Origin of the sequence: Herbaspirillum frisingense GSF30 (assembly GCF_000300975.2) — a bacterium.
GTDB classification, from domain to species: Bacteria; Pseudomonadota; Gammaproteobacteria; order Burkholderiales; family Burkholderiaceae_D; genus Herbaspirillum; species Herbaspirillum frisingense.
In genome coordinates, this window is the sequence record NZ_AEEC02000032.1 from 1 (window position 1) to 56145 (window position 56145).

General features: G+C 65.7%; 53 protein-coding genes and 1 pseudogene (1 of these 54 only partly in view). 19 read left to right on the forward strand and 35 right to left on the reverse strand.

Annotated elements, in window-relative coordinates; genetic code table 11:
• Together hpnE and HFRIS_RS18760 are read left to right on the forward strand one after the other, a co-directional pair.
• A partial coding sequence (gene hpnE, locus HFRIS_RS18755) for a hydroxysqualene dehydroxylase HpnE (protein WP_006712959.1) occupies positions 1–1219 on the forward strand: 1219 nt, incomplete at its 5' end.
• A 194-nt stretch (positions 1220–1413) separates the two neighbouring features.
• Positions 1414–2556: an alpha-hydroxy acid oxidase gene (locus HFRIS_RS18760; RefSeq protein ID WP_006712961.1), complete on the forward strand. Its 1143-nt coding sequence runs from the start codon at positions 1414–1416 to the stop codon at positions 2554–2556.
• Positions 2557–2639: 83 nt separating this feature from the next.
• Here the strand turns inward: HFRIS_RS18760 and HFRIS_RS18765 are convergent, their stop codons facing one another.
• The 4 genes from HFRIS_RS18765 to HFRIS_RS18780 all read right to left on the reverse strand — a co-directional run bounded on the left by HFRIS_RS18765 (position 2640) and on the right by HFRIS_RS18780 (position 6148).
• On the reverse strand, positions 2640–3311 hold the full coding sequence (locus tag HFRIS_RS18765; protein ID WP_006712964.1) for an ankyrin repeat domain-containing protein: 672 nt from the start codon (positions 3309–3311) through the stop codon (positions 2640–2642).
• The gene (locus HFRIS_RS18770) at positions 3308–4087 is read right to left on the reverse strand and encodes a TatD family hydrolase (RefSeq protein WP_006712966.1); all 780 of its coding nucleotides are present in this window, start codon (positions 4085–4087) and stop codon (positions 3308–3310) included. Before HFRIS_RS18770 ends, HFRIS_RS18765 begins: the two co-directional genes overlap by 4 nt.
• Before the next feature lie 96 nt (positions 4088–4183).
• Entirely contained in the window at positions 4184–4732 is a 549-nt protein-coding gene (locus HFRIS_RS18775; protein WP_006712968.1) for a response regulator transcription factor, read from the reverse strand.
• A 60-nt stretch (positions 4733–4792) separates the two neighbouring features.
• Positions 4793–6148, reverse strand: a complete 1356-nt coding sequence (locus tag HFRIS_RS18780) for an ATP-binding protein (protein ID WP_006712970.1) — start codon at positions 6146–6148, stop codon at positions 4793–4795.
• Positions 6149–6361: 213 nt separating this feature from the next.
• On the opposite strand from HFRIS_RS18780, the gene HFRIS_RS18785 reads away from it, so the two are divergent.
• Positions 6362–8578 carry a TonB-dependent receptor gene (locus tag HFRIS_RS18785; protein WP_006712971.1) on the forward strand — a complete coding sequence of 739 codons (2217 nt, stop codon included), beginning with the start codon at positions 6362–6364 and terminating at the stop codon, positions 8576–8578.
• Between the two features lie 110 nt (positions 8579–8688).
• Here the strand turns inward: HFRIS_RS18785 and HFRIS_RS18790 are convergent, their stop codons facing one another.
• Genes HFRIS_RS18790 through mltG form a run of 3 tightly spaced genes read right to left on the reverse strand, consistent with a single transcriptional unit; the run spans position 8689 to position 11368 of the window.
• A complete protein-coding gene (locus tag HFRIS_RS18790) occupies positions 8689–9726 on the reverse strand; it encodes a DNA polymerase III subunit delta' (protein ID WP_006712973.1) in 1038 nt (345 codons plus the stop codon).
• Positions 9727–9736: 10 nt separating this feature from the next.
• A complete protein-coding gene (gene tmk / locus HFRIS_RS18795) occupies positions 9737–10345 on the reverse strand; it encodes a dTMP kinase (protein ID WP_006712974.1) in 609 nt (202 codons plus the stop codon).
• A 42-nt stretch (positions 10346–10387) separates the two neighbouring features.
• The gene (gene mltG, locus HFRIS_RS18800) at positions 10388–11368 is read right to left on the reverse strand and encodes an endolytic transglycosylase MltG (RefSeq protein WP_039876437.1); all 981 of its coding nucleotides are present in this window, start codon (positions 11366–11368) and stop codon (positions 10388–10390) included.
• A gap of 153 nt (positions 11369–11521) precedes the next feature.
• On the opposite strand from mltG, the gene ygfZ reads away from it, so the two are divergent.
• From ygfZ to HFRIS_RS18825, 5 genes are all read left to right on the forward strand, one after another.
• Positions 11522–12580 carry a CAF17-like 4Fe-4S cluster assembly/insertion protein YgfZ gene (gene ygfZ, locus HFRIS_RS18805; protein WP_006712979.1) on the forward strand — a complete coding sequence of 353 codons (1059 nt, stop codon included), beginning with the start codon at positions 11522–11524 and terminating at the stop codon, positions 12578–12580.
• Between the two features lie 34 nt (positions 12581–12614).
• Positions 12615–12914, forward strand: coding sequence for a DUF4936 family protein (locus HFRIS_RS18810; protein ID WP_006712981.1), 300 nt, complete (start codon positions 12615–12617; stop codon positions 12912–12914).
• Entirely contained in the window at positions 12905–13753 is an 849-nt protein-coding gene (locus tag HFRIS_RS18815) for an NRDE family protein (RefSeq protein ID WP_006712982.1), read from the forward strand. The genes HFRIS_RS18810 and HFRIS_RS18815 overlap by 10 nt, the downstream gene beginning before the upstream one ends.
• Positions 13754–14126: 373 nt before the next feature.
• On the forward strand, positions 14127–14591 hold the full coding sequence (locus HFRIS_RS18820) for a helix-turn-helix domain-containing protein (RefSeq protein ID WP_006712983.1): 465 nt from the start codon (positions 14127–14129) through the stop codon (positions 14589–14591).
• The gene (locus HFRIS_RS18825; protein WP_006712984.1) at positions 14588–15163 is read left to right on the forward strand and encodes a PIN domain-containing protein; all 576 of its coding nucleotides are present in this window, start codon (positions 14588–14590) and stop codon (positions 15161–15163) included. The genes HFRIS_RS18820 and HFRIS_RS18825 overlap by 4 nt, the downstream gene beginning before the upstream one ends.
• A gap of 146 nt (positions 15164–15309) precedes the next feature.
• On the opposite strand, the gene HFRIS_RS18830 is transcribed toward HFRIS_RS18825, so the two are convergent.
• Complete coding sequence (locus HFRIS_RS18830; protein WP_006712985.1) at positions 15310–16635, reverse strand: dicarboxylate/amino acid:cation symporter; 1326 nt, start codon at positions 16633–16635, stop codon at positions 15310–15312.
• Between the two features lie 317 nt (positions 16636–16952).
• Here HFRIS_RS18830 and HFRIS_RS18835 point away from each other — a divergent pair, with 317 nt between their 5' ends.
• On the forward strand, positions 16953–18530 hold the full coding sequence (locus HFRIS_RS18835) for a HAMP domain-containing methyl-accepting chemotaxis protein (RefSeq protein WP_139347157.1): 1578 nt from the start codon (positions 16953–16955) through the stop codon (positions 18528–18530).
• A gap of 35 nt (positions 18531–18565) precedes the next feature.
• On the opposite strand, the gene HFRIS_RS18840 is transcribed toward HFRIS_RS18835, so the two are convergent.
• From HFRIS_RS18840 to HFRIS_RS18855, 4 genes are all read right to left on the reverse strand, one after another.
• Positions 18566–18994, reverse strand: coding sequence for a GNAT family N-acetyltransferase (locus tag HFRIS_RS18840; RefSeq protein WP_006712987.1), 429 nt, complete (start codon positions 18992–18994; stop codon positions 18566–18568).
• Positions 18995–19056: 62 nt separating this feature from the next.
• Positions 19057–19491, reverse strand: a complete 435-nt coding sequence (locus HFRIS_RS18845) for a PaaI family thioesterase (protein ID WP_039876442.1) — start codon at positions 19489–19491, stop codon at positions 19057–19059.
• Positions 19492–19501: 10 nt separating this feature from the next.
• Complete coding sequence (locus HFRIS_RS18850; protein WP_006712989.1) at positions 19502–19804, reverse strand: Dabb family protein; 303 nt, start codon at positions 19802–19804, stop codon at positions 19502–19504.
• 74 nt (positions 19805–19878) lie between these two features.
• Positions 19879–20739: a LysR substrate-binding domain-containing protein gene (locus HFRIS_RS18855; RefSeq protein ID WP_006712990.1), complete on the reverse strand. Its 861-nt coding sequence runs from the start codon at positions 20737–20739 to the stop codon at positions 19879–19881.
• 174 nt (positions 20740–20913) lie between these two features.
• Here HFRIS_RS18855 and phnD point away from each other — a divergent pair, with 174 nt between their 5' ends.
• From phnD to phnX, 5 genes are all read left to right on the forward strand, one after another.
• Positions 20914–21780: a phosphonate ABC transporter substrate-binding protein gene (phnD, locus tag HFRIS_RS18860; protein WP_006712992.1), complete on the forward strand. Its 867-nt coding sequence runs from the start codon at positions 20914–20916 to the stop codon at positions 21778–21780.
• On the forward strand, positions 21777–22595 hold the full coding sequence (gene phnC / locus HFRIS_RS18865) for a phosphonate ABC transporter ATP-binding protein (RefSeq protein ID WP_006712994.1): 819 nt from the start codon (positions 21777–21779) through the stop codon (positions 22593–22595). The genes phnD and phnC overlap by 4 nt, the downstream gene beginning before the upstream one ends.
• Before the next feature lies 1 nt (position 22596).
• Positions 22597–23451: a phosphonate ABC transporter, permease protein PhnE gene (gene phnE, locus HFRIS_RS18870; RefSeq protein WP_006712996.1), complete on the forward strand. Its 855-nt coding sequence runs from the start codon at positions 22597–22599 to the stop codon at positions 23449–23451.
• Between the two features lie 62 nt (positions 23452–23513).
• A complete protein-coding gene (psrA, locus tag HFRIS_RS18875) occupies positions 23514–24611 on the forward strand; it encodes an iron-containing alcohol dehydrogenase PsrA (protein ID WP_006712999.1) in 1098 nt (365 codons plus the stop codon).
• A 69-nt stretch (positions 24612–24680) separates the two neighbouring features.
• Complete coding sequence (gene phnX / locus HFRIS_RS18880; RefSeq protein WP_006713002.1) at positions 24681–25508, forward strand: phosphonoacetaldehyde hydrolase; 828 nt, start codon at positions 24681–24683, stop codon at positions 25506–25508.
• A gap of 26 nt (positions 25509–25534) precedes the next feature.
• Here phnX and HFRIS_RS18885 read toward each other — a convergent pair whose 3' ends face one another.
• Positions 25535–28033, reverse strand: coding sequence for a DUF3141 domain-containing protein (locus tag HFRIS_RS18885; protein ID WP_006713006.1), 2499 nt, complete (start codon positions 28031–28033; stop codon positions 25535–25537).
• Positions 28034–28183: 150 nt separating this feature from the next.
• On the opposite strand from HFRIS_RS18885, the gene HFRIS_RS18890 reads away from it, so the two are divergent.
• Together HFRIS_RS18890 and HFRIS_RS18895 are read left to right on the forward strand one after the other, a co-directional pair.
• Positions 28184–29056 (forward strand): HDOD domain-containing protein, encoded by an 873-nt coding sequence (locus tag HFRIS_RS18890; RefSeq protein ID WP_006713008.1) that lies wholly within the window; start codon positions 28184–28186, stop codon positions 29054–29056.
• A gap of 10 nt (positions 29057–29066) precedes the next feature.
• Positions 29067–29303 (forward strand): hypothetical protein, encoded by a 237-nt coding sequence (locus tag HFRIS_RS18895; protein WP_006713010.1) that lies wholly within the window; start codon positions 29067–29069, stop codon positions 29301–29303.
• A gap of 29 nt (positions 29304–29332) precedes the next feature.
• Here HFRIS_RS18895 and HFRIS_RS18900 read toward each other — a convergent pair whose 3' ends face one another.
• The 8 genes from HFRIS_RS18900 to urtA form a co-directional block, all read right to left on the reverse strand.
• On the reverse strand, positions 29333–29629 hold the full coding sequence (locus HFRIS_RS18900) for an FmdB family zinc ribbon protein (RefSeq protein ID WP_006713012.1): 297 nt from the start codon (positions 29627–29629) through the stop codon (positions 29333–29335).
• An 88-nt stretch (positions 29630–29717) separates the two neighbouring features.
• The gene (fmdA, locus tag HFRIS_RS18905) at positions 29718–30896 is read right to left on the reverse strand and encodes a formamidase (protein ID WP_006713014.1); all 1179 of its coding nucleotides are present in this window, start codon (positions 30894–30896) and stop codon (positions 29718–29720) included.
• Positions 30897–31112: 216 nt separating this feature from the next.
• The gene (locus HFRIS_RS18910) at positions 31113–32144 is read right to left on the reverse strand and encodes an aliphatic amidase (protein WP_006713015.1); all 1032 of its coding nucleotides are present in this window, start codon (positions 32142–32144) and stop codon (positions 31113–31115) included.
• A 30-nt stretch (positions 32145–32174) separates the two neighbouring features.
• Positions 32175–32864, reverse strand: coding sequence for an urea ABC transporter ATP-binding subunit UrtE (urtE, locus tag HFRIS_RS18915; RefSeq protein WP_006713016.1), 690 nt, complete (start codon positions 32862–32864; stop codon positions 32175–32177).
• 25 nt (positions 32865–32889) lie between these two features.
• Positions 32890–33657: an urea ABC transporter ATP-binding protein UrtD gene (gene urtD, locus HFRIS_RS18920; protein ID WP_006713018.1), complete on the reverse strand. Its 768-nt coding sequence runs from the start codon at positions 33655–33657 to the stop codon at positions 32890–32892.
• Positions 33654–34880 carry an urea ABC transporter permease subunit UrtC gene (gene urtC / locus HFRIS_RS18925; RefSeq protein WP_039876452.1) on the reverse strand — a complete coding sequence of 409 codons (1227 nt, stop codon included), beginning with the start codon at positions 34878–34880 and terminating at the stop codon, positions 33654–33656. The genes urtD and urtC overlap by 4 nt, the downstream gene beginning before the upstream one ends.
• A 43-nt stretch (positions 34881–34923) precedes the next feature.
• Complete coding sequence (urtB, locus tag HFRIS_RS18930; protein WP_006713022.1) at positions 34924–35841, reverse strand: urea ABC transporter permease subunit UrtB; 918 nt, start codon at positions 35839–35841, stop codon at positions 34924–34926.
• Positions 35842–35947: 106 nt separating this feature from the next.
• A complete protein-coding gene (gene urtA / locus HFRIS_RS18935) occupies positions 35948–37204 on the reverse strand; it encodes an urea ABC transporter substrate-binding protein (RefSeq protein WP_006713024.1) in 1257 nt (418 codons plus the stop codon).
• Positions 37205–37744: 540 nt separating this feature from the next.
• Between urtA and HFRIS_RS18940 the strand changes: the two genes are divergently transcribed.
• The 3 genes from HFRIS_RS18940 to HFRIS_RS18950 all read left to right on the forward strand — a co-directional run bounded on the left by HFRIS_RS18940 (position 37745) and on the right by HFRIS_RS18950 (position 42448).
• Complete coding sequence (locus tag HFRIS_RS18940; RefSeq protein WP_006713025.1) at positions 37745–41194, forward strand: ATP-binding protein; 3450 nt, start codon at positions 37745–37747, stop codon at positions 41192–41194.
• Positions 41172–42158, forward strand: a complete 987-nt coding sequence (locus HFRIS_RS18945) for a response regulator transcription factor (RefSeq protein ID WP_006713027.1) — start codon at positions 41172–41174, stop codon at positions 42156–42158. The genes HFRIS_RS18940 and HFRIS_RS18945 overlap by 23 nt, the downstream gene beginning before the upstream one ends.
• 92 nt (positions 42159–42250) lie before the next feature.
• Positions 42251–42448: a hypothetical protein gene (locus HFRIS_RS18950; RefSeq protein WP_006713029.1), complete on the forward strand. Its 198-nt coding sequence runs from the start codon at positions 42251–42253 to the stop codon at positions 42446–42448.
• A gap of 69 nt (positions 42449–42517) precedes the next feature.
• Here the strand turns inward: HFRIS_RS18950 and HFRIS_RS18955 are convergent, their stop codons facing one another.
• The 14 genes and pseudogenes from HFRIS_RS18955 to HFRIS_RS19020 all read right to left on the reverse strand — a co-directional run.
• A complete protein-coding gene (locus HFRIS_RS18955) occupies positions 42518–44005 on the reverse strand; it encodes a cobyric acid synthase (RefSeq protein WP_006713033.1) in 1488 nt (495 codons plus the stop codon).
• A complete protein-coding gene (gene cobD / locus HFRIS_RS18960) occupies positions 43998–45020 on the reverse strand; it encodes a threonine-phosphate decarboxylase CobD (protein ID WP_006713035.1) in 1023 nt (340 codons plus the stop codon). Before cobD ends, HFRIS_RS18955 begins: the two co-directional genes overlap by 8 nt.
• Positions 45013–45960 carry an adenosylcobinamide-phosphate synthase CbiB gene (cbiB, locus tag HFRIS_RS18965; protein ID WP_006713036.1) on the reverse strand — a complete coding sequence of 316 codons (948 nt, stop codon included), beginning with the start codon at positions 45958–45960 and terminating at the stop codon, positions 45013–45015. The genes cobD and cbiB overlap by 8 nt, the downstream gene beginning before the upstream one ends.
• On the reverse strand, positions 45954–46565 hold the full coding sequence (gene cobU, locus HFRIS_RS18970) for a bifunctional adenosylcobinamide kinase/adenosylcobinamide-phosphate guanylyltransferase (RefSeq protein ID WP_006713037.1): 612 nt from the start codon (positions 46563–46565) through the stop codon (positions 45954–45956). Before cobU ends, cbiB begins: the two co-directional genes overlap by 7 nt.
• Positions 46562–47260: a 5,6-dimethylbenzimidazole synthase gene (bluB, locus tag HFRIS_RS18975; protein ID WP_006713038.1), complete on the reverse strand. Its 699-nt coding sequence runs from the start codon at positions 47258–47260 to the stop codon at positions 46562–46564. The genes cobU and bluB overlap by 4 nt, the downstream gene beginning before the upstream one ends.
• Positions 47257–48591: a cobyrinic acid a,c-diamide synthase CobB gene (locus tag HFRIS_RS18980; RefSeq protein WP_006713039.1), complete on the reverse strand. Its 1335-nt coding sequence runs from the start codon at positions 48589–48591 to the stop codon at positions 47257–47259. Before HFRIS_RS18980 ends, bluB begins: the two co-directional genes overlap by 4 nt.
• Positions 48591–49193, reverse strand: a complete 603-nt coding sequence (gene cobO / locus HFRIS_RS18985) for a cob(I)yrinic acid a,c-diamide adenosyltransferase (protein ID WP_006713041.1) — start codon at positions 49191–49193, stop codon at positions 48591–48593. Before cobO ends, HFRIS_RS18980 begins: the two co-directional genes overlap by 1 nt.
• Positions 49194–49218: 25 nt before the next feature.
• Positions 49219–50359: pseudogene (locus HFRIS_RS18990) on the reverse strand (CobW family GTP-binding protein).
• Positions 50360–50361: 2 nt separating this feature from the next.
• Positions 50362–51921, reverse strand: coding sequence for a precorrin-3B C(17)-methyltransferase (gene cobJ, locus HFRIS_RS18995; RefSeq protein WP_006713046.1), 1560 nt, complete (start codon positions 51919–51921; stop codon positions 50362–50364).
• 162 nt (positions 51922–52083) lie between these two features.
• Positions 52084–52932, reverse strand: coding sequence for a cobalamin biosynthesis protein (locus HFRIS_RS19000; RefSeq protein WP_006713048.1), 849 nt, complete (start codon positions 52930–52932; stop codon positions 52084–52086).
• Complete coding sequence (gene cobM / locus HFRIS_RS19005) at positions 52929–53705, reverse strand: precorrin-4 C(11)-methyltransferase (protein WP_006713051.1); 777 nt, start codon at positions 53703–53705, stop codon at positions 52929–52931. The genes HFRIS_RS19000 and cobM overlap by 4 nt, the downstream gene beginning before the upstream one ends.
• Positions 53702–54469 carry a precorrin-2 C(20)-methyltransferase gene (gene cobI / locus HFRIS_RS19010; protein WP_006713053.1) on the reverse strand — a complete coding sequence of 256 codons (768 nt, stop codon included), beginning with the start codon at positions 54467–54469 and terminating at the stop codon, positions 53702–53704. Before cobI ends, cobM begins: the two co-directional genes overlap by 4 nt.
• Entirely contained in the window at positions 54466–55671 is a 1206-nt protein-coding gene (cbiD, locus tag HFRIS_RS19015; protein ID WP_006713054.1) for a cobalt-precorrin-5B (C(1))-methyltransferase CbiD, read from the reverse strand. The genes cobI and cbiD overlap by 4 nt, the downstream gene beginning before the upstream one ends.
• Positions 55671–56145: the end of a precorrin-8X methylmutase gene (locus HFRIS_RS19020; RefSeq protein ID WP_006713056.1), read on the reverse strand. Its footprint extends 1115 nt past the window's final position; only the last 475 of its 1590 coding nucleotides appear in the window; its start codon lies off the right edge, out of view — the gene reads right to left on this strand; the stop codon is at positions 55671–55673. Before HFRIS_RS19020 ends, cbiD begins: the two co-directional genes overlap by 1 nt.

A 56145-nucleotide genomic window follows, 5' to 3' on the forward strand; every position in this document is an offset into this window, starting at 1 on the left:
CACCCTGGGTGGCCGGGCGCGCCGCCTCGAACTCGATGGCCGTACCCTGGATAACGGCCAGCACATCCTGCTGGGCGCCTACCGCGCCACCCTGGCCCTGATGAAACAGGTCGGCGTCGATCCCGCCGCAGCCCTGCTGCGACTCCCCCTGCAGATGCGCTACCCGCTGGCGAATCAGACCGACGGCATGGACTTCGTTGCGCCACGCCTGCCCGCGCCCTGGCATGTGGCCGTGGCCCTGCTGCGCGCCAAGGGGCTGGCGCGCGATGACAAGATGGCCTTGGCCCGCTTTTCCACCACGGCGCGCTGGATGGGCTGGCAATTGCACGAGGATTGCAGCGTGGCCGACCTGCTGCAGCGTTTCGACCAGACTGACCGCGTCACCCGCCTGATGTGGCGCCCGCTCTGCATCGCCGCCCTGAATACGCCCCCCGAACGGGCTTCGGCGCAGGTATTCCTGAACGTGCTGCGCGATAGCCTGGGCGCGCGCCGTGCCGCTTCCGACATGCTGATCCCGCGCCGGGACCTGGGCGCCCTGCTGCCCGATGCCACCGAAGCCTACCTGGCCCGCCATGGTGGACTGGTACGACCGGGCGTGGCGGTCACGCGCCTGCTGACGGGCAGCGAGCCAGGCAGCTGGCGCCTGGAAGACCGCCTGGGCGAAAGCCTCGGCGAATTCTCCGGCGTGGTACTGGCCACCGGCCCCGAGGCTGCCGCGCAACTGCTGGAGGGCCTGCACGATACCCACCTGCTGCAAGCCCTGGAGCATGAACCCATCACCACCTGCTATCTGCAGTATGGCGAGCAGGTGCGCCTGCCGGCGCCCTTCCTGGCCTTGCTGGACGCGCCGGAGCGCCAGGCCTGGGGCCAGTTCGTCTTCGACCGTGGGCAACTGGGCGGCGACCCGGGTCTGCTGGCCGTGGTGGTCAGTGCCGCCGGGCAGGCCATCGCCGACGGTCATGCCACCCTGACGACGGGCATCACCCGCCAATTGGCGCAAGACTTCGGCCAGCCGGCCCTGGCCACGCCCCAATGGAGCAAGGTCATCACCGAAAAGCGCGCCACCTTCGCCTGTATCCCCGGACTGCAACGGCCCGACAACACCGCCATGCCAGCCGGTCTGGCGCTGGCCGGCGACTACGTGGCCGGCGACTATCCCGCCACGCTGGAAGGCGCGGTGCGTAGCGGCGGTGCAGCGGCCCGGCTGCTGGCGGGCTAGACCTCCTGCAGCGGCTGGCCGTCCCTAAAATTTTCATGGATGACGGCAAAGGGATTCACCCCATCCATGCCGGCGATGCACTACGATAGCGGTCCATCAGCATTACGCATCAGCAGTCCCGATTCCGGTTCGTGTCTGCACCACCATCGCCCGGCGGCGCCAAGCCGCGTTGAATAAATTACGGAGAAAACAATATGCCGGTCATGACCTGTATCGAAGACTTCCGCCTGCTGGCCAAGAAACGTGTCCCCAAGGCCTTCTACGACTACGCCGACAGCGGCTCCTATACCGAGAGCACCTATCGCGCCAACACCAAGGACCTGGCCTCGCTCAAGCTGCGCCAGCGCGTGGCCATCAATGTCGACGAACGCAGCACCCGCACCACCATGATCGGCCACGATGTCAGCATGCCCGTGGCCATCGCCCCTACCGGTCTGACCGGCATGCAGTGGGCCAACGGCGAGATGCTGGGCGCGATCGCGGCCGAGAAGTTCGGCATCCCCTTCACCCTGTCCACCATGAGCATCTGCTCCATCGAGGACGTGGCCAGCGTCACCACCAAGCCGTTCTGGTTTCAGCTCTACGTGATGCGCGACCGTGGCTTCGTGAAGTCGCTGATCGATCGCGCCAAGGCTGCCAAGTGCTCGGCACTGGTGCTCACGCTGGACCTGCAGATCCTCGGCCAGCGCCACAAGGACCTCAAGAACGGCATGTCGGTCCCGCCCAAGCTGACCCTGGAAACCCTGCTCGACCTGGCCAGCAAGCCCGGCTGGGCGCTGCGTGCGCTGGGCGGCCGCAAGACCTTCGGCAACCTGGCCGGCCACATCAAGGGCGGTGAAGGCGCCGGCGGCGTGCAGACCCTCTCCAAGTGGACCGCCAGCCAGTTCGACCCCACCCTGAACTGGGACGACGTGGCCTGGATCAAGGAGCAATGGGGCGGCAAGCTGATTCTCAAGGGCATCCTCGACGTGGAAGATGCCAAGCTGGCCGTGCAGACCGGAGCCGACGCCATCGTCGTCTCCAACCACGGTGGCCGCCAGCTGGATGGCGCAATGTCCTCCATCGAAGCCCTGCCGGCCATTGCCGAAGCCGTGGGTGACCAGATCGAAGTCTGGTTCGACGGCGGCATCCGTTCCGGCCAGGACGTGCTCAAGGCGGTGGCCCTGGGCGCGCGCGGCACCATGATCGGCCGTGCCTTCCTCTACAGCCTGGGCGCCATGGGCGGCGACGGCGTCTCGCAGATGCTGGAAATCATGCGCAAGGAGCTCGATGTCAGCATGGCCCTCACTGGCACCAAGGACATCAAGGATGTCGGCCCGCAGATCCTGATCCGCTAAAACCCCCATCCCATCAAGAAAACGTCCCGGTCCACCGCAAGGTGGCCGGGACGTTTTTTTGACTCTGCGGGATCAGCCTGCGGCTACTGGCGCGGCTTTTCGTTCAGGGCATCGATCACGCCCTCCTGGCCGTAGCGTCGGGCCAGGTCCATGGCGGTGAGACCGTCCTTGTTCTTCAGCGTCAGATCGGCGCCATTGTCACGCAGCACCTCGACTGCCGCCACCCGTCCGCGCATGGCTGCCAGCATCACCGGCGTCATCTTGTCGTCGGGCGATTCGGCATCCACGTAGGCCGAGGCATCCAGCAAGAGCTTGACGATCTCCGAGCTGCCGTTGATGGCCGCATAGTGCAACGCCGTCCAGCCCGGACGATTGACTTCCACCTCGCGCGAAAGCAACAGCTTGACCACCGGTATGTTGCCGTAGAAGGAGGCCAGCATCAGCGGCGTGTCGCCATTGGTGGCCTGGGCCTCCAGGTTGACGTCCGGTGCATTGACCAGCACCTCGAAGGCCTTCATCGAGTCTTCGCGGATGGACAGCATCAGGCCGGTGTAGCCGCGCTTGGGCTCGATCAGGTTGGGGCCCATGCCACGCTGCATCAGTTGCTTGAGGAAGTACACGTTATCCATGCGGATGGCCTGGAAGTATTCTTCATAGGCGCCCGCACGGGCCGCACCCGGCAACAGCAGCGAGGTGTAGAGCACGATGCGGCCCAGCCCGCGCCAGCGGGAACGCAGCTTTTCCAGCAAGGTCATGGTGTGATTCCGAACAGCTTGAAGAAATTGTCAGAGGTCTGGCGTGCCACCTCGGCCACCGGGATGCCGCGCAGGTCGGCGATGAATTCGCCGACGTGGCGCACATAGCCGGGCTCGTTGGTCTTGCCGCGAAACGGCACCGGTGCCAGGTAGGGCGAATCGGTCTCGATGAGCATGCGCTCCAGCGGAATGGTGCGCGCCACCTGTTGCAGGTCCTTGGCGGACTTGAAGGTGACGATGCCCGAAAACGAGATATAGAAACCCAGCTCGATGGCCGCATCGGCCACCTCCTGCGATTCCGTGAAGCAATGCATGACCCCCGCCGCTCCACCGGCCGCCGGGCTGGCGCCTTCTTCGCGCAGGATGCGGATGGTATCCTCGGACGCCGAACGGGTATGGATGATCAGCGGCTTGCCCGTGGCGCGCGAGGCGCGGATATGGGTGCGAAAGCGCTCGCGCTGCCATTCCAGGTCACCCTGCAGGCGGTAGTAATCCAGCCCGGTCTCGCCGATGGCGACGATGCGCGGATGGTCGGCCAGCGCCACCAGCTGCTCCACCGAGGGCTCCGGCGTGTCTTCGTAGTCCGGATGCACGCCCACCGAAGCGTAGACGGTGGGATACTGCTCGGCCAGGGCCAATACCTGCGGGAAATCAGGCAGGTCCACCGACACGCACAGGGCGTGGCTGACCTGGTTTTCGGCCATCTTGCCGAAGATCTCCGGCAAGCGCGCCGCCAGGTCGGGAAAATTGATGTGGCAATGGGAATCGATATACATGGCCGCTATTGTAAAGCGATGCCGACAGCCTGTCGCCCCTGAGCGCGGCGCGCTTACCTTTGGTTACAGCCGCGCCGGCATGCCCGGCGCCCGCCCTCAGCGCGCCACCGGGCGCTTGGCCAGCTTGCGCTGCAGGGTGCGGCGGTGCATGTTCAGCGCCCGCGCAGTGGAAGAGACATTGCCCTCATGCTCGGCCAGCACACGCTGGATGTGTTCCCACTCCAGTCTTTCCAGCGACAGCGGCGACGCCTCTTCCATCGGCGGCACCGGTTCGTCGGTGCGCTCGCCGCCACTGGCATGGTTCAGCGCCGAGAGGATGGAATCGACATTGGCCGGCTTGGCCAGGTAGTTGTCGGCGCCCGACTTGATCGCCTGGACCGTGGTGGCGATGCTGGCGTAGCCGGTCAACACCAGCAGGCGGGCCTCAGGCAAGGCCTGACGCAGCGGCGACACCCACTGCAGGCCGGAATCCTTTTCCAGCTGCAGGTCGATGGTGGCGTAGTCGAAGCGTTCACGACGCGCCGCTTCCAGCGCCTCCTCGCCACTGTGCGCCACGGTCGGGCGGAAACCCCGACGCGCCAGCGACCTGGCCAGGGTACTGGCAAAGACATCGTTATCGTCAAGGATCAGGAAAGCTGCACTCATCAAAAAGCCTGCAATATAAGAAACATCACATCAGTCGATCAAGACAGGAAACAAAAACATTCAGCGCAAGGGGAAGCGCAACTGTGCCACGGTGCCCTCACCCGGCACGGAACGCAGGCGCAGCTTGCCTCCCAGGTGCGTGGCACTGGCAAACGCCAGCATCAGACCAATCCCCGAACCGCCGGAACTGCTGACGACCGGGCCATGACCCAGGCGCTGGAGCAGCTCGGGCGCGATACCGCTGCCATTGTCGGAGACCTCGATGATAGCCGTCTTCTTGCCCGACCTGGATGACGCCCCGCCAAACGAAGATGGCGCTTCGGCGACCTTGGTGGCATCGCCAGCATCAGCGGAGAGCAGCCGCAGCCGGATCTCTCCCTGATGCCCCCGCCCGCGTACCGCATGGGCGGCATTATCGAGCAGGGTCAAGAGGATCTGCGACAGGTCCTGTAACTGGCTGGCGACCCAACCCCGCTGGTGTACCTCGGCCACCAACAGCACGGCGGGGTGACGCAAGCGCCAGCCCTCCAGCAGGCTGGTCAGCCAGGGCGTGATGGCCGCGCTGTCCTCGTTGCGCAGCTGGGCATCGGCGTCCAGGCGCATGCTCTCCAGCGCTGCCTTGCAGACCGCAATCTGTTCCTCGACGATGCGCAGGTCTTCGTCATAGACACTCAGCGCGGGGTTGTCGGCCATCTCGCGTCGCAACTCCCCGGCGATCACCGCCACCGTGGACAGCGGCGTATTGAGGGCGTGGGCCGCGCCGGCGGCCTGGGTACCCAGCGCCAGGATGCGATGACTCTGCAGCTGGCGCTCCCGGGCCTGGCCCAGTTGCCGATCGCGCGAGCGCACCGCCGCGGCGATACGGCTGACGAACCAGGTGATCAGCAGCGCCGAGATCGTGAAATTGATCCACATCCCCGCCAGGTGATAGGCCATGGCCTGGCCATGGTCGTGGATGTGTAGCGGCTGGTAGAAATACACCAGCCCGGAATAGCCACCCAGCGCGCACAGCGCCAGCAGCAAGGCATAGGGCCAACTGAGGGTAGCCGCGCCGGCCGCCAGCGCCGGCAGGTAGAAGGACACGAAGGGATTGGTCGAGCCGCCCGAGAAATACAGCAAGGCCGTCAATACCGCCACATCCAGCCACAGCTGCATGAACAGTTCACCCTGCTCCGCCGGCCGCGCCCAGCGCATGCGCAGCCAGGTTCCCCCATTGATGAGCAGCTGCAGCAGGATCAGCGCCAGCAAGGGCGACATCGGCAAGGCGATATGCAGCCAGATGTGGGCACCTGCCAGCACCAGCAGCTCGCCGGCCACCATCGCCCAGCGCAGCCAGAACAGGCGCGACAGCAGCAGATGCTGCGGCGGATCGGCAGGCAGCGATGCCGCCGCCAGGAAGGAGCTCGGGGAATTCATGGCCGGAATTATACGGGCTGGGCGCGCCCGCCTGACCACAGGCCTCCCGGCCTTCGACATTCAGCCGGCGATGACCATCACTTCATTACCTTTTCGCAACACGTCACCTCTATTCATTAAAAAATGAATGCAAATGATAACGATTTTTAATTATACTTTGCGCCGTTTTGTAATACTTCTTCATTCCCACAAGAAATTCTAGAAAGAATCTTCATGTCCATGCCCTTCACTGCGCGCCTCAACCCGCTGGCCGCCGCCCTCGCGCTGGCTTTCCTGGCTCCCCTGCCGGCGCTGGCCCAGACCACTGCCACCACTGCCACCACCGACGCCAAGGACCAGGCCGCCCTGCCCACGGTCACCGTCAATGCCTCCGCCGACGCCTCGGCCGATGGCTTGCCGGCCGAGTTTGCCGGTGGCCAGGTGGCGCGCGGCAGCCGCCTGGGCGTGCTGGGCAATGTCGACAACCTGGACAGCCCGGTGCGTTCGGTGGCCTACACCCGCCAGTTGATCGCCGACCAGCAGGCCCACGGCGTGGGCGACGTGCTCAAGAACGACCCGGTGGTGCGCACCACCCGCGGCTTCGGCAACTTCCAGGAGTCGTACATGATCCGCGGCTTCATCGCCAACTCGGACGACCTGATGTACAACGGCCTGTTCGGCATCCTGCCGCGCCAGTACGTCGCCTCGGAAATGATCGAGCGCGTCGAGGTGCTGTACGGCGCCAGCGCCTTCCTCAATGGCGCCACCCCTGGCGATGCCGGCCTCGGTGGCACCATCAACATCCTGCCCAAGCGCGCCTCCAGCGAAGCCCTGACCGAAGTGACCCTGGGCTACGAGTCGGGCAACAGCAAGTCCGCCGCCATCGACGTCTCGCGCCGCCTGGGCGCCGATGAACGCCTGGGCGTACGCGTCAATGCCGCCCGCCATGCAGGTGGCACGGGCGTGTCCAACGAAAAGCGCGAGACCAATGTCTTCTCCCTGGGCGTGGACTATCGCGGCAATGACTTCCGCCTCTCGGCCGACCTCGGCGTGCAGGAAAACAACCTCAGCAACATGCGTCCCAGCGTCACCATCGGCAGCGGCTTGACGGCGGTACCGACCGCTCCCAGCGGCTCGTCCAACTACGCGCAGCCCTGGTCGTATTCCAATGCCCGCGACATCTTCGGCACCGTACGCGGCGAGTGGGACCTGTCGGCCAGCACCACCGCCTGGGCCGCCTTCGGCGCGCGCCAGGGCACCGAGAACAACTCGCTGTCGGGCGTACGCGTGAACAACGCCAGCACCGGCGCCGCCTCCACCTACCGCTTCGACAATGCCCGCCAGGATGACGTCGCCACCGGCGAAATCGGCGTGCGCACCCAGTTCAACACCGGCACCGTCTCGCACAAGCTGGTGGCTGCCGCCTCGGCGTATTCGCTGGATTCGCGCAATGCCTACGGCATGTCGACCTCCTACGCCCTGGCCACCAATCTCTACAATCCGAGCACCTACGCGCGCCCGGCCCTGGTCTTGCTGGGCAATGACCTGTCCGATCCGCAGACCACCATCAAGACCCAGCTGATGAGCGCCGTGGTCTCCGACACCCTGGGCTTCTACGACAACCGCCTGCTGGTGACGCTGGGCGTCCGCCAGCAGCAGTTGAAGTCGGACGGCTACGCCTACAATACCCACGTCAACAATAGCCACTATGACCAGAGCGCTACCTCGCCCATGGCCGGCGTGGTGTTCAAGGTGCTCAAGAACCTTTCCCTGTACGGCAACTACATCGAAGGTCTGCAGCAGGGCAAGCAGATCACCGATACCACCGCCGCCAACTACGGCCAGATCCTGGCGCCCTACAAGTCCAAGCAGAAGGAAGTCGGCGTGAAGTACGAACTGGGCGGACTCGGCCTGGGTGCGGCCTTCTTCACCACCGATCGCCCGCTGTCGTACAAGGATGTATCCACCGGCATCGAATCCACCAACGGCAAGCAACGCAACCGTGGTGTCGAACTGACCGCCTACGGCGAAGTGACCCGGGGCGTGCGCCTGCTGTCGGGCATTACCTTCCTCGATGCCAAGCAGGTGCAGACCAATGGCGGCACCAACAATGGCAAGTACGCCATCGGTGTGCCCAAGATGCAGGCCAATGCCGGCGTCGAATATGACATCCCCGGCGTGCGTGGCCTGACCGTCAATGGCCGCGCCACCTACACCGCCACCCAGTACGTGGATGCCGCCAACAAGCTGGAAGTCCCATCCTGGGTGCGCTACGACCTGGGTGCGCGCTACTTGACCGACATCGGCGGTCGCGCCGTCACCTTCCGCGCCGCCATCGAGAACCTGGCCAACCGTAACTACTGGCAGTCGGCCGGTGGTGCCTCCAACTCGGGCTACCTGGTACTGGGCAATCCGCGTACCTTCAGCACCTCGGTATCGGTGGCCTTCTGATCTGAACGCAAGCGTTTGCCGCAATGAAAATCGCCCGGCCCCACAGTGTGGGGACCGGGCGATTTTTCATGCGCCTGGGCGCAAGCGGACTGCGCCGCAGCAGGTCTGTCTCAGTCGAACATCCGCGCGTAATCGATCAGCATTTCCTCGATGAACAACTTTGCCGACAAGGGATGGTCGGCGATGGCGCGGCGGTCGCCCATGCCACGCAGTGCCTTGGACAAGGCCAGTACATCGACCCGTTCGGCCAGCCGCCCCAGTTCCTTGCCGTAGCGCGGGTAATAGCGCACCACCCCGGCCGATTTCAGCGACAGCAGATCATAGAGCCAGCGCTGCACCCAGCCCACCAGCTCGGCGGCGGGCGTCTTCTGCAACTTGTCGGCAGCGCGCAGGGCACCATCCACGCCAGGCTGGGCCAGTTGCCGCAGCAGCTCGTCGAGCGCCTCGCGCCCCTCGCCCTGTGCCGCCTCCAGCGCCGCCAGCGGCGCCCCACCCTGCTCGGCCAGCCAGGCATCGGCATCCTTGACGCCCTGCTGTTTGAGCCAGGCCAGCGCCTCGTCGTGGCCCGGCGCGTTCAGGGCGAACTTGCGGCAACGCGAGAGAATGGTCGGCAGCAACCGATCCAGACGATTGGACAGCAGCAGGAACATGGTCCCCGGCGGCGGCTCCTCCAGCGTCTTGAGCAAGGCATTGGCCGCGGCCGTATTGAGCGCCTCGGCCGGATACAGCATCACCACCCGAAGGCCGGAACGGTGGGTGGAAACGTTCATGAAATCGGCCAGCGCACGGATCTGGTCGATCTTGATGTCCTTGGAAGGCGCCTTGCTGGCCTTGGCGGTCTTCTTTTCCTCGCCGCTGTCGTCCTCGCCGGGCTCATCCTCCAACACCTCCGGACGCACCCGGCGATAGTCCGGATGATTGGATTGCGAAAACCAGTTGCAGGACGGGCAGACGCCGCAGGCATGCGCCTCGGCCGTAGGCGACTCGCACAGCAGCGACTTGGCGAAGGCCTCCACGAAGCGGGTCTTGCCGGTGCCGGCCGCTCCATAGAACAGCAGCGCATGCGGCAGGCGCTCGCGCAGCTGCTGCAGCTGACGCCAGCTCTCGCCCTGCCAGGGCAGCAAGGGATCGGTCGAAGTCACGGACATGCGGCGCCCCTCACAGCGCGGCCACGATGGCGCGCAATTCGTCCTGGATCACCGGGATCGGACGGGTGGAATCGACAATGCGGAAACGCTGCGGGAATTGCGCGGCACGGCGCAGGTATTCGGCGCGCGTGTTGGCGAAGAAGTCCGCCTTTTCCTGCTCGAACTTGTCCAGGGTACGTTCCGCATCCAGGCGCGCGCGTGCCACTTCCAGCGGCACGTCAAAAAGCAGCGTCAGGTCCGGCTGCAGATGCGGATGCACCCACTGCTCCAGGCTTTCCAGCTTGTCCAGGGCCAGCTTGCGGCCGCCGCCCTGGTAGGCGAAGGTGGCATCGGTGAACCGGTCGGAAATCACCCAGTCGCCGCGTTCCAGCGCCGGGGTGATCACCTGCGCCAGGTGTTCGCGCCGCGAGGCGAACATCAGCAGGGCCTCGGTCTCCAGGTGCATGGGATGATGCAGCACCAGTTCGCGCAGGCGCTCGCCCAGTTCGGTACCACCCGGCTCGCGGGTGGCCACCACCGTCAGGCCGCGCGCGCGCAGCAGCTCGGTGACGAAGGGAATATGCGTCGACTTGCCGGCGCCGTCGATGCCTTCGAAGGTAATGAATTTGCCTGATGCCATGAAGGTATCGCTACAGAATGAATCGGTGAAAAGAAAGGCGGATCAACGCTGGTAGCGGTTGACGGCCTGGTTGTGCTCGTTCAGGTTGCTGGAGAAATGGCTGGTGCCATCGCCACGCGCCACGAAGTATAAGGCCTCGGTCTTGTCCGGGTTCAGCGCCGCCGCCAGCGAGGCTGCCCCCGGCAAGGCGATCGGCGTGGGCGGCAGGCCGGCACGGGTATAGGTGTTATAGGGCGTATCGGTCAGCAGGTCGACCTTGCGGATCTTGCCCTGGTAACGATCGCCCATGCCATAGATCACCGTCGGATCGGTCTGCAGCAGCATGCCGGTACGCAGGCGGTTGACGAACACACCGGCCACCATGCCGCGCTCGGATTTCTGCCCGGTCTCCTTTTCCACGATGGACGCCATGATCAGCGCCTCATAGGGCGTGCGATACGGCAGCGACAGATCGCGCCGCGCCCAGGCTTCGTTGAGCTTCTTGCTCATCAGCGCGAAGGCCTGTTTATAGACCTGCATATCGCTGGCGCCCTTGGCGAAGAGATAGGTATCGGGGAAGAACAGGCCTTCCGGATAGGTGTATTCGTTGGTCAGCTTGGCCAGGATCTGCTGGTCGGTCCAGCCGGCCGTATCGTGCTTCAGCGCCGGCTGGTCGGCAATGGCACGGCGCATCTGCTTGAAAGTCCAGCCCTCGATGACGGTCAGCGCCTCCTGCGCGAACTCGCCGCGCACCAGTTGCAGCAGCAGCCGCTGGGGCGTGTAACCGGGCTTGATCTCATAGCTGCCGGCCTTGATGCGGCCGCCTTCGCCGGACAGGCGCGCATACAGCGTGAACAGGTCCGGATTGAGCGGCACCCCGGCCGCCGCGATCTGCTGGGCAGCCCCCGACACACCCGCCCCCGGCGTGATGGTAAAGGCGATCAGCTGGCCATTGGCCGGCACGATGGGCTGCTTGGTCCAGTAGACGCCAGCACCGGCGACCAGCGCGGCCAGCACGAACAATGTTGCCAATAACTTCTTCATACCTGATGCGAAATCCCTGTAGTTCCGACGCGATTTTTCGGAGATCACTATAATCGAGGCATCAATGATAATCGCTGGCACGACAGTTGCCTAATTTGCCGGGGACTTCACCCCGGCAAGACGTAATCCGACGTAATCCGTAAAAGATTTCCTATGACAGACATCACCGCATCGCCCTCCGCCTGGCGCGACTTCCTCACGCAGCAAGGCGCCCAGTTTGACGACCAGGGCCAGGACGTACTCGGCTTCGGCGCAGCTGCCCCGCAAAGCCTGGAAAGTTTCGTCGCGCCACTGACCGACCTCGGCCTGATCGCGGCCACCGGCGAAGAAGCCGCCGCCTTCCTGCACGGTCAGCTCACCAATGATGTGCAGCACCTCACCGCCGATTCCGCCCGCCTGGCCGGCTATTGCTCGCCCAAGGGCCGACTGCTGGCCACCCTGCTGATGTGGCGCGACGAAGCCGGGATCTTCCTGCAGCTGCCGCGCGCACTGCAGCCTGCCATCCAGAAGCGCCTGCAGATGTTCATCCTGCGCGCCAAGGCCAAGCTGGCCGACGTCAGCGCCGAACGCGCCGTGCTGGGCCTGGTCGGACCGGCCACCGCCAACGCCCTGGCCGAGTGGTTCCCGGTCTTGCCGGCCGCCCCCTATGACAAGCTCGACAACAGCCATGGCACCCTGATCCGCCTGCCCGATGCTGCCGGTAGCCCGCGCTATCAATGGATTGCCGCCGTCGACACCCTGAGCACCGCCTGGCCCAAGCTGGTGCAGCACTTGAAGCCCACCGCCACCCAGGCCTGGCGCCTGTCCGATATCCGCGCCGGTGTACCCGGCATCCTCGCCGCCACGCAAGAGCAGTTCGTGCCGCAGATGATCAATTTCGAACTGATCGGCGGCGTCAATTTCAAGAAAGGCTGCTACCCCGGCCAGGAAATCGTCGCCCGCAGCCAGTACCTGGGCAAGCTCAAGCGGCGCACATTGCTGGCCACCATCGCCAGCGCCGGTGCCCGGGCCGGTGATGAAGTCTTTGCTGCCGCCGATCCCGGCCAGCCCTGCGGCATGGTGGTCAATGCCGAACCGCTGGACCAGGATCACGCCCTGGCCCTGGTGGAAATGAAACTGGCCGCCGCCGACGATACCGTCCATCTGGGCGCCGCCGGTGGCCCTGCCCTGCATTTCCATGACCTCCCCTATGAGCTGGCCGATCCGCAATAAGCGGCGTGCAGCGTTCAAGCCATAGGGAATCACCATGGACCTCTACATCTACTACCGGGTCGCCAGCGCCCACGCCCCAACACTGCTGGGCAAGATCCGGGGCGTGCAGGCCACCCTGCAGGCGCGCCAGCAGGTGGCCGGCGCACTCAAGCGCCGCCCTGGCGAACAGGACGGCCTGCAGACCTGGATGGAAATCTACCAAGGCATCGCCGACACCGATGCCGAGGGATTCACCCGCGCCCTGGAGCAGGCCCTGGCCGAGACCGGTGCCTTGTCCCTCATCAGCGGTGCGCGCCATGTAGAACAGTTCGAGGATATCGCCCCATGTGCCTGATCATCTTCGCCTGGAAAGTCATCCCCGGCATGCCGCTGATCCTGGCCGCCAATCGCGACGAGTTCTACGCCCGCCCGGCCGCTGATGCCGCCTGGTGGAACGACCATCCCAGGATCTACGCCGGCCGCGACCTGCAAGGCGGCGGCACCTGGCTGGGCGTGACCCGTGATGGCCGCTTTGCCGCCCTGACCAACGTGCGCGCCCCCTCCGAACGACGAACGGATGCCCCGACCCGGGGCCAGCTGGTCGCCGACTACCTGGCCGGCGACATGACCCCGCAGGATTACCTGCGCCAGATCGAGCCCCTTGCCCAGCAATACAACGGCTTCAACCTCCTCGTGGGCAATCCCGAGACCATGTTGTGGTATTCCAACCGCGGCAATGAAGATCCCCGCAATGGCCAGCCGCTGGAATACGGCGTCTACGGTGTCTCCAATGCCCTGCTCGACACCCCCTGGCCCAAGCTCACCCGCGCCAAGGCGCAATTCGCCAGCCTGCTGTGCCAGGGCGCACCGGAAGAGACCTTCTTCGAAATGCTCACCGACGGCACCCGCGCCAACGACTGTCGCCTGCCCGACACCGGCATCGGCCTGGAAAAGGAGCGCATGCTCTCGCCCATCTTCATCCGCTCGCCCGACTACGGCACCCGCTGCTCCACGGTCCTGCGCGTGCCCATCGTCGGCGAACCGGTCCTGACCGAACACGTGGTCGATCCTATGGCGATGCAATATAGCGGCGAGGCCGCCACCGACAAGGCCTGCCGTATCCCCTGCAAGCCCAGGGTGCAAGAAGCTTCACCCGGCGACGACCAGCCTGGCGCAAAGCCGCACAGCGCATGATCCGGGGCCTTCATTCCTTGCCCATGTGAAATAACCAAAGCGTATATCTGATATTTGGAAGATAAATTGGCCTGATTTGATGCGGAGCAGTAAAGTTACACCTGTCTCCTCCAATTTCCTCCTAAAGAATTGGATTCAAGCCCACACCGCAAGGTCGTGGGCTTTTTTTCGCCCGTACCGAACGCCAGCGGCTGCCTCACGTCGACAATGCGTTCCATGCAAATGTCATCGTAGGCGCGTCTTTCCGTTGCCCCCCAGTCCGGCGGGTATAACCAGCTTCACGCCTGCGTGATCGGACCCTGCGATTTTCGATTATTGCGATTTTCGTTTGTTTCGAATAATATGGCCGCTCAAGTATTTCCTGGAGCCCGCCATGACCCCGTCCGCAGCCACCATGTCCCTGCCCGCCGCCAAGGATGTCGAACTGGCCGTGCGCGGCCAACGCGCCCTGGCAGCCTACCTGAGCACGCAGGTCGACACTCAGCACATCCAGATTTTCGATGCCCAGAACCGGGCGCATGAAGTCGAACTACCGACGTCGGCGTTGCGCCTGCTGGTGGAGATACTGGCCGAACTCGCCGACGGTAACGCCGTCAAGGTCGTACCGGTCCACGCAGAACTGACCACCCAGGAAGCCGCTGACCTGCTTAATGTTTCACGCCCCCACTTCGTCAAGCTGTTGGAGGATGGCGTCATCCCCTTCCATCGCGCCGGCAAGCACCGTCGCGTCAAATTTGCCGACCTCATGCAGTACAAGACCGAGCGAGAACAGGCCAGTACCGAGGCCATGGCCGACCTCGCCCGGCAGTCACAGGAACTGGGACTGGGATACGAATGAGGCATTCGCCCTTCACCGCCGTCTACGATGCCTGCGTGCTCTACCCTGCGCCATTACGGGACTTCCTGATGTGGCTGGGCCTGTCGGGACTGTTCCGGGCGCGCTGGAGTCGAGCCATTCATGAGGAGTGGAAACGTAATCTGCTCATCAAACGCCCCGATCTCACCCGCCCCCAACTGGATCGGACCTCGGCCCTGATGGATCGCGCCATTCCCGACAGCCTGGTGGAAGGCCACGAAGCCTTGGTCGCGGGGCTACACCTGCCAGACCCGGACGATCGCCACGTTCTGGCGGCCGCCATCCGCTGCGGTGCCAGTGTCATCGTGACTTTCAACGAGCGGGATTTCCCAGCCCAGGTCCTCGCGCCCTACGGCATCGAAGCACAGCATCCCGATGAGTTCGCCCACAATCTGCTGGACCTCGACGCAGCCGCAGTCGCCGCCGCCGCGCAGCGGCAACGCGCGCAGTTGAAGAATCCATCGGTGGACGTGGATCACTACCTCGACATCCTTTTGCGCCAGGGCCTGGCGCAAACGGTCAAGGCACTCCGCGCCTATCGCGTCGTTCTTTAGACCGGCCGTTGCGGCTCGCCGCAATCTCCGCCGACTCCGCCATTTCCGCCACCCAAAAACACATCGGCCCCACCACCACGCCAGACAAGGCGCGGGGGTGGGGCCGATCAGGCCAGCCTGGCGGGAGCGAATCCCGCTGCGGTGACTTAGTGATGCATCTTGGCTTCGGTGCGATCCAGGACGGCTTCCGGTGCCTGCGCATCTTCCACGGTCTCGTTGTTCAAGACCTTGGTCAGGCGCTCGCTATCCAGTTCGCCGCTCCACTTGGCCACCACCAGGGTTGCCACGCCGTTGCCGATGGTGTTGGTCAGGGCACGCGCTTCGGACATGAAGCGGTCGATACCCAGGATCAGCGCCAGGCCGGCCACCGGCACGTGGCCCACCGCCGACAGCGTCGCCGCCAGCACGATGAAGCCGGAGCCGGTGATGCCCGCCGCGCCCTTGGACGTCAGCAGCAGCACACCCAGCAGCGTCAGTTCCTGCACGAAGGTCATGGGCGTGTTGGTGGCCTGGGCGATGAACACGGCCGCCATGGTCAGGTAGATCGCGGTGCCGTCCAGGTTGAAGGAATAACCGGTCGGAATCACCAGACCGACCACGGTCTTCTTGGCACCGGCATTTTCCATCTTGGCCAGCATGCGCGGCAGCACCGATTCCGAGGAAGAGGTACCCAGCACGATCAGCAGTTCTTCCTTGATGTACTTGACGAACTTCCAGATCGAGAAGCCGTGCAGGCGGGTGATGATCCCCAGCACCACGAAGATGAACAGCAGGCAGGTCAGGTAGAAGGTGCCCATCAGCTTGGCCAGCGAGAACAGCGAACCCACGCCGTACTTGCCGATGGTGAAGGACATCGCACCGAAGGCGCCGATCGGAGCCACCTTCATGATCGCGCCCACCACCGAGAACAGCACGTGCGAGATCTTTTCGATGAAATCGAACACCAGCGTGCCGCGACCGCCGAACTTGTGCAGGGCGAAGCCGAACAGCACCGCCACCAGCAGCACCTGCAGCACGTCACCCTTGGCAAACGCGTCCACCATGCTGGTGGGGATGATGCCCAGGACGAACTCGGTCACCGAACCCATCTTGCCCGGGGCGGTATAGGCCGCGATGCTCTTGGTATCCAGCGCCGACGGGTCGACGTTCATGCCCACGCCGGGCTTGAGGAAGTTCACCAGCAGCAGGCCGATGATCAGGGCCACGGTACTGACCACTTCGAAGTACAGCAGGGCCAGACCGCCGGTCTTGCCGACCTTCTTCATGTCTTCCATGCCGGCGATGCCGATGACGACGGTACAGAAGATCACCGGCGCGATGATCATCTTGATCAGTTTGACGAAGCCATCGCCGAGCGGCTTCATGGCTTCACCCGTGGATGGGTAGAAATGGCCCAGCAGGATGCCGATCACGATGGCAACCAGAACCTGGAAATACAGCGATTTGTAAAGGGGCGGTTTTTGCGCCGTCATTATGATTTCTCCAAGAAACATCGAATATCAGCCGGTCCCTGGGGACCCGCCGCCTGCCGTTGCCGGATCGTCGTCCGTGCGGGCATTTGCTTGTTTTTTTGCTTGCTTTTGCCAGCAATGCGTCCGGGAGAACTCCCCCTCCCCGGTTCGGCCGCAAGTATCTCGCAGTCGCTACGGGGCGGGTATTGTGGGAAACCACATAACTTCAGTAAACAGCGGTTCAAACTGCTCTTTTCTTCATTCTGCAATGCAATAGGATTCGCTATAGTCTGTGCTGGACTGAACGAAAGCTCACGGGCACTCACAAGGAAAATATCGTGCGACGAAAATTGACGGTCACCGCCCGCCTCGGGATTCTGGTAGCGGTGCTGTGTGGCAGCGTGGTCCTGCTGGCCTGGCGCGACATGCTGGGCATGGCCTCCAGCAACGACAAGCTGCGCTATGTCTACGAAGACCGGACCATGGCCCTGATCCACATCGCTCGCGTGCGCGATGCCTTGTACATGAACCGCGACGTCATGGGCCGCGCCCTGATGATGGCCAATGTGCCGACCGAACCGGGTCCCGATGGCGCCACCGGCAATGAACAGATCAAGCAGTGGCTGGGCCGCCTGGCCGGCCTGGACGCCAGTTTCGACCAGGGCTGGCAAGCCTACCGCGCCACCCGCCTGACCCCCGAGGAAATCACCGAGGCCGCCCGCTTCGAGCAAAGCTGGAAAACCTACCTGAGCGAACGCAACCAGGTCATCGAACTCATCGCCAGCACCCAGGTATTGCAGGCCAACCGCAGCTGGACCCAGCTCACGCCGCGCCTGTCGGCCCTGGCCACGCAACTGGCCACCCTCGGTCACCTGCAGGAAACCATGACCCGCGGTGCCTACGACAATGCCCTGCAGGAATACGGCGAACTGCGCCGCCACAACCTCGAAATCGCCTGCGTGGCCCTGATCCTGGGCATTGCCCTGGCGCTGTGGATCATCATCAGCCTGCGCCGCCAGCTCGGGGGTGAACCCGATTACGCCGCCGACATCGTGCGCCAGATCGCCGACGGCAACCTCGGCGTGGCGGTGCGACTGCGCCGCAATGACCGCGGCAGCCTGCTCTACGCCATGCACACCATGCGTGAACGGCTCACCGACATCATGCGCAGCGTCACCCTATCGACCCAGTCACTGGGCGACTCCTCACGCCAGCTCAACGCCACCGCGCACGCCCTGGCCGGCGCCTCCAGCGAGCAGGCAGCGGCGGTAGAAGAAGTCCACAGCGCCATTGCCAGCATGAGCCTGGCCATCCAGCAGACTGGCGAACACGCTCGCCGCACCGACCAGATCGCGCTGGCCGCCGCGGCCGACGCCGACAAGAGCGGCGCCGCCGTACAGACCACGGTGGCCGCCATGCGCGGTATCGCACGCCAGGTCGGGGTGATCGACGACATCGCCTATCAGACCAACCTGCTGGCCCTGAATGCCGCCATCGAAGCCGCCCGCGCCGGCGAGCACGGGCGCGGCTTCTCGGTGGTGGCCGCCGAAATCCGCAAACTGGCCGAGCGCAGCCAGGGCAGCGCCCACGAAATCAGCGTGATTGCACAGGAAAGCGTGGACATGGCCGAAGAAACCAGCCAGCGCCTGGCCGAGGGCACCCTGCAGGGAATCCGCGAAGCCTCGCAGCAGATCAACCAGATCACGCTGTCCTCGCGCATGCAGGAAGAAGGGGTACAGGAAATCGGCGCCGCCGTCGCGCAGCTCAACGACACCACGCAGCGCAATGCGGCCGCCTCGGAAGAACTGGCCTCCACCGCCGAAGTGGTGGCCGAACGGGCGCGCGAACTGGGCGCCCAGCTGTGTTATTTCAGACTGGAAGACGGCAAGCCGCCAGCCCGCGTGCGGCCGGCCTGAAACGTTGGACCTGTCGGACCTGCCGTCCCCGACGGCTAGGCCTGCCGCTGCAGGCTGGCCCGCATGGTGATATGGGGGATGCCCGCTTCCATGAACTCGTCACCCTCACGGGCAAAGCCGTGGGCATTGTAGAAGCCCTCGGCATGGGTCTGGGCATTGAGGATCACCTCGCCGTCACCGCGCTCCCGCGCCGCCTGGATCAACGCCTGCAACACCGCCCCGCCCACGCCCTTGCCGCGCCCGGCCTTGCGCACCGCCATGCGGCCGATATGGCCGTCCGGCAGCAGGCGACCGGTGGCCAGCGGCTGGCCGGCCTCGTCGTAGGCCACCGCGTGCACGCACAGCGGGTCCATCTCGTCCAGCTCGATCTCGGCTGGCACCTTCTGTTCATCGACAAAGACTTCGAAGCGGATAGGCTGGGCGTGTGCGCGCAGCGCTTCCCAACTGCCTACGGTGATTTTCATGCGGGAATTCCTGCTGAGGGTTGAAACGGAAACGCCATGAGGCCCTACGGGCGAATGACGGCTCACTCGTGATCCAGCTTCCTGGAAATATCCAGGCGGCGGATCAGCTTGAAGGTCCCCATGGCCTTGGCCACCAATCGCTCGCCATTCCACAGTTCGGCCTGGCAGAAGCACATGGTGGTGGAGCGATGGTAGGTATGGCCGCGCGCCACGATGGTCTCGCCGGCATGACCGGCCGGCTGCAGGAAGCTGGTGCTCATCTCGACGGTGGCCGAGGACTTGGCGTCCGGCACGCCGGCCCTGGCCGACAGGCCCATGGCCACGTCCAGCAGGGTCATCGAGATGCCGCCCTGCGCCACCTGCCAGCTGTTCATGAACTCCGGCTTGAGAAGCAGCGACATCACGGCGCGGTCGTCGCCATATTCCAGCACCTCCACGCCCAGTGCCTGCAGGTAGGGATTACCTTGCGGGAAGACCTCGGTCAACGGCAGACTCATCGCAGCGGCCTCAGATCTCGTAATCCATGCACTGGCGCGCCTCGCGCACGGCACCGATGAAGGGCTTGATGGCGATATGGTCGGGATGGTCCTGGTAGGCATCCAGCGCCGCCTTGGATTCGAACTCCGAATACAGCACCACGTCATAGCTGGCTTCCAGACCCGGTTGCGCCAGCACCGCTTCGAACTTCAGGATGCCCGGCACCACATTGGCACAGCTGTCCAGCAATTGCTTCATCTTCAGCAGGTTGGTGGCCTTGTCAGCGCCTTCTGCGTGGCCCTTCAGTTTCCACATCACGATATGCTTGATCACGATCGGTCTTCCTTGGTCGAAAATTGGATAAACCGCAATGATAAGCGAAAGCGCCGACCACGACCGCCCCCCCGTCAGCCACGCGCAGCGATCTTCATGAAGGACCCGACCAGCCGCCCTTCGCGGCGCTCGGCCAGGCAATAGACATAGGTGTGGGTGCTCACCGGGTCGCCCTCGATGCGCACCATGCGAAAACGCTCGTCCGGAATGAACTCCGCCTCCGACACCGCCGCCAGCCCCAGGCCGCGTGCCACCGCCTCGCGCAGGGCTTCGCGGCTGCCGATCTCCATCACCACGCGGGGCTTCACGCCGGCCTGCTGCAACACCTTTTCCAGCGCCAGCCGGGTGGTCGAGCCCTGTTCGCGCATGAGCATCGGCTGCTGCTCCAGTTCGGCCAGCGCGACCGTCTCGCGCTGGTAGAAGGGATGACTGCGATGGGCAAACAGCACCACCGCGTGATCGGCATAGGGCAGTGCGTGGAACCGCGCATCATCGGTCACGCTGGCCAGCACCGCGACATCGGTCACGTAGTTCTCCAGATCGGCCAGCGACTGCGCCGAGTTGCCCAGCTTGATCGACAGCTCAACCTGCGGATAACGGGCGCGGTAGGCGTCCACCATCTCGATCACGTGGAACGGCCCGACCGCGCCGATGCGCAGATGCCCCACATGCAGCGCTCCCGAATTGACCAGCAGGTTCAGCGCGTCCAGTTCCAGCTCGGCAATGTTCTGCGCGATCGGCAACAGGCGCTGCGCCGTCTCCGACAGGTCGACCCGCCGGCCACGGCGGAAGAACAGTTCCACATTGTGTTCGCGCTCCAGCGATTGCACCTGGGTGGTCAGGGTCGGCTGGCTCACGCCCAAGGCCCGGGCCGCCGCTGAAAAGCCGCGATGGCGGGCCACGGCGAGGAAGGCACGCAGTTGCGAAGGAGTCATCTATAGCCTCAATCAATAGCTTCGTCGAATTTTAACGATTATATCGATAATAGGGCCGTCATAAAGCCCCCGTAAGCTCCCTTCCTGTCAGTACCGGCCCGAGCAACTCGCCCGACACTGCGCCGCCGATCACCCACTGCGTCCACCACCGGACGCCCATGACAAGGATCCACCATGCAACGACGTTCCCTGCTCGCCCTGTGCCTGGGCGCCCTGACCTCCCTCCTGCTGAGCCAGCCGGTGCGCGCCGCCCAGCCCCTGACCGTGGGCCTGATCCCGGCCGAAGACTCGCAGGCCATGCTGGAAAACAGCAAGGCCGTCATCGACAGCCTGCAGCAGCAGCTGGGCATGCCGGTCAAGCCCTTCATCGCCACCGACTACAACGGCATCATCGAGGCGCTGCGCTCGCGCAAGCTGGATGTGGCCTACCTCGGCCCCTTCTCCTACGTGCTGGCCAGCTCGGTGGCCAATGTCGAAGCCTTCGCCGTGGCCGAGACCAAGAAGAGCGGCCGCAGCTTCTACAAGAGCCTCATCATCACCCGCAAGGACAGCGGCCTGCAGAGCGTGGAACAGTTGAAGGGCCGCACCATGGCCTTCGTCGACCCGTCCTCGGCTTCCGGTCACCTGTTCCCCAGCGCCGGCCTGCAAAAACTCAATATCGATCCCAACAAGTATTTTTCCCGGGTGATCTTCTCCGGCTCCCATGACGCCAGCATCCTGGCCGTGGCCAACAAGAAGGTCGATGCCGCTGCCGTGGCCGACCGCATCCTGGCGGCCGCCGTGGCCAAGGGCGTGGTCCAGCAATCGGACCTGAACGTGGTCTGGACCTCGCCCGACATCCCCGAGTCGCCCATGGTCTGGCGCCGCGACCTGGACCCGGCCCTGAAACAGAAGATCGCCGCCGCCTTCGCCAACATCAAGGACGTGAAATGGGGTGACCAGGGCGTCCTGAACGGCTTCGTCCCCACCACTGACGGCGCCTACGACGTGGTGCGCGAGACCGCCAAGATCCTCAACCTGGACCTGAAGGCCATGAAATGATCCAGCTCCGCGCCCTCGCCAAGCACTACGGCAGCCATGCCGTGCTGCGCGGGATCGACCTGGACGTGCCGGCTGGCCAGTTCCTGGTGGTGCTGGGCCCGTCCGGGGCCGGCAAGTCCACCCTGCTACGCTGCATGAACGGTCTGGTCCAGCCCAGTTCGGGTGAACTCCGGATCACCGGCTTCGACGCCACCGATCCCCGCGCCCGCCAGGTCCGCCAGCTGCGCCGCCAGGTGGCGATGATCTTCCAGCATCACAATGTGGTGCCGCGCCTGTCGGTGCTGAAGAACACCCTGACCGGCCGCCTCGGCCAGGTCCCGACCTGGTCTTCGATCCTGCAACTGTTCAGCCGCCAGGACGTAGCCCTGGCCATGGACTGCCTGCGCCGCGTGGAACTGGAACACAAGGCCCACCAGCGTACCGATGCCCTCTCCGGCGGCCAGCGCCAGCGGGTCGGCATCGCCCGCGCCCTGGCCCAGCAGCCGCAGGTGATCCTGGCCGACGAACCAGTGGCCAGCCTGGACCCCAAGACTTCGCGCCTGGTGCTGCACTACCTGCGCGCCGCCTCGCGCGAACTGGGTATCACCGTGGTCTGCAATCTGCACCAGGTGGACTACGCTCGCGAATTCGGCGACCGCATCATCGGCCTGTCCGGCGGCGAGCTGGTCTTCGACGGCCCCGGCACCGCACTGGACCAGCATCACCTGGACCGCATCTATGCCAGCCCCGGTCATGTGCCGCACCCGGCTTCCCACGCCACCGCCACCGCTGCCACCGCCGCCACCAACCTGGCACCGGCGATCCAAGGAACCTGACATGAACAGCCCCTCCTCTCCCTCTGCCGCCCCTTCTTCGACCGCCCCCGGCTATCTCTGGACCGGTCCCCGTCCGCAGACGCTGCGCGCCTGGCTGGGCTACGCCGCCCTGGTGGCGCTGATCGCCTGGCTGCTCGGCTGGAGCGCCCAGGGCACGCAACTGTCGTGGAGCGAACTGGCCAATGGCCTGCCGCAGATCGGCGACTTCCTGGCCCGCTCCTTCCCGCCCAACTGGTCCTTGCTGCCGGCACTACTGGCCCCGGCCATCGAGACCCTGCAGATCGCGCTATGGGGAACCCTGCTGGGCGTGCTCGGCGCCGTGCCGGTGGCCCTGCTGGCGGCACGCAATCTCAACCCCAACCGCACCCTGCACGCCCTGGTGCGCCAGGGCCTCAACGTCACCCGCAGCATCAATGAACTGATCCTGGCGCTGGTGTTCGTCTCGGCGGTGGGGCTGGGCCCCTTCCCGGGCGTGCTGGCACTGGCGGTGCACGGCGTAGGCATGGTCGGCAAGTTCTTCGCCGAAAGCATCGAGGAAATCGACCAGGGTCCGTTGGAAGCACTGCGCGCCACCGGCGCCAGGCCGCTGCAGGTGATCATCTTCGGCGTACTGCCGCAGGTGGCCACGGCCTGGATCGCCACCGTGCTCTACCGCTTCGAGGTCAACCTGCGCCAGGCCACCGTGCTGGGCATGGTCGGAGCCGGCGGCCTCGGCTTCGAACTGGTCAACAGCCTCAAGTTGTTCAAATACCAGGACACCGCCACCTGCATCGTCGTGGTGACCCTGATGGTGGTGGCCGCCGATGCGCTCTCCAGCCACCTGCGGCGCCTGATCCAGGATGGCAGCACGCATTGAGCAACGAGCACTGACCTCGCCCATTCAACATCGCGAAACCCGAAAACCCCGAGAACAGACTCATGTGGAATTTCCATAACCCGGTCGCCATCCATGCCGGCGCCGGCAGCCTCGCCACCCTGCCGCAATTGCTGGCAGGCCGGCGCGCCATCCTGATCACCTTTCCCGAGGCCGCCGCGCTGGGCCTGGAGCAGGCCATCGCCGCCCTGCTTGGACCGCAACTGGTGGCCATCGAAAACAACGTGCAACCCAATCCCGACGTCGCCTGGCTGGGCGCGATGCACGAGCGCTTGTGGCAGCAGCACCCCGACGTCCCCTGCCTGATCGCGCTGGGCGGCGGCAGTGTCATCGACTGCGCCAAGGCCATGCTGGCGCCCACACCCTCGGGCCGCTTCGAGGAACTGCTCACCCATCTGCGCCAGGACAGCGCCTTCCAGCCCGACCCCGCCCGCATCAAGACGCTCATCGCCATTCCCACCACCGCCGGCACCGGCAGCGAAGTCACGCCCTGGGCCACGCTGTGGGATGCGGCAGGCGGTCACAAGTATTCCCTGCATCGTCCCTGGACCTGGCCCGAGGCCGCCCTCATCGATGCCGAACTGATGCGCAGCCTGCCCCCGGCCGCCACCCTGGCCAGCGCCCTGGACGCGCTGTCGCACGCCCTGGAGGCGATCTGGAACCGGCACCGCAACCCGGTCTCCTCGACCCTGGCCGCCAGTGCCGCGCGCAGCATCCTCGCCACGTTGCCGGCCCTCATGCGCCAGCCCGACGCACTGGCCCTGCGCGAGCAGATGGCAGTGGCGGCGCTGCAGGCCGGCCTGGCCTTTTCCAATACCCGCACCGCCCTGGCACACTCGCTGTCCTACGACATCACGCTGCGGCAAGGGGTGGTCCACGGCATCGCCTGCTCGTTCTCGCTGCCGCACATCCTGCGCCTGGCGCTGGGCCGCGATGCGTCCGTGGATGCGCTGCTGCTGGACATCTTCGACGCCAGCGACGCCTACCAGGCCGTGGCCCGGCTCACCGCCTTCCTGGAAGCGCTGGGCGTGTCCACCGACCCGGCCCGCTATGGCCTGGGTGAAGGCGAGCGCTGGGACGCCGCCCTGCAGCAGGCCCTGCAAGGCCCACGCGGGCGCAACTTCATCGCTGCCGCCCCCTGACCGGCACGCCCCGATCGACAAGACAGCCCACCCAACACTGCACATCGCCATCCGACAAGGAGAATATTCATGCACACCACCCCGCAGCCCGGCCGCAACCTGCAAGCCGTCATCTTCGACTGGGCCGGCACGCTGGTCGATTTCGGCTCCCTGGCGCCGACCCAGATCTTCGTGGACGCCTTCAAGAGCTTCGACATCGAGATCACCCTGCAACAGGCGCGCGGCCCCATGGGCCTGTCCAAGTGGCAGCACATCCGCGTGCTGCTGGACGATGCCGACATCGCCGCCCAATGGCAGCGCCACGCCGGCCGCCCCGCCAGCGATGCCGATGTCGACGCCATCTATGCCCGCTTCATGCCCATGCAGATCGCCAAGGTCGGCCAGTATTCGCAACCCATCGAGGGCGCGGCCCAGGTACTGGCCTGGCTACGTGGTCAGGGCCTCAAGATCGGCTCCTGCTCCGGCTATCCGCGCCAGGTGCTCGACGTGCTGCTGCCGCTGGCAGCCGAACAGGGCATCCGTCCCGACCACGTGGTGGCCGGCGACGAACTACAGGCCGGTGGCCGCCCCGGCCCCTACATGGCGCTGGCCAACATGCTGGCACTGGCCATTGATGACGTGGCAGGCTGCATCAAGGTGGACGACACCGTACCCGGTATCGAGGAAGGTCTGCGCGCCGGCATGTGGAGCGTGGGGGTGTCGCTGTCGGGCAATGAAGTGGGACTTACCCAGGCAGAACTGCTCACCCGGACGCCAGCTGAAGTGACGCATCTGAAGCAACAGGCCGAAGCGCACCTGCGCGCAGCCGGTGCCCACTATGTGATCGATTCGGTGGCGACGCTGCCGGAGGTGGTGGCCCACATCCGCGCCCGCCTGGCCAGCGGCGAACGTCCCTGAAGTCCCGAGTCTCCGAGCCCCCCGGATCAGCTGCGCGGCTTGCGCGCCCGGGGGCTGGTCGCGGCCGCCTTCTTCGGCGCCGCGCTGCGCTTTGCCGGAGCGGCCTTGGCCGCTGCGGTGGCTGGCTTGACCACCTTGGCGGGCTTCACAGGCTTGGCCACTGCGGCGGGCGCCTTGCGGGTGCTCTTGCGCGGCGTCGCCGGGGCCTTGTGTGATGGTGCAGTGGCACGCTCGTCCCCATCGTCCGCATCGGCATCGACCGTGATCTCGTCACGGGACTCACCGATGGCCGTGGTCAGCTTGCGCGCCAGCGCGATCACCTTGCCGGGATCGACGTCCAGCGTGCCGATCAACAGCTCGATGATTTCCGAGCGCGGGTTGGCCAGCGTCGGCTCGATCATCATCACCGCCGCCGACAAGGCCAGCGCCCGTTCGCGGCTGGCGCGGTCGGGCAGCATCTGCTGCAGGGCATTCAGGGCTTCCACCGGCGCCACGGCGGTCACGCGTGCCTGCTCCTTCAACAGTTGCACCCAGTTGGTCTGGGGCGACACGCTGGCATGCATGCCCGGCAGCTGCGCCAGCAGGCGCGCCAGGCGCAGGCTGCGCCGCTCGAACACGCCCACCGAAATCATCCCGGCGATGACGATGCGGCACACCGCCTCGGCAAAGCCACCATTGGCGATGTCCCCGATGACGGCGCTGCGATAACGTCCCAGTTCTTCCTGCGCCCAGCGCTGGGCGACCTCGGCATCGGCCTCGCGTGGCGGCAATACGGCGCCCAACCCGTTGGGGCCGAACACCTGGCGCGTCATGCGTACCGTGCGGGCATCGCGCTGGTCACGCCAGGCATTGAGTTCATCGGTGATCTTCTGCGCCATGCGCTGCTCGTAGCGCTTCAGCGGATGCTGGGCATCCAGCTGCACCCGCCGGGCCCGCGCCTGCGCGGCCTGCTGGCGGATGAACGACGCCGCCGGGTGCGCATCCGAGAACAGTTGGCGCTGCATGCGCAGCGGGTTCAGGCGCATCAACGCATTGGCGCTTTCGCGGGTGGCCGTCATGCGCACCCAGGGGCGTACCCAGGTCTTGTAGAGCTGCGCATTGATCTGCGACCACTGGCTCACCGTCGAGAAGACGGATTCCTCCTCGCGCCCCTCGGGATTGAGCCGGCGCAAATCGTCCATGGTGCGGTGCTGGTATTGCACGGTATAGTCGCCCGGCTCCAGCGCGTCCCAGCGCTGCGCCTGCTGGCCATCCTTGCGCTCCAGCTTCATCTCGTAGAGGCCCGGTGGCAGGCTTTCGATCACGTCCAGCGAGCTCACCAGCTGGTCGTGTTCCTTCAGCGCCACCGATCCCCCCACGAAGATGCCCAGGTGGCCCACGCTCTCATGCAACACGTAGATGATGGTGCGCCCGGCAGCAGCGATGGCGCGCTCGTCGCCCCAGGTATCGATGATCCAGTTCAGGGCCTGCGGCGGCGGCGTGATGTTGTCGCCCCAGGAGGCGAAGACCACGATGGGCGCCACGATGTCGCGCAGGCTGACCGCCTTGCCGCGCACCTCCAGCTCGCCCCGCGCCAGCTTGTTGCCGACGAACAGGTTCTCGGTGATGGCCTCGATCTCGGCCCCGGTCATGCGGAAGAAGCCACCCCACCAGCGTTCGAACTCCAGGAAGCGCGGCGCCTCCTGATCGACCCCGGCCCACAGGTTGTAATACTTGTTCCAGAAGGTATTGGCCGGGTTGAGCTTCTCGAAATTCTCCACCAGGCTGGCGCCATCGAAGCGGTCCGCCCCGAGATCGGCCGCCAGCGAAGCCAGCCAGGTACCGCCCAGCGTGGCGCCGCTGTAGCGCATGGGATTCAAGGTGGAGCTGCCGGCCCAGTAGGAAGCGGGCGCGCCCACCATCATCAGCGGGCCAAACAGTTCCGGCCGCACCGCGTCCAGCGTCATCATGGCCCAGCCGGCCTGGCAATTGCCGATCACCACCGGCTTGGCGGCACATTGCGGATGACGGCGGATCACCTCTTCCAGGAAGCGCGCCTCGGCCTCCATCACGGTAACCAGGGTCTGGCCATCCTCAGGCTCCGGCCGGAAGGTCACGAAATAGACCGGATGCCCGGCCTTCATCGCCATGCCCACCTCGGAATCGAACTTGAAGCCGCCAATCCCGGGGCCATGCCCGGCCCGGGGGTCGACCACCACCACCGGCCGCGCCGCAGGATCGACCGGCAGCTCCGGCGGTGGTTGTAGCAATAGCAAGGCGTAGTTGCAGGGTGCCGGCAGGTCCTTTCCGTCCAGCACCAGGGCATGGTCGAACTTCAGCAGCGGCGGCGTGCCCTGCTCCAGGTGTTCCAAGTAATCATTTCCCCGGTCCAGCAGGGTATCGAGGAAGAGGAAACTGCGCTGCACGCAATCCTCCACATACGCCTGCACATCGCCCCAGGCCAGGGCTGGCGCGGCTGCAGTATCGGCTGCAGCACCGGTGGCGGCATCAGGGTGAAGGGATCCAGCGTTCTTGCGACTTGCCATGGACTCGCTCCCGGAGGGGGTTCAGAGGGGTAACCAGTCCATCATACGGAGAAAGGTGAAAGCAAATCGTCCGATCTCTGAGACAATAAAACCGCTTTTCCCTGCTTTGGCCGAGCCGGCACAACAAAATCATTGCGTGGAGGAATTCTCATGGAGCTCAAGAGCCTGGTGGACCAGCCCGGCAAGTTGCCGACCGTTCCCAAGGTGGTACAGCAACTGATGGCCAGTTTCAATGCCGAGGACGTTTCGGCCCAGGACATCGCCCAACAGATCGCCGCCGATCCGGCGCTCACCGCCAAGGTCCTGCGGCTGGCCAATTCGGCCTTCTTCCACGCCTCGCGCACCATCGGCACGGTCGACGACGCGCTGCGCATGCTGGGTTTCATCATGGTGCGCAACCTGGTGCTGGGCAATGGCATGGTGGCCGCCTTCAAGAACACGCGGGGCATGGACCTGCACCAGTTCTGGCTGCACACCCTCTATACCGCCGTCGCCGCCCGCTGGCTGGCCATGCACGCCGGTCATGCCGGCGAAGACAATGGCGACGCCGTCTTCACGGTCGCCATGATGCATGGCATCGGCCAGTTGCAACTGCACGCCGTGGCCGCAGCGGCGGTAGCGCCCCTGGACAAGCAATGCAATGTGCTCGACGCCGACCGCGCCGAACGGGAGAAAGCCGCCTGGGGCTTCCACTACGCCGATGTCTCGGCCGAACTGGCCACCCTCTGGCACTTCCCCGACGCCATGACCACCGCCCTGCGCAGCATTCCCGATCCCCTGGCCGCCGGTCGCCTGGAGCGCGCCGCCGCCTGGGTCCACCTGGGCGCCTGGGCGGCCCGGGTCGAAGTGCTTGCGCTGGATGACGCCACGGCCCTGGCCAGCTATCCCGCTGCGTTGGCCAAAAAACTGGGCGTGGACCCGGCATGGCGCCCGGTGCTGGTCAAACATGCGCCAGATCAGGCCGAGCGTGCCATGCCCTCCTTCAGCGAGCTGTCGGCCGGGCTGGACGCCATGCTCGAATAAGCCCGTCACCATGGAGACCTTCATCGGACTGGTGCTGGGCCTGCTACGCCATCTGGCCTTCAATGCCGTCTTCTACGCCATCGGCTGCGGCCTGCTCAAGCTGATCACGCTGGGCCGCTACCCGCGCCTGACGCCGCTGCGCGGCGAACACTGGCGCCACCAGGTGCAGGACGTCGACCTGGTCACCCTGCTGGGCTTGCTGGCCACGGTAGCGCTGCTGATCCTGATGGCGCATTGGCTGGGCTGACCCGCTTCGGGCCGCTGCCTGCAGCGACATCAGGTCGCACAGATGCTGCAGCTATGTCCCTTGCAGTTGTGCAGCACGCTGCTGCGTCCCGCCCCGGCATGGGTACCGGGGCCGGTGGCCCCCTGACCGGCCAGTTGTTCGGCGCCGTTGCGCGGTTGCCAGCGATACCTGACCTGCAGCCCCACATGGCCACCGGTGAGCATGGGCGCGGCCGCCGTCGGCTGCTTGCAATAGGGACAGCTGGTGTCGCCATGCAAGGCCTGCAGGGGAATCAGTCGTTCGAAGATGCCGTCGCAATGGCTGCAACGAATGTCGTACAAGGGCATGTCCCCTCCTGAAGAATCCCGACCCGAAAAGACCCGACCGGAAAGACCTCCGGCCGGGAACACACTACGCACAACGAAGCCTCAGGCGTCAGCCCTTGCGCCCCCAGTAGGACTTGTCGTTCAACATGCCCTTGGGCGTGATGTCCTGATCGAAGATCGAGGTCGGCAAGGCCACCGTGCAGGCGCAGTTGGGGATATCGACGATGCCGCCGATACGCCCTTCCACCGGTGCGGCCGTGAGCAGCATGTACGCCTGACTGCCGGTGTAGCCGAAGTGGGTCAGGTAGTCGATGGCCTTGAGGCAGGCCTGGCGATAGGCCACGGTGGCGTCGAGGTAGTAGTTCACGCCGTTTTCCACGCTGATGCCCTCGAAGGTCAGCCACTGCTCGTAATGCGGCTTGACGATGCTGGGCATGAAGATGGGTGACGTAATGTTGTACTTCGCCATGCCGCCCTTGATGAGATCGAAGCCGACGTGGCTCACGCCATCCATCTCGATGGCACCACAGAAACCGATCTCGCCATCACCCTGCGAAAAGTGCAGGTCACCCATCGAGAAACCGGCCCCCTTCACATACACCGGGAAGAAGATGCGCGTACCGGCCGACAGGTCCTTGATATCGGTATTGCCGCCATGCTCGCGCGGCGGCACGGTGCGCGCGGCAACCTTGGCCATCTCGTCGAACTTGGCGCCGGTCAGACCGCGCAGCACGGCGGTGCTCGGATCGGGCGGCTTGGCCAGGCCCTTGGCGGCCAGCGGTGCCTCGCGGCGGTTCCATTCGGCCAGCAGCTCATGCGACGGCAGGCAACCCATCAGGCCCGGGTGGGTCAAGCCGGCGATGCGCACACCCGGGATATGGCGCGAAGTGGCATACAGGCCCTTCAGGTCCCAGATGGCCTTGTCGGCCTCGGGGAAGTAATCGGCCAGAAAGCCGCCGCCATTTTCCTTGGAGAACACGCCCGAGAAACCGACCGGCGTCACCGGCTTGATGTCCAGCAGGTCGATCACCAGCAGGTCGCCCGGTTCGGCGCCTTCGACGTGGAAGGGGCCGGTCAGCGGGTGGGCGCGGGTCAGGTCGACATTCTTGACGTCGGAGACGTCATCGGTGTCCTTGATCTGGGCATCCAGAAAGTCCAGCGACTCGATCAGGATGGATTCACCCGGCTTGACCGAAGCCAGGAACGGCAGGTCCGGGTGCCAGCGGTTGTGACCCAGTTCAGGCTGCTCTGCCAGCGGGACGCCGGGCTTGATCTTGAAGTGTTGCATGCGATCTCCTTGGTGGTGGATAGGTTCGTGACTTGTTGCCAGCCTGCATTGCTGTTGCCGTTCGTCCTGAGTAGCCGCAACGCGGCGTATCGAAGGCGCGCCAGCGGTTGGCGAGCGGCATTTGCATCCCTTCGGCAAGCTCAGGACAGGCTTCGATACGACCCTTTGTGTCTACTCAGTCCGAACGGGCATCAGCTTGCCAACCCGAATGACTTGTCAAGCTGCTGGTTCGGTAGGAATCCCCGGCATCGGACATTCAGGCGTACCGGCACTGTTGCGGGTGAGCGCCTCGACCTGGGCGCGGGCGGCCTGCGGGTCATTGACCCAGGTGCGATAGAAATCGAAGGGACACTCGGCCACGCCGGCCGGTGATTCGCCCGAATTGATCTTGCCGGTATAGCCACGGTGCAGCAGCTTGTAGAGGTGGTTCTGCGATTGCCAGTTGCGGCGCGCATCGCGGATGGCGCCGATGGACAGCTCGGCATACTGGATGCCCATTTCCTCCGTGCCGCATTCGCCCAGCGTGCGGCCGTCGAAGCCGACGATGGCCGAGTGGCCGAAGTAGGAATACACGCCATCGAAGCCGGCCGCATTGGCCACCGCCACATAGAGGTTGTTCATCCAGGCCATGGCCTTGGAGACCATGATCTGCTGTTCCTTGGCCGGGTACATGTAGCCCTGGCAACGCACCACCAGCTCCGCGCCCTTCATGGCGCAGTCGCGCCAGATTTCGGGATAGTTGCCGTCGTCGCAGATGATCAGGCTTATCTTCAAGCCCTTGGGACCATCGCAGACATAGGTGGTGTCGCCCGGATACCAGCCCTCGATGGGCGTCCAGGGCATGATCTTGCGGTACTTCTGCACGATCTCGCCCTGGTCGTTGATGAGGATGAGCGTGTTGTACGGCACCTTGCGCGGATGCTCTTCATGACGTTCACCCGTCAGCGAAAACACGCCCCACACACCGGCGATGCGGCAGGCCTCCGAGAAGATGGCGGTCTCCTCGCCGGGAATGGTGGCGGCGGTCTCGAACATCTCGTCGCGGTCATACATGATGCCGTGGGTCGAATACTCCGGGAACACCACCAGGTCCAGCCCCGGCAGGCCCTGCTTCATGCCCACCAGCATGGCGGCGATCTTCCTGGCGTTTTCCAGCACCTCGCCGCGCGTATGCAGGCGCGGCATCTTGTAGTTGACCACCGCCACGCCGACGGCATCCTTGCTGCTTGAAATGTCTCCGTGTCTCATGGGCTTTCTCCTTCTCGCAAACAGGTGAATTCAGACCGACAGGTACTTGCTGATGGTCGGCGCATCGACGTTGGCCCGCGTGTCCTCGTAGACGAAGCGCCCCTTGTCGATCACCAGGAAACGGTCGGCGATCTCCAGCGTGAAGCTCAACACCTGCTCCGAGACCACGATGGTGAGGGCGCGGATCTTGCGGATTTCCTTCAGGCTCCTGGCGATGTCCTTGATGATGGAAGGCTGGATGCCCTCGGTGGGCTCATCCAGCAACAGCACCCGGGGATTGGTGGCCAGCGCCCGCGCAATGGCCAGTTGCTGCTGCTGGCCGCCGGAGAGATTGCCGCCCTTGCGGGTGCGCATGTCGTAGAGCACCGGGAAGAGCGAATACAGCTCGTCCGGCACCTTGCCCCGGGCCGTGGCCGGCAGACCGGTCTGGATGTTTTCCAGCACCGTCATGTGCGAAAAGATCATCCGCCCCTGCGGCACATAGGCCACGCCGCGCTCCACGCGCTGGTGGCTTTCCAGGGCGCCCAGTTCGACGCCGTCGATGCTGATGCTGCCGCCGCGCAGCGGCAAGATGCCCATCAGGGTCTTGAACAGCGTGGTCTTGCCCATGCCGTTGCGGCCCATGACGGCGACGATTTCTTCCTTGGCCACCGACAGGTCGACGTCGTGGATGACCTTGCTCTGGCCGTAGCCGGAGGCGAGTTGCGAGATTTTGAACATGGCAGGCTCCGGGTTGGGTAGGCGTTCAGTGACCGAGATAGACATCGATCACCTTGGGATCGGATTGCACCTTCTCCATGCTGCCCTCGGCCAGGATCTTGCCCTGATGCAGCACGGTGACCTTGTGGGCGATGCTCTTGACGAAATCCATGTCGTGCTCGATCACCACCACCGAACGGCCCTGGCTGATGCGGCCCAGCAGTTCGGCGGTCTTTTCGCGCTCGGACACGCTCATGCCGGCCACCGGCTCGTCCAGCATCAGCAGTTCCGGCTCCTGCATCAGCAGCATGCCGATCTCCAGCCACTGCTTCTGCCCGTGCGAGAGCAGGTCGGCCTGGGTGTGCAGCTGCTGGTCGAGGAAGATCTCGGCGGCCACCGCCTCCACCCGCGCCACCACGTCCGGCGAGCGCTGGAAGGTCAGCGCGCCGAACACCTTGCGGCCACGCGGGAAGGACATTTCCAGGTTCTCGAAGACGGACAGGTTCTCGTAGATCGACGGCGTCTGGAACTTGCGCCCCACCCCTGCCCGCACGATGGCGTGCTCGCTCATCTTCGTCAGCTCATGGCTGTTGAACTTGATGCTGCCGGAGGTGGCGCGGGTCTTGCCGCAGATCAGGTCCAGCACGGTGGTCTTGCCGGCACCGTTGGGGCCGATCACCACGCGCACCTCGTTGCGCTGCACGTAGAGATTGAGGCCGTCCACCGCCTTGAAACCGTCGAAGGACACCGTCAAATCCTCGATGGCCAGGACCGGATGGGCATCCGATTCGAAACCGATGGGGTTCTCGCTCATTTGCTGGCCTCCAGGGTAGCGCCGGGCTCGATGCCGTCGCGCTTGGGTTCAGGGGTGGACGGACGGGCCGCCGCGACATTCGTGACAGTCGGGGCCGCAGCGGGGGCGACAGTTGGCGCTGCCGCCGGCTTGGGCTCGCCCCGCAGCCGCGCCATCAGCCGCTTGCCCTGGGTCTGCCAGAGACCGGCCAAACCATTGGGGAAGTACATCACCACCGCGATGAAGAGGCCGCCCATCAGGAACAGCCACAGCTCGGGGAAGGTCTCGGAAAAATAGGTCTTGCCGAAGTTCACCAGCAGCGTGCCGTACACCGCGCCCAGCAGCGACATGCGACCACCGACAGCGGCATAGATCACCATCTCGATGGACGGCACGATGCCCACGAAGGAGGGCGACATGAAGCCCACCTGCAGCGTGAACATGGCCCCGCCGATGGCCGAGAACATGGCCGCCGCGCAGAACACGAAGACCTTGAAGCTGGCCACGTCATAGCCCGAGAAGCGCACCCGCTCCTCCTTGTCGCGCATGGCCACCAGCAGGCGCCCCAGCTTGGAGCCGAGCACATAGCGACCGAACAGGATGCAGCCGAACAGCAAGGCGGCATTGACGAAGTACAGCACCAGCTTGGCGTGGTCGGTACGGATGTCCCAGCCCATCAGGGTCTTCAGGTCGGTGATGCCGTTGACGCCGCCAGTCAGGCCCTGCTGGCCGATGATCAGGATCGAGAGGATGGCCGCGATGGCCTGCGTGACGATGGAGAAATACACATCTCCCACCCGGCGCTTGAACATGGCCAGGCCGATCAGCATGGCCAGGATGGTCGGCACCAGCAGCACCGCCAGCACGGTGAAGGCAAAGCTGTGGAAGGGTTCCCACATGGCCGGCAAGGCGGTGATCTGGTTCCAGTCCATGAAGTCGGGAATGCCCGGCGTGGACTGGATCTTGGTGCTGATGGGGTCGGAGGCTTCGAGTTTCAGGAACATGGCCATGCAATAGCCGCCCAACCCGAAGAACACCCCCTGGCCGAGGCTCAGGATGCCGCCATAGCCCCAGCACAGCACCAGCCCCACCGCCACGAAGGCATAGGACAGGTACTTGCCCACCAGGTTGAGACGGAACATGTCCAGCGTCAGCGGAAACACCAGCAACAACAGCACCGCCATCACCAGCAGGCCCACCGCCCCGGAGCGCCCGCCCAACAGTTTTTCATAGGCTGCATGCATCATCGGACCTCGCACGGGTTGTTGGAGAAAGAAAAGCCGGCCATCACTTGCGCACCTTGGCCGAGAACAGGCCCTGCGGACGCAGCATCAGGATCAGGATCACTGCCGACAGCGTGAGCACCTTGGCCATGGAACCGGTCAGGAAGAACTCCGCCGTGGACTGCGTCTGGGCAATCGAGAAGGCCGAGGCGATGGTGCCGATCAGGCTTTGCGCGCCGCCGAAGACCACCACCAGGAAGGTATCGACGATGTACAGCGAACCGCTGGTGGGACCGGTGGAACCGATGGTGGTGAAGGCCGCCCCGGCCACGCCGGCCACCCCGCAACCGAGCGCAAAGGTGGTGCGATCGACCTTGCGGGTATTGATGCCGACCGCCCCGCTCATGACCCGGTTCTGCATCGTTGCGCGCACCTGCAGGCCCCAGCGCGAACGGAACAGCAGCACGAAGATGGCCCCGGTCAGCAGCACCGTGATGCCCATCATGAACAGGCCATTGATGGGAATGTCGATGGCGTCGGTCGGCTTGAAGGAACCCATCAGCCAGTCCGGCAGGGTGGCACTGACTTCCTTGGCGCCGAAGATGGAACGGAAGGTCTGCTGCATCGCCAGCGACAGGCCCCAGGTGGCCAGCAGCGTATCGAGCGGGCGCTTGTAGAGGCGGCTGATCAGCAGCAGTTCGGTCAGGTAGCCCACGCCATAGGCCACCGCGAAGGACAGCACGATGGCCACGAAGAAGTAGATCGGCTGCAAGGCCGGCGCATAGGTGGTGGTGAGATGCGACAACAGATAGGTGATGTAGGCGCCGATGGTGAGGAATTCACCGTGGGCCATGTTGATCACGCCCATCTGCCCGAAGATGATGGCCAGGCCCAGCGCCATCAACAGCAGGACGCAGAACACCGAAAGGCCATTGAAGCCCTGCATGGCGAAGATGGCGCCGAATTCGGATAGAGAAACCATGTTGACTCCCGATGGGCAAGGATGAATTGACCGGTAAGGGGCGGCAGCGCCCGCATGTCACTACAGACGCCGCCGCTTTGCTACGCAGTGAACAGACGCTTACTGCTTACTGGTAACCCTTGGGGAAGGGATTCGGTTCGATCAGGTCGGACTCGTAGACCACCTTGAACTGGCCATCCTTCTGCGCTTCGCCGATGCGGGTCTTGCTCCACAGGTGGTGGTTCTCGTGGACCTTGACATAGCCTTCCGGCGCGGTCTTGAGTTCGATGCCGGGCGAGGCTGCCACCACCTTGTCGACGTCGAAGCTGCCGGCCTTTTCCACCGCCGCCTTCCACAACCAGGGGCCGAGGTAGGCGGCCTGGGTGACGTCGCCGATGACCGAATTGGCACCGAACTTGGCCTTGAACTCGGCCACGAATTTCTTGTTGTTGGCGTTGTCCAGGCTCTGGAAATACTTCATGGAAGCGAAGAAGCCCTCCACGTTCTCGCCGCCAATGCCCAGCATTTCATCTTCGGTGACCGAGATGGTCAGCAGGTTCTGGGTCTTGGCGGTGACGCCGGCCGCCTTCAACTGCTTGTAGAAGGCCACGTTGGAGCCGCCCACCACGTCGGCGAAGATGACGTCGGGTTTCTTCAGCTTGATCTTGTTGATCAGCGAGCCGAACTGGGTATTGCCCAGCGGATAGTATTCCTCGCCCACCACCGAGCCCTTGAGCACGTTCTCGATGTGCTTGCGGGCGATCTTGTTGGAGGTGCGCGGCCAGATGTAGTCCGAGCCGACCAGGAAGAAGGTCTTGGCCTTCTTTTCCTTGGCCACCCAGTTCAGGCCCGCCAGCACCTGTTGCGTCGCCTCCTGCCCGGTATAGAAGACGTTCTTGGACTGCTCCAGGCCTTCGTAGAAGGTCGGGTAGTAGAGCAGGCCGTTGTCCTTCTCGAACACCGGCAGCACCGCCTTGCGCGAAGCCGAGGTCCAGCAGCCGAAGACGGCCGCCACGCGGTCGTTCTCCAGCAGCTTCTTGGCCTTTTCGGCGAAGGTCGGCCAGTCGCTGGCGCCGTCTTCCTGGATGATCTTGATCTTGCGACCGAGGATGCCGCCCATGGCATTGATCTGGTCGATGGCCAGGCGCTCGGCCTGGATCGACCCGGTCTCGCTGATGGCCATGGTGCCGGTGGCCGAGTGCAGCTGGCCCACGGTGACCTCGGTGTCGGTGATGGCCAGCTTGGTGGTATTGACCTTGGCGGTCGGATACTGCTGGGCCGAGGCCATGCCCGGCAGGGTGGCTGCGGCAGCACCGGCGGCCAGGCCCATGAGGACCTTGCGGCGCGGCAGCGAGGGCGGATTGGAAGACGAGGAATGCGACATGCGGTACTCCTTTCGGTCGTTGTTGTTGGATGCCGGCCGGGCAAACGTGGCGTCGTGCAGAAAAAAAGCCGGTAAAAAACGGAAAAGTGAACAAACGAGGGAAAGGCCATCCACTGGCGTGGCATTCAGGAAAAAGTCTCCTGACAGATATGAATATTCCTTCAAGCCCGCCTTTAGCTGCGCTGGCCCTGCCCTTCGTTCTGGGAGGCAGAATAGGATCGGCGGTGCAGCGCAACAATACGTTGTTTGACGTAAGCTCCCGGCCGCGGCTGGCCGCCCGCCTGCACAGCTTTTGCCCGCCCGCTGCCTGTTGTTGGTGCAGGCAAATGGCGGCGAGCGTGGCGATGCTCTTGCCGGGGTGGCAATAACTCCTGCGGGTCTGCGATGTTTTGGTGAATTCCCGTGGAATGCGGCAGCGCACATACGTCATTTGACGTATGCCCTCACCGCCCGAATGGTTTGAAAATTGCTTGCGCTTGAACGCGAGCGGTCCGGCAGCCCAGGACCTGACGAGATGACCTGACTTCCCCCCGAGCCAACGTGACCCATCCCGCCACACAACGCATCGTCAAGGTCCGCCGCGACTACAACACCTGGGTCGCCAATGAGACCCTGGAAGACTACGCGCTGCGCTATACGCCGCTGTCGTTTCGCCGCTGGTCCGAATTCCGCCTAGCCAACACGGCCCTGGGCGCGACCTCGTTTTTGGCGCTGGAAGCCATCAGCGGCGCCATCACCCTCAGCTACGGCTTCACCAATGCCTTCTGGGCCATCGTCTGCGTGGTGGTGCTGTTCTTCCTGACCGGCCTGCCGATCAGCTACTACGCGGCGCGCTACGGGGTGGACATGGACCTGCTCACGCGCGGCGCCGGTTTCGGCTACATCGGCTCGACCATCACCTCGCTGATCTATGCCAGCTTCACCTTCATCTTCTTCGCGCTGGAGGCGGCCATCATGGCCCAGGCCATCGAGATCTATTTCGGCCTGCCGCTGGTGTATGGCTACGTACTCTGTTCGCTGATCATCATCCCCATGGTGGCCTACGGCATCACCCTCATCAACCGCCTGCAGATGTGGACCCAGCCGCTGTGGCTGGTGCTGCTGGTACTGCCCTATCTGTGCGTGCTGTACAAGGAGCCCGACGCCCTGCGCAACCTGATGAGCTTTGCCGGTCGCGCCGAGGAAGGTAGCTCCTTCAACCTGCTGCTGTTCGGCGCGGCGGCGACGGTGGCCTTTTCACTGATCGCCCAGATCGGCGAGCAGGTCGACTTCCTGCGCTTCCTCCCGAAAAAGACCGCCGCCAATCGCGGCCGCTGGTGGAGCGCCCTGCTGCTGGCCGGCCCCGGCTGGATTCTGCTGGGCGGCGCCAAGATGCTGGGTGGCGCGCTGCTGGCCTTCCTCGCCATCCAGCACGAGGTGCCGATGGCGCGCGCCGTGGAACCGACCCAGATGTACCTGATCGGTTACCAGTACGTGTTCGGCAATCCGGCCCTGGCGCTGGGGGCGGTGGTGCTGTTCGTGGTGGTGTCGCAGATCAAGATCAATGTCACCAATGCCTATGCCGGTTCGCTGGCCTGGTCCAATTTCTTCGCCCGCCTAACCCACAGCCACCCGGGCCGCGTGGTGTGGCTGGTGTTCAATGTCCTGATCGCGGTGCTGCTGATGGAACTGGGCGTGTTCAATGCGCTGGAACACGTGCTGGCGCTCTACAGCCTGGTGGCGATCTCCTGGATCGGTGCGGTGGTGGCCGACCTGGTGATCAACAAGCCGCTGCGCTTGAGCCCGGCGCATATCGAGTTCAAGCGCGCCCACCTGTACGACGTCAACCCGGTCGGCGTGGGCTCGATGGTGATCGCCACCCTGCTCTCCACGCTGGCCATGTCCGGCGTGCTGGGCAAGACGGTGGCGGCACTCTCCCCCTTCATCGCGCTGGGGACGGCCCTGGTGAGCGCACCCTTGATCGCGGTGGCCACCGGCAGCCGCTACTACATCGCCCGCCGCGATACCTTGTCCGAACAGAGCTACCGCCCCTACACGCCCGGCCACAGCCCCTCGGTACTGGACTGCGTCATCTGCGGCAATGCCTTCGAAACCCCGGACATGGCGCACTGCCCGGCCTACCAGGGCGCCATCTGTTCCCTGTGCTGTTCGCTCGATGCGCGTTGCAAGGACCGCTGCAAGACCCCGCGCGCGCGGCTGCCCAACCAGATCCTGCACACCCTGCGCCAGCTGATCCCGGCGCGCTTCGCGCTCAAGCTCAATACCCGCATCGGCCATTACCTGAGCGTCTTCGGTCTCCTGGCCGGTGGCCTGGCCATCGTGCTGTGGATGCTGTACTTCCAGCAGATGGCCGACCTCTCCGGCCTGACACTGGCCGCGCCCGACTCGCTGCGGGGCGTCTTCATCAAGCTGTTCTGCCTGTTGCTGGTGGTGGTCGGCGTGGGCGCGTGGTGGCTGGTGCTGACCAATGAAAGCCGTGCCGTCGCGCAAGAAGAATCGGAACGCCAGACCAACCTGCTGCTGCAGGAAATCGAAGCCCACAAGCAGACCGACGCCGAACTGCAGCGCGCCAAGGAAGCCGCCGAATCGGCCAACCTGGCCAAGAGCCGCTTCGTGGCCGGCATGAGCCACGAGCTGCGCACGCCCTTGAACAGCATCCTCGGCTATGCCCAGATCCTGCACGTGGACGCCACCATCCCGCCAGCCCGCAAGGAAGCCATCGCCATCATCCGCCGCAGCGGCGAACACCTGCTGAGCCTGATCGACGGCTTGCTGGACATCGCCAAGATCGAAGCCGGCAAGATGCGCCTGGCCTCCGACGAACTGGCGCTGGAAGCCTTCCTGGAACAGATCGTCGGCATGTTCGCCCCGCAGGCCGAACAGAAGGGCCTGCAGTTCCGCTTCGAAAAGACCGGCCGCCTGCCGCACATCGTGCATGCCGACCCGAAGCGGCTGCGGCAGATCCTCATCAACCTGCTGGGCAATGCCGTCAAGTTCACCGACCGTGGCGGGGTCACCCTGAAGGTACGCTATGCCCGCGAGATTGCCTGGTTCGAGGTGGTCGATACCGGCATCGGCATCGCCGACGACGACCTGGAGCGCATCTTCCTGCCCTTCGAACGCAGCAACGCGGCCAGCCTGCGTGAAGACATCGGCACCGGCCTCGGCCTGGCCATCAGCCGCATGCTGGTGCACATCATGGGGGGCGAACTGGGCGTGCAGAGCAGGGTCGGCAGCGGCAGCAGCTTCCAGCTCAAGCTCTACCTGCCGGAAGTGCATGTACCGCGCCCCCGACTACAACTGGAAGACCAGATGTCGGGTTACGCCGGCCCCTCGCGCCATATCCTGGTGGTGGATGACCAGGCCTCGCAACGGCGCCTGTTGAAGGACATGCTGGCCCCGCTAGGCTTTGCGGTCAGCGAGGCCGACAGCGGCCTGGCCTGCATGGAAAGACTGGCGCACGAGGTGCCGGACCTGATCCTGCTCGACATCGCCATGCCGCAGATGGATGGCTGGAGCGTGGCCCGCGCCATCCGCGCGCGGGGCCTGACGCAGCTGCCCATCCTGCTGGTCTCGGCCAATGCCTTCGAGAACCTGCACGAACGCAACGGCGCGCCACTGGTCAACGATTTCCTGGTCAAGCCGGTCTCGTACAACGAACTGCTGGGCAAGATCCGGCAACACCTGCAACTGGACTGGGTGGCGCCTGGCACCGCCTCCGCCTCCGCCACCACTCCACCCACCACAGCTACCACAGCCAAGCCGCTGATGCTGGTGCCAAGCCAGGACAGGCTGGCCGCCCTGCTGCAACTGGGCAGCATCGGTTACGCCAAGGAAATCCTGCGCCAGCTGGACGCCATGGACCGCCAGAACCCGGCCTACCTGCCCTTCACCACGGAGCTACGGCAACTGGTCAGGCAATTCCGACTCAACGAATATGTCACCCGCATCAAGGAGCTGATCCGCCATGATCTCAACGACGTTCGATAGGCAAGTCGTACTGATCGTCGATGACATGCCCGACAACCTGGCCATGTTGTCCGACGCCCTCGACGAAAGCGGCCACATCGTGCTGGTCGCCACCGATGGTCTCTCGGCGCTGCAGCGACTGGATCACATCACGCCCGACCTGATCCTGCTGGACGCCATGATGCCCGGCATCGACGGCTTCGAGACCTGCCGTCGCATCAAGCAACTGCGGCAGGTCAATCACGTACCGGTGGTCTTCATGACCGGCCTGTCGGAGACCGAACATGTGGTGCGCGGCTTCGAGGTCGGCGGCATCGACTACGTGACCAAGCCGATCCGCCCGCAAGAAGTGGTGGCCCGCATCGGCGCCCACATCCGCACCGGGCGCATGATGTCGCAGGCACGCGGGGTCCTGGAACAGGCCGCACATGCGGTGATCGTCCTGGGCGGCAACGGCTTGCCGACCTGGCAGACCAGCAAGGCCTCGCAATGGCTGGAGAAGTATTTCGGCGCCCCCGTACCGGGCAGCCAGCGGCTGCCGGCGGCACTGCAGGTGTGGCTGAACGAACAACTGGTGCGCCAGCGCCAGGGCGAGAACCTGGACCAGTTGCCGCCGCTGGTGGTGCGCCTGGACCAGGGCGAACTGCACATCACCCTGTGCGGCCCCGGCCAGGGGCATGGCGCCAGCCTGCTGCTGGAAGAAAAGACCGGCGGCCCGGCAGCGCTGGCCCGGCCGGAAGACGGCCCGGTGCTACCCGCCTCGCTGGAAGCCTGCCGGCTCACCCCGCGCGAGAGCGACGTCCTGCTGTGGCTGGGCAAGGGCAAGACCAACCGCGACATCGCCGACATCCTCGGCATGAGCCCGCGCACGGTGAACAAGCACCTGGAACACATCTTCGTGAAACTGGGCGTGGAAACGCGCTCGGCGGCGGCGGTGCTGGCCAGTAGCGTGGCGGCGGGAGGGGGGAGTCAGTTGCTGCAATGAGCCGGTCAGCATAAACCCGGGCAGACCAGGCCGGTTTGCCCTATCCTTGCACAGGGCACTTACGCCCATCATCACCGAAGCAAGGAGTCATCATGCCCAAGAAAGAGAAACTGGACCCGGAAACCGAAGCCCTGATCCAATGGTGTACCGAAGTCGAGCAATTCCTGGTCAAGGGCGGCGCCACGCTGGACCAGGCGCAGGAGCACATCGAAGAACAGGTGGAGTGGTTCACCGATCTGTTCTACGACGGCCTGACCCCGGAAGAAGCCGCCAAGGAAGCCCTGGCCTGAAGCAGGTTCCGCCAACCTCCCCTACCACCAGCATCCCGGCCCGCAAGGCCGGGATTTTCTTTTCATGGTTCAGTCGCGGCCAAAACGCGTGGAGAGTCCGCGCAAGGCGTCGTAGAGAGGCCGGGTGGCCTCGGCAAGGCGCTCCAGGCTGGCTTCGCGCAGGGCGTCCAGATCCAGCGCGGCGGCGCCCTTGAGGCCGGCCCACGCCAGCAAGGCGGCCAGTGCCTGCGGATGGTCGAACATGCCGTGCAGGTAACTTCCCAGTAACTGGCCATCGGCCGATTGCGCGCCTTCACCCCGCCCTTCGATGACGAAGGCCGGTCGGTCCAGCGCGGCACCGTGTGAGACGCCCATGTGGATCTCGTAGCCGCGCACGCTGGCGTTGTCCTGGCCGAGGTTGCCGAAGTTATCGAAGTTACAGTGGCCGCTGACCTGCAGCAGGCGCTTTTCCTGCGTCAGTTCGGTGTGCATGGCGAGCAGGCCCAAGCCGGCGCTGCTACCGGGCGCGCCTTCCACGCCGTGGGGGTCGTCGATGCGCTCACCCATCATCTGGAAACCGCCGCAGATGCCGATGAGCTTGCCGCCGTAGCGCAGGTGGCGGCTGATGGCTTCGGTCCAGCCATGCTGGCGCAACCATTGCAGGTCGCCCCGGGTGTTCTTGCTGCCGGGCAGGATGATGAGGTCGGCCGGGGGAATCGGCTGGCCGGGGCCGATGAAGCGCAGGTCGAGGTCGGGATGGGCGCGCAGCGCGTCGAAGTCGGTGTGGTTGCTGATGCGCGGGAAGACCGGTACCACCACGCGGAAGTCGCCCTTGTGCTGCTGCGTGGCGGCGACCGCATCTTCGGCGTCCAGCTGCAGGCCGTGCAGGTAGGGCAGCACCGCCAGGACCGGCTTGCCGGTACGTTGCTCCAGCCAGTCCAGCCCGCCTTGCAGGAGGCTGATGTCGCCCCGGAAACGGTTGATGACGAAGCCGACCACGCGCTCTCGCTCGCTCTCGGAGAGGCAATCGAGGGTGCCGGTCAGGTGTGCGAAGACACCGCCACGGTCGATGTCGGCCACGATGATGACCGGGCAATCGACCGCTTCGGCAAAGCCCATGTTGGCGATGTCGCGGGCGCGCAGGTTGATCTCGGCCGGGCTGCCGGCGCCTTCGACGATGACGCAGGCATAGTGCGCGCGCAGGCGGGCATAGGATTGCAGCACGGCCTGCATGGCCTCGGTCTTGTAGCGGTGGTAGTCGCGGGCGTTCATGTCGGCGCGCACCTTGCCGTGCACGATGACCTGGGCGCCGGTGTCGCTGGAGGGCTTGAGCAGGACCGGGTTCATGTCGGTATGCGGGGCGATGCCGGCGGCCTGGGCCTGCAGGGCCTGGGCGCGGCCGATCTCGCCACCGTCGGCGGTGACGGCGCTGTTCAGGGCCATGTTCTGCGGCTTGAACGGGGCCACGGCGATGCCGTCGTTCTTCAGGAGCCGGCACAGGGCGGCCGCCAGGGTGCTCTTGCCGGCGTCCGAGGTGGTGCCCTGGATCATCAGGGTGTGGAAGGGGAAATCAGCCACGTCGGCTCCATCTATGCAGGGCTTGTTGCAGCCGCTCCCAACCGGCTTCGTCAGGCGGCAGGCCAAGGCGGATGCCACCGGCACCACGGGTGAAGAGGCGCACCCAGATGCCCTCTTGCGCCATGGCTTGGTGAAACGCCACGGCCTCCGGTTCCGGCCACCACTGGAACAGCGCAGTGCCATGGGAGGCGATGCCGTGGGCGGCCAGCAGGGTCTGCAGGCGCTCGCCGGCGGCCAGCAGTTGCTGCAGGGTGGCCTGCTGCCATTGGCGGTCGCCAAGGGCGGCACAACCGATCTGCTGGGCCGGTCCGCTGATGGTCCAGGGTCCCAGCCAGTCGGCCAGCGCATCCAGCAGCGTCGGCGCGGCAGCGACGAAGCCCAGCCGCAGGCCGGCCAGGCCGAAGAACTTGCCCACCGAGCGCAATACGATCAGGCCGGAGGTGGCCGTGTGGGCCGCCGTGTGGGCGGCCACGCTCTGCCCGGGCAACGTATCGCCGAAGGCTTCGTCCACCACCAGCCAGCCACCGCGTGCGGCCAGGCGCGCGGCCCATTGCAGGAGCTGGGCCGGGGCCACCCTTGCGCCGGTGGGATTGTTGGGATTGCAGAGCACCAGCACGTCGCAGGCGGTGCCCTGCACTGCCTCGTCCAGTGCGGCGTACGGAACCTCTCGCACCGCATGGCCGGCGCGCTGCCAGCAGTGCGCATGTTCGGCGTAGATGGGCGCGGCCACCACCACCTGGGCCGGGCGTCCGTCCTGCCGCAGCCGCAGTTGCGGCAGTGCCTGGATGGCGGCCTGGGTGCCGGCCACGGCCAGCATGCGGGGCGCACCGTAGTAGGCGCAGGCGGCCTGCTCCAGCGCCTGCGAGACTTCGGGCAGGCGGTGCCAGGCGTCGGCGGCGATGGCAGGCGCCGGATAGGGCCTCGGATTGATGCCGGTGGACAGGTCCAGCCAATGGCTGCGGGGGCGGCCGTAGTGGCGCGCCGCGTCGTTGAGGTTGCCGCCGTGTTCAAGCATGCAGGCCTCCCAGGCAGAGCAGCGCCACGGCGCTGATGACGGCCAGCCATAGGGCGGTGCTCATGGCCACCAGTCGCCAGGCGCGCACGATGTCCGGCCCTTGCGGCATGGGGCCGCGCCCCAGTGGCGGACGCTGTTCCAGTTCGCCGTCATAGATCGCCGGCCCGCCCAGGGCCAGGCCCAGCGCACCGGCGCCTGCAGCCATCACCGGCCCGGCATTGGGGCTGCTCCAGGCCGGGGCCTGTTCCTTCCAGCAGGCCATGGCCTGGCGCCGCTGGCCCAGCCAGGCGTAGGACAAGGCGGTCAGGCGTGCCGGCAGCCAGTTCAAGGCATCATCGATGCGTGCTGCGGCCCAGCCGAAGTGCAGGAAGCGCGCCGTGCGGTAGCCCCACATCGCATCCAGGGTATTGGCCAGGCGGAACAGCAAGGCGCCGGGGCCACCGGCCACCAGGAACCAGAACAGCGTACCGAAGACGGCGTCGTTGCCATTCTCCAGCAGCGATTCGACGCCAGCCTTGGCCAGTTCCTGCTCACTGGAATGGCGCGTGTCGCGGCTGACGATGCAGGAGGTCAGGCGGCGTGCCTGCGGCAGGTCGCCGGTGGCCAGCGCCTGAGCGATGGGCAGGGTATGTTCGCGCAGGCTGCGCAGGCCGATGCAGAAGTACAGCAGCGCCGCATGCAGCAAGGCGGCCAGCCACCAGGGCGCGGCCGCCAGCAGCCACGCGGCCACCAGCACCGGTGGCAGCACCGCCAGGCTCCAGGCCAGCACGCCGCGCAGGCGCAGTGCCGGGCGCTGGTTGAGGGTGCGCTCGATGGCTTTGGCCAGGTTGCCGAAACCGACCAGCGGATGCCAGCGCCGCGCCTCGCCCAGGGCCAGGTCCAGCGCCACGCCGAGCGCCATCAGTACGGCCAGCCAGGGCCAGGACAGGCCGCTCAGCATGCGCTGTCCTTCAGGCTCAAGGGCAGCCCGGCCGCGACCCATTGCACCCGTTCGCAGAGGGCCGCCACGGACTGGTTCAGGCGGCCGGCCTCGTCCACGAACCAGCGCGAGATGGCGCCCTGCGGGATGATGCCCATGCCCACTTCATTGGAGACGATGATCACCGGCCCCGCGACCTCCTGCAAGGCGCGCAGGAAATCCACCCGCTGCAGCGTGAATGCCGCTGGCGGGTCGATCGGCCCCAGTTCAGGAAATGCAATGCCGTCGGCAAACAGCAGGTTGGCTAGCCACACGGTCAGGCAATCGACCAGCACCACGCGATCGGGGCGGCTGTGCTCGCGCAGGGCCTGGCCCAGGGCCAGCGGTTCTTCCACCGTGCGCCAAGGGCCACCCAAGTCCAGTCGGCGTTGCTGGTGGTGGTCGATGCGGGCCTGCATCTCGGCGTCGTCACTGCTGGCGCGGCGGCTGGCGGTGGCGAGATAGACGATCTCGCTGGCGCCGCCCTGCCAGGCGGCCAGTGCCAGTTGCTCGGCATGTGCGCTCTTGCCGGAGCGGGCGCCGCCGAACACCAGGGTGCGTTGCGGCGGGCGGGAAGCGGGCTTCATGCTTGTGGTTCTCCCTGGACGGGCCAACGGTCCTGGTAGACCAGATCGGCCAGTGACTGGCGTGTGGCCCATTGCGCCTGTTCCAGCATGGGCCGTTCGTAGAAGGCCGGAACATGGCCCAGGCACAGCACCGCCATCGGCTCGGCGCCGGCCGGCATCTGCAGCAGCTGCGCCAGGGCCAGCGGATCGAACAGTGACACCCAGCCCATGCCCAGGCCTTCGGCACGGGCGGCCAGCCACATGTTCTGCAGCGCGCAGGAAAGCGAGGCCAGATCCATCTGCGGCAGCGTGCGGCGGCCGAAGACGTGGGCTTCGCGGTGGTCCATCAGGGCGGCGACCAGCACTTCGCCGCACTCCAGGATGCCTTCCACCTTCAGGCGCATGAACTCGTCCTCGCGCTGGCCCAGTGCCTGCGCGGTGGCCACGCGTTCCTGCTCGACCAGTGCGTGGATGGCCTGGCGCAGGTCGCGATCAGCGATGCGGATGAAGCGCCAGGGCTGCATGAAACCCACGCTGGGCGCTTGGTGCGCGGCCTGCAGCAGGCGTTCCAGCAGGGCCGGCTCGACCGGGTCGGACAGGAAGTGGCGCATGTCGCGCCGCTCGCGGATGACGCGATAGAGGGCGTCGATCTGCTCCTGCGGATAGCGATGGGCCGGCTGGGGTGAGACCGATTGAGGCGAGGCCGCCGGCTTCATGCGACCGCACCTCCCAGCAGGGCCGCGACGGTACGCGGGGCGGAACGGAAATAGGCGTGCAGGTAGCTGGCGGTGACCTGTTGCTGGCGATACACCACCTCGCCCTCGGAAGAATCGAACAGGCGCTCGCCCCGCGCCATGAATTGCGCGCCCACCACCGCCCGCGAATAGTGGAAGGTGTGGCAGCGCAGATGCTCGCCCACGGCGCCCGGCAGGTTCAACTTCAGGGTCTGGTAACCCAGCCCCTGCAGGCGTGGCTGCACCGTGGCCTGGCCGGGCAGCACGCCACACATCTGGCCGCTGCTGCCGTCCTGGCCGACGATACTGTCCAGCAGGAACAGCATGCCGCCGCACTCGGCGTAGAGCGGCTTGCCGGCAGCCGCATGCGCGCGCAGGCCGGACTGGGTGACCTGCGCGGCCTGCAGCGTGGCGAGGTAGAGCTCGGGATAGCCACCCGGCAGCCACACCGCATCGCAGGACGGCAAGGGATCATCGGCCAGCGGCGAGAAGAAGGCCAGGCTGGCGCCCATCTGCTGCAGCAATTCCAGGTTGGCGGTGTAGATGAAGGAAAACGCCAGGTCGCGCGCCACGGCGATGGTCTTGCCTGCCAGCAGGCGCGGGAAATCGCGCTCCGGCGGTGGTGTGCCGAAGTCCACCGGGTCCGGCAGCGTGGCCAGGGAGGTGCTGGACATGCGCTCGGCCACCGCGTCCAGGCGCGCATCGAGGTCGGCGATCTCGGGTGCGGCCACCAGGCCGAGGTGGCGCTCCGGGAGGGCGAACTGCATGTCGCGCTGCAAGCCGGTCAGCAGCGGCACCGATGGCCGGGCGTTGCGCAGGCCCTGGCGCAGCATCTGCGCATGACGTGGGCTGGCCACGCCATTGGCCAGCACGCCGGCAAACTTCAGTTCGGGCCGGTAGGCCAGCAGACCCTGCGCCAGCGCGCCGATGGTCTGGCCCATGCCACGCGCATTGATCACCGCCACCACCGGGATGCCCAGCAACTGGGCCAGGTCGGCACTGCTGGGTTCGCCATCGTAGAGGCCCATGACACCCTCTACCAGCAGCACGTCAGCTTCGGCCGCGGCCAGCGCCACCTGGCGCCGGCAGTGGTCTTCGCCGCCCAGCCACAGGTCGAGGTTGACCACCGGCTGGCCGCTGGCCTGCTCCAACACCATGGGGTCGAGGAAATCAGGGCCGGTCTTGAACACCCGCACGCGCCTGCCCTGGCTGCGGTAGAGACGCGCCAGCGCGGCAGTGATGGTGGTCTTGCCGTGGCCGGAGGCCGGGGCCGAGATGAACAGGGCCGGACAGCTGTGATGAAGTTCGGACATCAGAATTCCACGCCTTTCTGCGCCTTCACGCCCTGCTCCTTGTAGGGGTGCTTCACGGGGCGCATCTCGCTGACCAAGTCGGCCTGTTCGATCAGCGCCTCGAGCGCGTGACGGCCGGTGACGACGATGTGCAGCATCTCGCGACGGCCGGCGAAGACGCGCAGCACTTCTTGCAGATCGAGGTACTGGTATTTCAGGACGATGTTGAGTTCGTCCAGGATCACCATGTCATAGCTGGGGTCGTTGATCATGCGCAGCGCCTCGGCCCAGCCGCGCGCAGCGGTGCGCATGTCGGCTTCGCGGTCCTGGGTATCCCAGGTATAGCCCGCGCCGACGACGTGGAAGTCGCAATTCGCATGGCTGCCCAGGAAGTCGCGTTCGGCGCTGTAGAGCGCGCCCTTGATGAACTGCACCACGCCCAGTTTCATGCCATGGCCGAGGATGCGCATGCCCATGCCGAAGGCGGCGCTGGACTTGCCCTTGCCGGTGCCGGTGTTGACGATCAGCAGCCCCTTTTCCAGCTGGGCGGCGGCCTTCTTCTTTTCAAAGCCTTCCTTGTGGCGCTGGGTCATGCGCTTGTGGGAGTCGGGATCGGTTTTCACGGTCGGGTTCTTTCCAAAGATTCATTCAGGTCCAGTCGGCACCGGTGCGCTCGGCAAGGATGCGGGCGACGTTGCTGCGACTGGGATGGTAGCCGATGAAGACCAGTTCGCTGTGCTTGCCATCGTGGCTGGCGGTACTGCCCTGCCCGCTTTTGGCAGCCACCACGCGGGCGCGCACGGCCTGCAGCAGCAGCGGGCCGGCGGCGCTGTGCACGAAGCCCTTGGCGCGCAGGATGGGCTCGGCCAGGGCGGCGGCCGCCACGGCATGGCGCAGGCGCTCCGGGTCCTGCGGCGCCGTGCTGCGCAGCGTGAAGGATTGCCAGCCGGGGTCTTGCTCGTGGAAGTGCTTGTGGGTGGACAGCCCGTGGCTGTGCGCGCCCAAGGCCGGAGTGGGCATGGCCGTTGAAGCGGCGCTGGTCGGCCGCGACCGTGGCGCGCTCACCCGGCATGCCCACCGGCGTGTAGTGGTGATGCACGGTCGCGCCCGCCTGGTGCAGGCGCAGGCCCAGCGCCAGGCGGATATCCAGCCGGGCGCCGTAGGCCAGTTCCAGGAAGCGCACATTGGGCGCTAGTGCGCGCACGGTCGCTTCGGCCTGCAGCAAGGGCGCTTCGTCCATGCCGTCGATCTTGTTGAGCACCACCACGTCGGCGCATTCCAGTTGCTGGCGGAACAGGCTGGCGGTGGCATCGCGTACCGCGTCGCCACTGGCGAAGGCCTCTTCCAGCAGCAACGGGGTATCGACCACGGCCAGGGTGGCGTCCAGCACGAAGTGCGGCGCCAGCTCGGGCGACTGCAGCACCTCCATCACGGCGCTGGGCAGCGCCAGGCCGGAGGTTTCGATCAGCACATGGTCGATCTGCGCACGGCGGGCGGCCAGCGCCAGCATGGCTGGCACGAACTGCTCGTCCTCACCATAGGCGATCAGGCCATGGGCAAAGTCCTGGATCTGTACCTGGCCTTGGCCATCGCCCTCGGCACGCAGCAGGTCGCCGTCGATGGCGACCTCGCCGAATTCATTGATCAGCAGCGCCAGCCGGCGCGACTGGCGGCGCTGCACCAGGGCGCGCAGCAGCGTGGTCTTGCCGGCCCCGAGGAAGCCGGTGACCACGGTCACCGGGATGGGCGGCATGGCAGTAGCCAATGCTGGAGCCGATGCGGCGCTCATCGTCAGGCTCCCGCCAGTGCCGCCAGGCGGGCATGGACTTCAGCGAAATCATGGGTGACCTGCGGGTAGTCCAGGCGTGGACGGCGCACCGTCAGCAGCGGGATGCCCAGGGCGCGCGCTGCCTCGACCTTGGCCCGGTAGCCGCCGGCCTCGCCGGAGTCCTTGGTGACCACGCAATCGATACCCCAGTCGCGCCACAGTGCTTCGTTGAAGGCCTGCGAGAACGGCCCCTGCATGGCGCACAGCTGCGCACGCGGCAGGCCCAGTTCCAGGGCGCGACGCAGGAAGTCGGGATCGGCCGTGACACGGGCGAACCATTGGCGCTCCTGCGCGCCGCTGGCCTGCAGGAAGGTCGCCAGGTCCTTGGAGCCGGTGGCCAGGAAGATGCGGCGCCCCATGGCAATGGCTCGGGCGGCGGCCTCCTGCATGTCGTTGCAGGCATTGGGATCATCGGCGGCGATCTCGCTGGGGCGCTCATAGCGCAGGTAGGGAATGCCCAGCTCCTGCGCCAGCGACATCAGTTGCTGCGACATCTGCACCGCAAAGGGATGGGTGGCATCGACCAGCACCCGGGCCTGGCTGTCGCGCAGGGCCTGGCGGCGCGCCTCCACGCCCTGGCGGCCGGACCAGACGAACACGCCCGGGCAATCGCCGCGCGCCAGCTGGCCGCCATAGTCGGTGGCGGTGGAGACCACGACACTGCGGCCCTGCCCGGCCAGCTCGGCGGCCAGCGCATTGCCGTCGCTGGTGCCGGCGAACACCCACACCGCCTGCGGCGGCAACTGGGTGGCCGCCTGGGCTTGCGATTCTTCGCTCCAGTCGTTGTAGCCACGCGGGGTGAAAATCCAGTCGCGCTTGCGCTGGGTGAAGCGGTTGCCGATGACGATCGAGGTCAGCATGTCGAACTGCAGGCCCGGCAATTCATCCAGGCGATGGATGGAGACCTGCTGGCCCGGGCGGTAGGCATTGCGCACCACGCCGCACAGGGTATGCGGGGCCTTGTGCTGCAGCATCAGTTGCAGGATGCGATAGACGCCCTCCTGTCGGCCGGCGCTCTGCACGTTGTAGAGCACGCAGGCCAGGTCGGCCTGGGCGATATGGCTGGCGCGCTGTTCGATCCATGACCACGGGCATAGCAGGTTGGACAGCGACAGCGTGGCGAAGTCGTGCGACAACGGCGAGCCCAGGAGCGATGCGCAGGCATTGGCAGAGGTCACGCCGGGGATGACGTTGACTTCAAAGGTATCGTCCTCGCGCATGTCGTCGAAGGCCAACGCCGCCATGGCGTAGATGCCGATGTCGCCGCTGGAGATGAGCGCCACCCGGCGCCCGGCGCGGGCCTGTTCGATGGCCAGCAGGGCGCGCTCGCGCTCCTGCGTCAGTGGCGGGGTGTGGATTTCCTTGCCCTCGATGTGCGCGGCGATCCAGCGCAGGTACAACTCGTAGGCGACGATGACCTCGCTCTCGCGCAAGGCCTCGATGGCACGCGGGATGATCATCTCTTCGAAACCGGGGCCGACCGAGACCAGGTTCAATACGCCTTTTTTCTTGACTGCTTCCATCCTGTTTTCCTGCTAAAAATTGAGCGACGACTACCAAAACTTCTCATGCCCGTTATTTCTCATGCCCGTTCGGACTGAGTCGCGGCGAAGCCGAGTATCGAAGACGCGCCTTCGATACGGCCCTGCAGGGCCTACTCAGTCCGAACGGTATTGAATTCATCCCTAAGCTGGGTCATGCAAATTTTCAATGAAACTGCGCCACCCCTCGCCATCATCCACGATGGCCACCGTCACCCCATCCAGCGCCGTCTTGCCCAGCAGCAGGCGGCCACGCGGGCTGGCGATGAGCGCCGCCGGTTCGCATACGCCGTCCACGCCGATGTTCTGCCGCACCCACTCCGAGGGCTTGCCCACCCAGGCGCGCTGGGCGATCTGCTCGCGGGCGATCACCCGCAGCGGCAAGCCATGGGTGGCGCAGAAGGCCAGCAGGCCGGGTTCCTCGGCCTTGAGGTCGATGGTGGCGACTTCGCGCACCTGGGCCAGTGTGGCGCCGGGGCATTGCTGCAGCGCCTGCGCGACGGCCGCGCCGATCTGTTCGACCGAGGCCAGCTTGCGGCAGCCTATGCCCAGCACCAGCGGCTTGACGGCTTCGGTGGCGGTGGTCACGACCGGCTGCGCGCCCGTCACCTGCGCCACCCGAAAGGCCAGGCTGTTGGCCCCACCCTCGTGACCAGCCAGCAGCGAGATGGCGAAGCGGGCCGCTTCATCCACCACCACCACGGCCGGGTCGCTGTGCTTGTCCTGCGGCAGGCCGTCGAGGAAACGCACGGCGATGCCGGTGGCGCCGATCATGATCCATTGGCGATGGCGGCGATAGGCCAGCGCGAACTGCTGGCGCTGCGACTGCGACGTGCCTGCCTCGCTATTGAGCCAGGGCTGGTACAACTGGCAGGACTGGCGCAGCTGACCCGACGGGCCGCCCAGCCTGTCCTGCAGGTACATGGCCAGCGGCGCGGCTTCGACGCGCACTGGCCACAGGCCGAGTTCAGGCAGGGCGACCGGCGGGTTCATGCGGCGTCCTTGTTCTTCTTCACCACGCGGAACAGATGCGTGAAGTCCTTGGAATAGAGGCTGGACTCGGCCACCTGCGCCTTGTCCAGCGCCGCGCCCACCAGCATCATGGTGGTCAGGTTCCATTCACCGCGCTTGTTCTCTTCCAGCACGCGATCCAGTTGCCCCTGGTAGACACGCTGCTCGGGCCAGGTGGCGCGATAGACCAGGGTCACCGGGGTCTCGGGCGGATAGTGCAGCAGCAGGTCGGTGACGATCTTCTTCAGGTGCGGGCCGGAGAGGAAGATGCACATCGTGGCGCGATGCGCGGCCAGGGAGGCGATCGATTCGGATTCCGGCACGGCCGACGCGCGGCCAGAGACGCGGGTCAGGATCACGCTCTGCGATACCTCGGGCTTGGTCAGCTCGGCCGAGACCGCAGCGGCGGCTGCCGTGAAGGAGGACACGCCCGGCACCACCTCGTAGGCGATGCCCAGCGCGTCGAGGCGGCGCATCTGTTCGGCGGTGGCGCCATAGATGGCGGGGTCGCCGGAGTGCAGGCGCACGACGTCGATGCCCTGCTCCCGGGCGCGTTCATAGCAGGCCTGTTGCTGTTCCAGATCCAGCGCGGCGGTGTCGATGATCTCGGCATCGGCGCGGCAATGCTCCAGCAAGGCGGTGGGCACCAGCGAGCCGGCATACAGCACCATCTGCACCTGGCCCAGCAGGCGCGCACCGCGCAGGGTGATGAGGTCGGCCGCACCGGGGCCGGCGCCGACGAAATAGACTTTCATGCACTTCCTTTCAATGATGCGGGCGGGCGATGGCGCTGCGCCTGCACGGTCTTGCGGATCAGCAGCACGGCCAGGTAGCCGCTGGCCTCGGCCGCATCGAGCGTACTCAGGTCGCTGGCCAGTACCTCGCCTTCCAGGCCGATGCGGCGGGCAAAGCCGCAGTGTCGGGCGATGTCCATTTCACGCAGCAGGTCCAGGACCCACGGCAGGCGCGCGCCGACCTTCATCAGCACGACGATGTCGTGGCTCTCGATCTCGGCACGCAGGGTGGCGGCGTCTTCCGGGCAGGGCAGGATCAGGGTGCGCTCCTTGCCCACGCCCAGCGGCCATTCCAGCGCCGCGGCAGCGGCCGCGTAACTGGTGATGCCGGGCAAGGTGACACAGTCACATTGCGGATAGAGGTCGCGCACGGCCGCCAGCACATAGCCATAGGTCGAGTAGGTCAGGGCATCGCCGATGGTGAGGTACACCAGTTGCTGGCCGGCGCGCAGTTGCGCCGCCAGTTGCTGGCCCAGTTGGGCGTAGTGTTCTTGCAGGACCTGGCGGTCGGGGTCCATGTTGAACTCGATCTCGCGCAGGCGGCTGCGGTCGAACTCCACGCCCTCCAGGCATTGCAGGGCGACCGACAGGTCGGCGCCACGTGCCCGGGGGATGTAGATCAGGTCGGCGCTGCGCAATGCGGCCAGCGCCGCCAGCGGCAGGTAGCCAGCCGGGCCGGGGCCGACGCCGATGCCGGTCAGGCGGCCGGTCTTGGGATCCGTCATGCCAGTGCTCCCAGGTGACGGCCGTCGAGGTCGAACAAACGCACTTCGATGCGCGAGACCGCCGGTACGCGGGCCTGCGCCAGCGCGGCGATGCGGGTCTCGATCCCGCTCCAGAGGCGGCGCGAGAGCGCGGCATCCTGCTGGCGGACCAGCTCTATGATTGCTTCCACCGTATTGGCTTCCTTCATCTGCTGCAACAGCGCGGGGGAGAACAGCTCACCCGCGCCTGCCGCGTTCATGTCTTGCGCCACGCGGGCTACGCCCTGCATGGCCATGTTGCTCTTGCTGGAGTGGGTGTCCCACACGCCATCCAACACCTTGGCCAGCTTGCCCGGATGGCCGGCCAGCCACAGCAGCGGCAGCCTGCGGCCCTCTTCGCTCAGGGCCTGCTGCGTGAAGTCCAGCGCATCACCGAGGAAATTGGCGATCTGCACGCTGCGCTTGTCGGGCAGGCCCAGGGTCTGCGCCACGAAGACGCGACCGATCTTGCCCGGCAGGTAGGCCACGGCATCCCCCTCATCGTCACCTGGCGTGCAGGCCGCCAGCGCCACGCGGATATAGACCTCGATGGAGGCGATCCAGGAGGCCATCGACATCGGTTCGACGATGCCCGAAGTCCCCAAAATCGAGATGCCGCCCACGATGCCCAACTTGGGGTTGAAGGTCTTGGGCGCGATGGCCCGGCCTTCGCGACAGCCGATGTGCAGGTCGAAGCCGGGCGCGTCGGCCTGGCCGGGTTGCAGTTCCCCCCATACCTCGGCGACGGCAGCGCGCATCATGGCACGCGGCACCGGGTTGATAGCGGGCTCGCCAACGGCCACGCGCAGGCCGGGCATGGTGGCCGTGCCTACGCCTTCGCCGGCGAAGAAGCGGACTTCGCCGAGCGCATTGCGCCGCACCTGGGCGACGATGGTGGCGCCATGGGTGTTGTCGGGATCGTCGCCGCCGTCCTTGAGGACTTCGGCTTCGGCCATGCCCTCTTCCACCATGCGCACCGCCTTGATCGGCACGCACAGGTAATGCCGGCCATCGGGCAGGCTGACGTCGGTCTGTTGCAGCGTCACGCCGCCCAGCAGGCGATAGAGCGCGGCGCGTACCGCCGCCGTGGCGCAACTGCCGGTGCTGCGACCACGCCGCAGACCATTGGGCGCGAGCACGGCCAGGTCGTATTCGGCGCGTTGCAGGTCGCCCGGGTGCTCCATCACTGCACGCCTTCGGCTTGCGCTTCCTGCTGCACCAGCCAGGCGATGGCGTCGATCATCAGGGCATTGACCACGCTGGCAGCCCAGGGAGAGCCGCCCCGGGTGCCGCTGTTGGTGATGCGCGGCACCTGCAGGCAGCGGCGCAGCTCGTCCTTGCTCTCGCGGGTGCCGACAAAGCCGACCGGCAGGCCGATCACCAGTTGCGGGCGCCAGCCATGTTCGCGGATCAGGCGCACGGCTTCGGTGATGGCGGTGGGCGCGTCGCCGATGGCCAGCACGATATCGTTGCCGAACTTCTGCCAGGCGCGCCGGATGCCGGCCGCCGAGCGGGTCATGCCCAGGTTCTGGGCCATCAGGTGTGACTCCGGATCATGCACGCCGCACCAGGTCTCCACGCCCAGCTGTTCCAGCACGGCGCGCTTCAAGCCGGTCTGCACCATGGTCACATCGGTGACCACGCGCTTGCAGCGCAGT

Coding starts and splice junctions, on each gene's coding strand:
- phnC (WP_006712994.1), top strand. CDS start 21,777: ATGATCCAGCTCCGCGCCCTCGCCAAGCACTACGGCAGCCATGCCGTG.
- psrA (WP_006712999.1), top strand. CDS start 23,514: ATGTGGAATTTCCATAACCCGGTCGCCATCCATGCCGGCGCCGGCAGC.
- fmdA (WP_006713014.1), bottom strand. CDS start 30,896: ATGCAACACTTCAAGATCAAGCCCGGCGTCCCGCTGGCAGAGCAGCCT.
- HFRIS_RS18820 (WP_006712983.1), top strand. CDS start 14,127: ATGACCCCGTCCGCAGCCACCATGTCCCTGCCCGCCGCCAAGGATGTC.
- HFRIS_RS18980 (WP_006713039.1), bottom strand. CDS start 48,591: ATGTCCGAACTTCATCACAGCTGTCCGGCCCTGTTCATCTCGGCCCCG.
- urtC (WP_039876452.1), bottom strand. CDS start 34,880: ATGCATGCAGCCTATGAAAAACTGTTGGGCGGGCGCTCCGGGGCGGTG.
- cbiB (WP_006713036.1), bottom strand. CDS start 45,960: ATGCTGAGCGGCCTGTCCTGGCCCTGGCTGGCCGTACTGATGGCGCTC.
- HFRIS_RS18950 (WP_006713029.1), top strand. CDS start 42,251: ATGCCCAAGAAAGAGAAACTGGACCCGGAAACCGAAGCCCTGATCCAA.
- HFRIS_RS18790 (WP_006712973.1), bottom strand. CDS start 9,726: ATGTCCGTGACTTCGACCGATCCCTTGCTGCCCTGGCAGGGCGAGAGC.
- HFRIS_RS18845 (WP_039876442.1), bottom strand. CDS start 19,491: ATGAGTCTGCCGTTGACCGAGGTCTTCCCGCAAGGTAATCCCTACCTG.
- cobI (WP_006713053.1), bottom strand. CDS start 54,469: ATGACGGATCCCAAGACCGGCCGCCTGACCGGCATCGGCGTCGGCCCC.
- cobU (WP_006713037.1), bottom strand. CDS start 46,565: ATGAAGCCCGCTTCCCGCCCGCCGCAACGCACCCTGGTGTTCGGCGGC.
- HFRIS_RS18890 (WP_006713008.1), top strand. CDS start 28,184: ATGGAGCTCAAGAGCCTGGTGGACCAGCCCGGCAAGTTGCCGACCGTT.
- HFRIS_RS18855 (WP_006712990.1), bottom strand. CDS start 20,739: ATGACTCCTTCGCAACTGCGTGCCTTCCTCGCCGTGGCCCGCCATCGC.
- HFRIS_RS18770 (WP_006712966.1), bottom strand. CDS start 4,087: ATGTATATCGATTCCCATTGCCACATCAATTTTCCCGACCTGGCGGCG.
- HFRIS_RS18780 (WP_006712970.1), bottom strand. CDS start 6,148: ATGAATTCCCCGAGCTCCTTCCTGGCGGCGGCATCGCTGCCTGCCGAT.
- HFRIS_RS18945 (WP_006713027.1), top strand. CDS start 41,172: ATGATCTCAACGACGTTCGATAGGCAAGTCGTACTGATCGTCGATGAC.
- HFRIS_RS18815 (WP_006712982.1), top strand. CDS start 12,905: ATGTGCCTGATCATCTTCGCCTGGAAAGTCATCCCCGGCATGCCGCTG.
- urtA (WP_006713024.1), bottom strand. CDS start 37,204: ATGTCGCATTCCTCGTCTTCCAATCCGCCCTCGCTGCCGCGCCGCAAG.
- cbiD (WP_006713054.1), bottom strand. CDS start 55,671: ATGGAGCACCCGGGCGACCTGCAACGCGCCGAATACGACCTGGCCGTG.
- cobJ (WP_006713046.1), bottom strand. CDS start 51,921: ATGGAAGCAGTCAAGAAAAAAGGCGTATTGAACCTGGTCTCGGTCGGC.
- HFRIS_RS18785 (WP_006712971.1), top strand. CDS start 6,362: ATGTCCATGCCCTTCACTGCGCGCCTCAACCCGCTGGCCGCCGCCCTC.
- cobD (WP_006713035.1), bottom strand. CDS start 45,020: ATGCTTGAACACGGCGGCAACCTCAACGACGCGGCGCGCCACTACGGC.
- HFRIS_RS18895 (WP_006713010.1), top strand. CDS start 29,067: ATGGAGACCTTCATCGGACTGGTGCTGGGCCTGCTACGCCATCTGGCC.
- ygfZ (WP_006712979.1), top strand. CDS start 11,522: ATGACAGACATCACCGCATCGCCCTCCGCCTGGCGCGACTTCCTCACG.
- HFRIS_RS18765 (WP_006712964.1), bottom strand. CDS start 3,311: ATGACCTTGCTGGAAAAGCTGCGTTCCCGCTGGCGCGGGCTGGGCCGC.
- HFRIS_RS18840 (WP_006712987.1), bottom strand. CDS start 18,994: ATGAAAATCACCGTAGGCAGTTGGGAAGCGCTGCGCGCACACGCCCAG.
- HFRIS_RS18825 (WP_006712984.1), top strand. CDS start 14,588: ATGAGGCATTCGCCCTTCACCGCCGTCTACGATGCCTGCGTGCTCTAC.
- urtD (WP_006713018.1), bottom strand. CDS start 33,657: ATGAGCGAGAACCCCATCGGTTTCGAATCGGATGCCCATCCGGTCCTG.
- HFRIS_RS18900 (WP_006713012.1), bottom strand. CDS start 29,629: ATGCCCTTGTACGACATTCGTTGCAGCCATTGCGACGGCATCTTCGAA.
- mltG (WP_039876437.1), bottom strand. CDS start 11,368: ATGAAGAAGTTATTGGCAACATTGTTCGTGCTGGCCGCGCTGGTCGCC.
- phnD (WP_006712992.1), top strand. CDS start 20,914: ATGCAACGACGTTCCCTGCTCGCCCTGTGCCTGGGCGCCCTGACCTCC.
- HFRIS_RS18830 (WP_006712985.1), bottom strand. CDS start 16,635: ATGACGGCGCAAAAACCGCCCCTTTACAAATCGCTGTATTTCCAGGTT.
- HFRIS_RS19000 (WP_006713048.1), bottom strand. CDS start 52,932: ATGAACCCGCCGGTCGCCCTGCCTGAACTCGGCCTGTGGCCAGTGCGC.
- urtB (WP_006713022.1), bottom strand. CDS start 35,841: ATGGTTTCTCTATCCGAATTCGGCGCCATCTTCGCCATGCAGGGCTTC.
- phnX (WP_006713002.1), top strand. CDS start 24,681: ATGCACACCACCCCGCAGCCCGGCCGCAACCTGCAAGCCGTCATCTTC.
- HFRIS_RS18760 (WP_006712961.1), top strand. CDS start 1,414: ATGCCGGTCATGACCTGTATCGAAGACTTCCGCCTGCTGGCCAAGAAA.
- phnE (WP_006712996.1), top strand. CDS start 22,597: ATGAACAGCCCCTCCTCTCCCTCTGCCGCCCCTTCTTCGACCGCCCCC.
- urtE (WP_006713016.1), bottom strand. CDS start 32,864: ATGTTCAAAATCTCGCAACTCGCCTCCGGCTACGGCCAGAGCAAGGTC.
- tmk (WP_006712974.1), bottom strand. CDS start 10,345: ATGGCATCAGGCAAATTCATTACCTTCGAAGGCATCGACGGCGCCGGC.
- HFRIS_RS18885 (WP_006713006.1), bottom strand. CDS start 28,033: ATGGCAAGTCGCAAGAACGCTGGATCCCTTCACCCTGATGCCGCCACC.
- HFRIS_RS18910 (WP_006713015.1), bottom strand. CDS start 32,144: ATGAGACACGGAGACATTTCAAGCAGCAAGGATGCCGTCGGCGTGGCG.
- HFRIS_RS18775 (WP_006712968.1), bottom strand. CDS start 4,732: ATGAGTGCAGCTTTCCTGATCCTTGACGATAACGATGTCTTTGCCAGT.
- cobM (WP_006713051.1), bottom strand. CDS start 53,705: ATGAAAGTCTATTTCGTCGGCGCCGGCCCCGGTGCGGCCGACCTCATC.
- bluB (WP_006713038.1), bottom strand. CDS start 47,260: ATGAAGCCGGCGGCCTCGCCTCAATCGGTCTCACCCCAGCCGGCCCAT.
- HFRIS_RS18810 (WP_006712981.1), top strand. CDS start 12,615: ATGGACCTCTACATCTACTACCGGGTCGCCAGCGCCCACGCCCCAACA.